We start from the raw sequence: 55,943 nt of genomic DNA on the forward strand, positions 1-55,943 counted from the left end.
CTTCATCCAGGCCGACCAGATGAAGCCGATCCTCACCTTCCTCGACGAGCGCCCGGAGCTCTTCGCCGACACGCCCACCTCCAAGGAAGTGGGGGCCGATTTCGACCCGCTGACCCGCTTCCGCGGCTTCTACGTGAAGAGCGGCGTTCCCGAGGACCGGATCGCCTTCCTTGAGAATGTCTGCAAGGCCGCCTTCGAGACGGAGGCCTACACGAAGTTCAACAAGGACAAGTACATGGACGTGATCGACTCCTTCCGCGATCACAAGGGCGCGGTGGCTCTGATCAATAATTCCGCCAAGGCCTACAAGGAAATGTACGAGAAGCTCGGTCTATGAGCGAGCGTTTTGCCACCTCGGCGGAGCCTGCGGCTCCGCCGTTCCCCCCCGAGGACAGGCAAGGCAATCGGATGGAAACCGCCACCGCCGCGCGCCCTTCCCAGATCGAGCGTTTCAAGGGCCCCATCATCGAATGGCTGGTCTGGCTCGCCATCGCCGGCTTCGCCTACTGGCAGACGATCTATTTCGCCAAGGACATCGTCGGTTATCCGCCCGGTGCCGCTGGCTGGCCGAGGACCATCTGCATCCTGATGGCGCTCGGCGCGACCGGTCAGCTCCTCTACAAGCTCGCAGGCCATGACCTGGCGGAGCCGGCGCCGGCGGCCGCGAAAGAGACGCATACCGGGGCGCACCGCGTCGTCCAGCGGCTGGCGATCTTCGCCCTGCCCTTTCTCTTTCTCTACGTCTCGCCGTGGATCGGCTTTTACGTCGCCGCTCCGCTCTTCGTCATCACGCTGATGCTGCTTCTGGAGGTGCGCTCGCCCCTGGCGATCGCCGGCGTGACGCTCATCGTCTACGCGCTCTTTCTCCTCCTGTTCACGCGCTTCTTTTTCGTCGCCCTGCCGAACGGCCGTCTCGACGGCTTCTACGAGGTGAACAACGCCATCATCGGCTTTGCCCGAATGGGTCTTTGAGGGACGAAACGTGGAATCCTTTCTCGACGGCACGCTTGCCCTTTTCGGCAGCTATCACGCCACGCTGATCTTCTTCCTCGGCCTCGTCGGCGGCATGCTTTTCGGCGCCATCCCGGGCGTCAACATGCTGACGCTCGGCGCCGTGCTCCTGCCCTTCACGGCGAGCATGAACCCGACCGAGGCGGTGATGATGTTCTCCGTCATCTACTGCGCCGGCGTTTTCGGCGGAGCGATCACGGCGATCCTGTTCAACATTCCCGGCGCGCCGGAAAACGCTCCAACCTGTTTCGACGGTTATCCGATGACGCAGAAGGGGCAGGCCGGAAAGGCCATCGGCGCCGCCGTCATGTGCTCGGCGATCGGCGGCGTCGCCTCGGCCATCCTGATGATGACGGCGACCGGCGCCATCGCCTCCTTCGCCATCCGCGCCTTCGGCCCGCAGGAGATCTTCGCCCTTATCTTCTTCGGCCTTGCGGTCTCCGCCTCGATCGGGGCTCAGACGCTCTGGAAAGGTTGGCTGTCGGTCTTCGTGGGCCTTCTCATCGCCACCATCGGCACCGATCCGGTTGCCGGAATCCCGCGCTTCAACGAGGGCAGCATCTTCGGCTGGGAATATTCCTCCTACTACCTCTCCGCCGGCATTCACTTCATCCCGCTGATCCTCGGCTTCTTCGCCGTCTCGGAGGTGCTGAGCCAGTCGGTCTCCATCTCCAAGGGAACGCGCGAGCGGCCGAAGGCCTCGCTCGATTTTCCCAGCCTGTCGGAGTTCTGGCAGGTGCGCTTCACCATGATCCGCTCGATCTTCATCGGCTTCTTCTCCGGCGTCCTGCCGGGAATCGGCGCCACGCTCGCCGCCTTCCTCGGCTACAGCCAGGCGCAGCGCTGGTCGAAGAACCGGGCCAATTTCGGCAAGGGCGAACTGGAAGGCGTCGTCGCCTCGGAGACGGCCAACAACGCGGCGACGGGCGCGGCGATGATCCCGCTTCTCGCCCTCGGCCTGCCCGGCGGCGCGCTGACGGCGATGATCATGGGCATCTTCCAGATCCACGGCATGGAGCCGGGCCCGCTGATCTTCATCAACTCCCACGACCTCGTCTGGGTGACCTTCGCCGCGATGTTCTGGGCCAATGTCGCCATCATCGGCCTCGGCTGGCTGCAGACGAAGACGGTCGTGCACATCCTGCGCATCCCCTTCCGCTGGCTCGCCCCCGGCATCCTCATCCTCGCGACGGTCGGCGCCTACGGCCTCCGCAACCTGATGATCGACGTCTGGGTCATGTTCATCGCCGGGGTGCTTGGATACCTCATCAAGACGACGGGCTATTCCGCCGCCGGCATCGTCCTCGGCCTCATTCTCGGCGAGCTCGGTGAATCGGCCTTCGCCAAGTCGATGCAGCTCATGGATTTCGATCCGATGGGCTTCTTCAACCGGCCGATCGCGGCGGTCCTTCTCGGACTTGGCATCCTGGCGATCATCACCAGCGTGATCAGCGAGATCCGCGGCACCGAAGTGCAGAAGGCGCTGATGGACTGACGGGCGCAAAGCCCCTCCCCGCGCCTTCGCAAGACAACAAGGAGAAAACGACGTGGCCACCGCAACCAAGACCGTACCGTTGAGAGACGATCCGACCCAGACCGTCACCGAGCTCGTGGCGCGGGCCCGGCGTGCGATGGACGCGTACGAGAACACCGACCAGGCCCGTGTCGACGAGGCCGTCACCGCCCTCGCCTGGTCGATCTACAAGCCGCAGAACGCGCGCATGCTCGCCGAGCTCGCCGTCGAGGATACCGGCCTCGGCGACGTGGAATCGAAGGTCATCAAGAACACCCGCAAGACCTTCGGCACCCTGCGCGACCTCATGCGCGAGCGCAGCGTCGGCGTCATCTCCGAGGAGCCGGAGCGCGGCCTCGTCAAATACGGCAAGCCGGTCGGCGTCGTCGCCGCCGTCTGCCCCTCCACCAATCCGGCCGCCACGCCCGTCAACAAGGCGATGATGGCCCTCAAGGGCGGCAACGCCGTCATCATCGCCCCCTCCCCGGCTGGCGCCAAGACGACGGCGAAAACCGTGGAGCTGATGCGCGCGGAGCTGAAGAAGGCCGGCCATCCGGAGGATCTCGTCCAGATCCTGCCGCCGCCCGTCTCCAAGGAATCCACCCAGGCCCTGATGGAGCGTGCCGACCTCATCGTCGTCACCGGCAGCCAGAACAACGTCCAGCGCGCGATGAAGACCGGCAAGGTGGCGATCGGCGTCGGCGCCGGCAACGTGCCCGTCATCATCGACGACAGCGCCGATCTCGACGACGCCGCGCAGAAGATCTGCGCCTCGAAGGTCTTCGACAACGCCACCTCCTGCTCCTCCGAGAACGCCCTCGTCATTCTCGACAAGGTCTACGAGGAAGCCATCGCCGCGCTGCAAAAGGCCGGCGGCTGGCGCGCCTCGCCGCAGGAGAAGGAGAAGATCGCCGCCACCCTTTGGGAAGACGGCCATCTCAACCGCAAGGTCATCGCCAAGGACGCCGACGTCTCCGCCCGCGCCATGGGCCTGCCGGCGGAAGCGGAAAAGTGCCGCTTCTTCATGGTGGAGGAAGACAAAGTCGGCGGGCGCAACTCCTTCGCCGACGAAAAGCTCTCGCTGGTGCTGACCGTCTACCGCGCCAAAGACTTCGAGGACGCCAAGCGCATCGTCGCCGCCATCCTGGAAGTGAAGGGCAAGGGCCATTCGGTGGGCATCCACACCGCCGATCCCGCCCATGCGGCCGACCTCGCCGCCACGACCGACGTCGTGCGCGTCCTCGTCAACCAGGCGCATACCTTCGGCAACGGCGGCTCCTTCGAGAACTGCCTGCCCTTCACGCTCTCCATGGGCGGCGGCACCTGGGCGGGCAACACCATCTCGGAGAACCTCAACTGGCGCCATTTCGTCAACATCACCCATCTCGTGACCACCATCGCGGAAGACAAACCATCCGAGGTCGCCCTTTTCGGCGCCTACCTGGAAAAGTACGGCGCGTGAGGCCAAGCCATGAATTTTGAAGAACATGCGGCCAAGCCGCTGCTCGCCGGCGCCGGCATTCCGGTACCGGAGGGCATCCTCGCCGCCACCCCCGAAGAGGCGGCGCGCGCCGCCGAGAAGATCGGCCCCTGCGTGGTGAAGGCGCAGGCCCCGACCGGCAAGCGCGGCAAGGCCGGCGGCATCAAGCTCGCCGCCAGCCCCGAGGAAGCCAGAAGTCACGCCGGCGCCATCCTCGGCATGTCGATCGACGGCTGGAAGATCGACCGGCTCCTGGTGGAGGCGCAGGTCCCGATCGCGCGCGAATTCTACGCCGCCGTGCTCGACGACAACGCCGCCCGCTCGCCGGTCGTCCTCTTCTCCACCATGGGCGGCATGGATGTGGAGGAAGCCGCCGAGCGCGATCCGAACGCCATGCGCCGCATCCCCGTCGGCATCAATGAAGGCCTTTCGCCGGAAGCCGCGAGGAAGGGCATCGCCGGGCTCGATCTCGGCGGGGCCGAGGAGGCCGTCGTCGACACCCTCGTCAGGCTCTATGGGCTCTACCGCGAGGTCGACGCCGAGCTGGTGGAGATCAATCCGCTCTGCCTCACCGAGGACGGCAGGATCGTCGCTCTCGATTGCAAGCTGACGATCGACGACAGCGCCGGGCCGCGCCAGGAAGAGCTGTCGGAGAAGGCCGCGCCGCAGAAGATGACGGATCTGGAGGCGGAAGCCGCCGCCGCCGGCCTCAAATACATCGAGCTCTCGGGATCAGTGGGCGTCCTTGCCAACGGCGCCGGCCTGACGATGACGACGATGGACGCCATCACCCATTACGGCGGCGAGCCGGCCAACTTCCTGGAGATCGGCGGCGAGGCCTACACCAAGGCCGAGACCGCGCTCTCCATCCTCCTGAAGAACCCGAACATCCGCAGCCTCCTCGTCAATTTCTGCGGCGCCTTCGCCCGCACCGACGTCATGGCCGACGGCGTGGTCAAGGCCTGGAAGGCGCTTGATCCGGACATTCCCGTCTTCTTCACCATCCACGGAACGGGCGAGGACGAAGCCGTCGCTCTGGTCGAGCGCGAGCTCGGCATCAAGCCCGCCGACCTTATGGACGACGCCGTCAGAAAAGCCGTCGACGCCGCCCGGGAGGCCGCAGCATGATCTTGCGCAAGCACCATTCCATCCTCGTCCAGGGCATGACCGGCAAGCAGGGCACCTTCTGGACGCAGGCGATGATCGATTACGGCGCCACCGTCGTGGCCGGCGTCAATCCGAGGAAGGCCGGCACCGAGCATCTCGGCCGCCCGATCTATGCGAGCGCCCGCGACGCGGCGGGCGAGACCCCCTTCGACGTCGCGCTGATGTTCGTGCCGCCGATGGGCGCCAGGGCGGCCGCGATCGACGCCTGCGAGGCGGGGGCAAAGCTCGTTATCTGCCTGACGGAACACATCCCCGCCCATGACGTGATGGAGATGCACGCCGCCGCGAAGGCGAGCGGCACGCGCATCGTTGGGCCGAACACGGCCGGCCTCGTCACGCCCGGTGAGACCTTCGCGGGCATCATGCCGGCCTTCAACGACCGGGTGTTCAAGCCCGGCCGTGTCGGCGTCATCTCGCGCTCCGGCTCGCTTGGCACCCTTCTCTGCCTCAATCTGGTCCAAGCCGGGATGGGCATCTCCGTCTTCTATGGCGTCGGCGGCGATCCGATGATCGGGACGACGACGAAAGACGCACTGCAGTTCCTCGACGAGGACGACAGGACCGACGCCGTGGTCATCTGCGGAGAAATCGGCGGATCGGCGGAGGAGGAAGCGGCCGAATACGCAAGCGGGATGAACAAGCCCGTGGCCGCCTTCATCGCCGGTCGGGCCTCGCCTCCGGGCAAGAAGATGGGCCATGCCGGCGCCATCGTCTCCGGCGGCAAGGGTGACTATGCCTCCAAGCGAAAGGCGCTTGAAGCGGCGGGCGTGGCGGTCGCCGACGTTCCGAGCCAGGCGCCGGGCCTCCTCAAGGCGGCCTGAGAAGGCATCCGGACGAAATTTCCGGTGCGCGGCCCCCGCCGCGCACCCTCACGGTTGAGCGAAAGGTTTTCCAGAAATGAAAATGACGACGGAAGAAGCGTTCATCAAAGTCCTGCAGATGCATGGCATCGAACAGGCCTTTGGCATCATCGGATCGGCGATGATGCCGATCTCCGACCTCTTCCCGAAAGCCGGCATCACCTTCTGGGACTGCGCCCATGAGTGCAACGCCGGCTATATGTGCGACGGCTATACCCGCGCCACCGGCAAGATGGGCATGTGCATCGCCCAGAACGGCCCGGGCATCACCAACTTCGTCACGGCGGTCAAGACCGCCTACTGGAACCACACGCCGATGCTGCTGGTGACGCCGCAGGCGGCCAACAAGACCATCGGCCAGGGCGGCTTCCAGGAAATGGAGCAGATGGCGCTGTTCAAGGACTGCGTCTCCTATCAGGAGGAGGTGCGCGACGCCTCCCGCATCGCCGAGGTGCTGAACCGGGTGATCGAGAACGCCTGGCGCCGCTCCGCCCCCGCGCAGATCAACGTGCCGCGCGATTTCTGGACCCAGGTCGTCGACATCGAGCTGCCGCAGATCATCACGCTCGAGCGCCCCTCCGGCGGCGACGCGGCGATCACGGAGGCCGCAAAGCTGCTGTCCGAGGCGAAGTTCCCGGTCATGCTGAACGGCGCCGGCGTGGTGCTTGCCGGCGCGATCGATGCCTCGCGCGAGCTTGCCGAGCGTCTGGAAGCGCCCGTCTGCTGCAACTACCAGCACAACGACGCCTTCCCCGGCAGCCATCCGCTCGCCGTCGGCCCGCTCGGCTACAACGGCTCCAAGGCCGCCATGGAGCTGATCTCCAAGGCCGACGTGGTGCTCGCCCTTGGCACGCGTCTCAACCCGTTCTCCACCCTGCCCGGCTACGGCATCGACTACTGGCCGAAGGACGCCAAGCTGATCCAGGTCGACATCAATGCCGACCGCATCGGTCTGACCAAGAAGGTCGCCGTGGGCATCCAGGGCGATGCCAAGATGGTGGCCGAGGAGATCCTTGCCCGGCTCGACGCCTCGGCGGGCGAGCATCAGCGCAAGGAGCGTCGCGACCTCATCTCCGAGACGCGCTCGCGCTGGCTGCAGCAGCTCTCCTCCATGGACCATGAGGACGACGATCCGGGCACGGACTGGAACGAGCGCGCCCGCACGCGCCAGCCGGAGCGGATGAGCCCGCGCATGGCCTGGCGGGCCATCCAGCAGGCCCTGCCGCGCGATGCCATCATCTCCACCGACATCGGCAACAACTGCGCCATCGGCAACGCCTATCCCGATTTCGACCAGGGCCGGAAATATCTCGCGCCGGGCCTGTTCGGCCCCTGCGGCTACGGCTTCCCGGCGATCATCGGCGCCAAGATCGGCACGCCGGAGACCCCGGTGGTCGGCTTTGCCGGCGACGGCGCCTTCGGCATCTCCATGAACGAGATGTCGGCGATCGGGCGTGAGGAATGGCCGGCGATCACCATGGTGGTCTTCCGCAACTACCAGTGGGGCGCGGAAAAGCGGAACACGACGCTGTGGTACGACGACAACTTCGTCGGCACCGAGCTCGACCCGCATCTTTCCTATGCGCGCGTCGCCGAGGGCTGCGGCTTGATCGGCGTCACGGCGACGACGATGGAAGAGCTCACCCACGCCCTGCACGAGGCCCTGGAGGCTCAGAAGGCCGGCAAGACCACCTTCATCGAGGCCGTCCTCAACCAGGAGCTCGGCGAGCCTTTCCGCCGCGACGCCATGAAGAAGCCGGTGGTCGTGGCCGGCATCGACCCGGCCGACATGCGCCAGCAGCGCTCGGCGTAACGAAACCCGGGCGGCGCTGCGGCGCCGCCCGCCCTTTCCGGCGAACGCCCAGGAAACCATGAAGCCTCTGCGCGAAATCCTTGCCAAGGCCGCGCTCGGCGGCAGGACGATCGCCCTCGCCGAGGGCGAGGACGAGCGCGTCGTGGAAGGCGCACTCCGCGCCATGCGCGAGGGTGTCGCCAAGGTCATCCTCGTCGGCAACGCCGAAAAGGTGGCCGAGAAGGTGCGCGCCGCCGGCGGCGATCCGGCCGAACTCGCCATCCACGATCCCGACACCTCGCCGCTCATCGACGAATTTGCCGCCGCCTATTTCGAGCTTCGACGCAAGAAGGGCGTCACCATGGAGGAGGCGCGCGAAAAGGTGCGCGAGCCCCTCAACTACGCCGCCCTTCTGGTGCGCCTCGGCCATGCCGACGGCACGCTCGCCGGCGCCGTCGCCACGACGGCCGACACGGTCCGCGCCGCCATCCAGATCATCGGCGTGGAGCCCGGCTGCAAGCTCGTCTCCAGCTTCTTCCTGATGCTCTTCTGCGCTGAGCATCACACCCGCAAGGGCGCGCTCATCTTCGCCGATTGCGGCCTCGTCATCGATCCCGACGCCGAGCAGCTATCGGAGATCGCCGTCGCCTCGGCGAGATCCTGCCAGACCCTTCTCGGCGAAACGCCGCACGTGGCCATGCTCTCCTTCTCCACGGCCGGCAGCGCCAGCCACGGCAATGTCAGCAAGGTTGTGGAGGCGACGGCGCTGGCCAAGGCCGCCGCACCAGACATCGCCATCGACGGCGAATTGCAGTTCGACGCCGCCTTCGTTCCCGCCATCGCCGAGCGCAAGGCACAGGGCTCGGCCGTCGCCGGCAAGGCGAACGTCTTCGTCTTCCCCAATCTCGACGCCGGCAACCTCGGCTACAAGATCGCCGAGCGTATCGGCGGCGCCATCGCCATCGGCCCCATCCTGCAGGGCCTGCGCCTGCCGGCGAACGACCTCTCGCGCGGCTGCAGCGCCGACGACGTTCTCAACATGATCGCCGTCACGGCGGCACAAGCGTACAAGGACGAATTCGCCTCCAGGATCGCCTGAGGCGCATCTCGCAACTTCCGGCATTGCGGCGAATGCGACCGCCCGCGGCACGCCCCGCGTGGCGCTGCGAGCCGTTTTTCGCGGCAAACCGCGCTTTTGCGGGCATGCATGGCGCGGTCTCGTGCCACGCACGCCCAGCCATCACATTTCGCGATGGCTGCGTTCTCAAAATGCCCATTGTGCGATGCCGCAACCGGGCTTAGGTGGCTGGTAACGCGCCAGATTTCAGGAGCAAGCACCATGGCCACCCAGCTTCATCACGGAACCCCTCATCTCCTGCCGAACCTTACGGCCCCGCTCGCCCGCGCCGGCCATTCGGTGATGGCCTTTCTGACCATCTTCCAGACCGCCTGCCAGCTCGCAGCCGAGGCCGAGGCCGATGGCCGGGTGCCGGAGCATGCGCTGGAGCGCATGGCGGCGGCCGACAAGCGGGCCTCCCGCCACTAGGCCTTTCGGGCCTTGCGGCGCCTTGATGTCCTGACGCTGCGCTGTGTCCTTGCGGTGCAGCGCACCGGAAGCATCGCTTCCGCGGCCGACCAGGTCGGCCTTGCCGCCTCGGCGGTAAGCAAGCGCCTGTCCGATCTCGAGGAAGAGATCGGACATCCCATCTTCGATCGCAGCAATCGCGGCGTCGCGCCGACGCCCGTCGGCGAGGCGGTGATTGAACGCGCCCGCCGCATCGTCGAACTGACAGACGGCTTCACCGCCGATCTCGGCGATTTCGCCGAGGGCACGCGCGGCGAAGTGCGCCTGTCGGTCGTCTCGGCCGCGCTCGCCGGCCGGCTCGCCGACGACCTCTCCAGCTTCGAGAAGGACCATCCGCGCGTCCATGTCACGCTGATGGAGCGCTCGCACCGCGAGGCGGTCCGCATGGTCGCCGACGGGCTCTGCGACCTCTCGGTCAGCGTCGACCACCAGCTTCCGGGCGACATGGTGCGCCACGATTACGCCGACGACCCGGTCTGGGTGATCGGCCCGCTCGGCCACCCGCTCTTCAAGGGGCGCGGCAAGGACGAGAAGGTGCGCTTCGCCGAAACGCTCGACCACGACATCATCGCCATGGCGGGCGGCGCCTCCATCGAGGCGATGATCCTCAACGCCGCCGCGATGATCGACCATCCGATCCGCAAGCATTTCGAGGTGACGCGCCACGATTCGCTCCGCCGCCTCGTCGAGGTCGGGCTCGGCGTCGGCTTCATCCGCGAGAGCGGCGTCACCCGCTTCACCACTGTCTATGAGATCGAGGGCCGCCCGCTCGCCGACGAATGGGCCTCGCGCCGCCTCTGCGTCCTCAGGCGCAAATCCGCTCTTCTGGGCGGCGCCGCCAAGGCGCTCGAAAGCCATCTGATCGAGGCCGCCGCGGCGCGCGGCAGGGCGCCGCTTCCGCCCCGGAGCTGATCTGCCCGGGACCTAGAGGTTTCCCTCGATATAGCGCGTGAGCACCCGCTCCGTGCCTTCCTCCCAGAGCGCGCCCAGCGCATGCGCGAAGCGCTCGCGGAAGACGTCGGACTTACCGACATCGCCATAGACGGAGGCGATCGACAGCCAGGCATCCGGCTCGGTCCTGGCGTGCCGGGCGACCGGAACGAGGCTCTCCCAATTCGGATCGTTCGGCTCGATCGGGGTGCCGCTCTCGCTCTCGCCATGGCAGTAGCGGCACCACAGCGCCGATTCGAGCGCCAGCCCGGTCACGTCCGCCCCGTCCTTCAGCCGGTCGGCGATCGTCGGCACGATGAATTTCGGCTGCCGGTTGGAGCCATCGAGGCAGAGCCGGCGGATGGTGTCGCCGATCTTCGGATTGGAGAAGCGACGCTTGATCTCGCCGAAATACCAGGAAAGGTCGATATCGGGCACCGGCGGCACGACCGGCATAATTTCCTCGCGCTCGATCTTCTCCAGGAACGCGGCGATCAGCCGGTGCTGCATCGCCTCGTGGACGAAATGGATGTCGAGAAGCCCGCCCGGATAGGCGATCACCGCATGTCCGCCGTTGAGGATGCGGATCTTCATGATCTCGAAGGGCGTCACGTCCGGCACGAACTGCACGCCGACCTTTTCCAGCGCCGGCCTTCCCGCCGGGAAGGCGTCCTCCAGCACCCATTGGCGGAAATCCTCGCAGAAGACCGGCGAGGCGTCCTCGATGCCGAAATCCTGCTGCACGCTGCGCCGCTCGCGCTCGCCCGTCGCCGGGGTGATGCGGTCGACCATGCCGTTCGGAAAGGAGACGTTGGCCTCGATCCAGTCGGCAAGCGCGGGATCGGAGAGCCGCGCGGTGCCGACCACGGCCTCGCGCGCCACCACGCCGTTATGGGGAAGGTTGTCGCACGACATCACCGTGAAGGGGATGACGCCGGCTTCCTTGCGCCGCTTCAGCCCCGCCGCGATCAGACCGAACACGGTCTGCGGCTGATCCGGGCTCTTGCCGTCTGCGACGATCGCCGGATGGCCCGGATCGAAATGGCCGGCCGAATCGACGAAATAGCCGCCCTCCGTCACGGTGAGCGAGACGATGCGGATCGCCGGATCGGCGAGCCTTTCGATGATGGCGGCGCTGTCGGCGACCGGCAGCATGCCGGTCATCGGCCCGATGACGCGCGCCCGGCTCTCATCCGCCGACTGCTCGACGACGGTCGTCAGCCAGTCCTGGGCTTCCAGCGTCTCGCGCATTCTCGCGTCGCCCGGCATGACGCCGGCGCCGAGGAGCGCCCACTCATGGTCTTCGCCCGTCTTGAAGAGATCGTCGAGATAGAGCGCCTGATGGGCGCGGTGAAAATTGCCGATGCCGAAATGCACGATGCCGGCCGAAAGCCCCGCCCGGTCGTAGCCGGGAACTTCTGCGATGCCGGAAATCACGGGAAGATTGTCGGCGCTTAGCCGTATGCTCATGATCGTCCTTCGAATGTTCGCAGGCCAGTGGCAGGCCGGCGCTTCAGCTCATCCAGTTGCCGCCGTCGACATTGTAGGTCTGGGCGACGATGTAATCCGCCTCCGCGCTCGCCAGGAACACGGCCATGCCGGTGAGATCCTCCGCCCGGCCCATCCGCCCGTAGGGCACGGCCTCGCCGACGAGGCGCTTCTTCTCGCCGAGCGGCCGGTTCTCGTAGCGCGCAAACAGCGCGTCGACCCCGTCCCAGTGCTCGCCGTCAACGACGCCCGGCGCGATGGCGTTGACGTTGATCCCGTGCCGGATCAGGTCGAGCCCGGCCGACTGGGTGAGGCTGATGACGGCGGCCTTCGTGGCGCAGTAGACGGCCACCAGCGCCTCGCCGCGCCGTCCTGCCTGGCTCGCCATGTTGATGATCTTGCCGCCCTCGCCCTGGGCGATCATCTGCCGCGCCACCGCCTGCAGCGTGAAGAGCGTGCCGGCGACGTTGATGGAAAAGAGCCTGTCAAAACTCGCCCGGGTGATCTCCACGATCGGCGCCAGATCGAACAGCGCGGCGTTGTTGACGAGGATGTCGACGCGCCCGGCCCGCTCCACCACTTTGCCCACCGCCGCCTCGATCGAAGCCTGGTCGGTGACATCGAGGCGCACCGCATAGGCGCCCTCGCCGAGCTCGGCGGCGGTCCTTTCGGCCCCTTCCAGGTTGATGTCGGCGATGGCGACCCGCGCGCCTTCGCGAAGATACGCCTCGGCGAAGGCCCGGCCGATGCCGCGCGCCGCGCCCGTGATAATGGCGGATTTGCCTTCAAGGCGCATCAGATGGAGAGCCCGTCGGCGCCGAAGCGATGGATCTTATCCTCCTGCGGCGTCAGGAAGACCTTGTCGCCGTGGCGCACCGGAAACTCGCCGTCGGCCCGCGCCGTCAGCGTGCCCAGCTTCTCCGTCTGCACATGCAGGAACGTGTCCGAGCCGAGATGCTCCGAAACGTTGACCGTGCCGGCCCATTCGCCCTCGCTGGTGGAAAGGTTGAGGTGCTCCGGCCGGATGCCGATCTTCGCCGCTTCCGAATGGCCGACGGCGTCTCCCTCGATGAAGTTCATCTTCGGCGAGCCGATGAAGCCGGCAACGAAGATGTTGCGCGGCTGCGAATAGAGCTCCAGCGGCGTGCCCACCTGCTCGATGACGCCCGCCTGCAGGACGACGATCCGGTCCGCCATCGTCATCGCCTCCACCTGGTCGTGGGTGACGTAGATCATCGTCGTCTCGAGGTTGTTGTGCAGCTCGGAGATTTCCAGCCGCATGTTCACCCTGAGCGCCGCATCGAGGTTGGAGAGCGGCTCGTCGAAGAGGAAGGCGGCCGGCTCGCGCACGATCGCCCGCCCGATGGCGACGCGCTGGCGCTGGCCGCCGGAGAGCTGCCCGGGGCGCCGGTCGAGATAGTCGGTGAGGTTGAGAACGCGCGCCGCGCCCTCCACCCGCTTGTCGATCTCGCTCTTCTCCATGCCCGCCATCTTCAGCGGAAAGGCGATGTTCTTGCGCACGCTCATATGCGGATAGAGCGCATAGGACTGGAAGACCATGGCAAGGCCGCGCTTGGCCGGCGGCACCTCGGTCGCCTGACGCCCGTCGATCTGGATCTCGCCGGAGGTGACGTCCTCAAGCCCCGCGATCAGGCGCAGAAGCGTCGACTTTCCGCAGCCGGAGGGGCCGACGAAGACGATGAACTCGCCGTCGCGGATCTCCAGGTCGAGCGGCGGGATCACCTGCACGTTGCCGAAGGTCTTGGTGATCTGGTTCAGCGATATGTGTCCCATTTCCGTCCCTATGCGCCGCGGCATGGATGCGCCGCGGCTTTTGTGGGCGCCTTCGCGGCGCCGCTATTTCAACGCCCGTCTCACTTCACCGCGCCGCCCGTCTCATTTCACCGCGCCGCCCCGTCTTATTTCACTGCGCCGAAGGTGAGCCCGCGCACCAGCTGCTTCTGGCTGAACCAGCCGAGGATGAGGATCGGCGCGATCGCCATCGTCGAGGCCGCCGAGAGCTTGGCGTAGAAAAGACCCTCCGGGCTCGAATAGGAAGCGATGAAGGCGGTCAGCGGCGCTGCCTTCGCGGCCGTGAGATTGAGCGTCCAGAACGCCTCGTTCCAGGCCAGGATGATGTTGAGCAGGAGCGTGGAGGCGATCCCCGGCACCGCCATCGGCGTCAGCACATGGATGATCTCGGCCTTCAGCCCCGCCCCGTCCATCCGCGCCGCCTCCAGGATCTCTCCCGGGATCTCGCGGAAATAGGTGAAGAGCATCCAGATGATGATCGGCAGGTTGATCAGCATCAGGACGATGGTGAGGCCGGTCAGCGTGTCGAGAAGGCCGGTGTCGCGGAAGATGAGGTAGATCGGGATGAGCACGCCCACCGGCGGCAGCATCTTCGTCGAAAGCATCCACATCAGGACGTCCTTCGTCCGCCTGCCTGGCACGAAGGCCATCGACCACGCCGCCGGGATGGCAATCGCAAGGCCGAGGATCGTGGAGCCGAGCGAGATGATCACCGAGTTGGAGAAGTGGCGGAAATAGTTCGAGCGCTCCTGCACCTCCCGGTAATTGTCGAGCGTCCAGTCGAAGAACAGGAAGGAAGGAGGCGAGGCGATCGCCTCGGCCTCCGTCTTGAAGCTCGTCAGGATCGTCCAAAGGATCGGGAAGAAGATCAGGATACCGATGGCCCATGCCAGGACCGTCATGGCGAGCTTGCGGTTTTTGGTGACGTTGCGGGCCATGCTCAGATGTCCAGGTTCTTGCCGATCATCCGCATCAGGAAGATCGCGACGATATTGGCGAGAATGACCGCGACGATGCCGCCGGCCGAGCCGCCGCCGACATCGAACTGCAGGAGCGACTGGGCGTAGACGAGATAAGTGATGTTGGTCGTCGCATAACCCGGCCCGCCATTGGTGGTGACGAGGATTTCCGCGAAGACCGACAAGAGGAAGATCGTCTGGATCAGCACCACCACCGTGATCGCCCGGGCAAGGTGCGGCAGCATGATGTGAAAGAAGCGGCTGAGCGGCCCCGCCCCGTCCATCTCGGCCGCCTCAAGCTGGTCGCTGTCGAGCGATTGCAGCGCCGTCAGCAGGATCAGCGTGGCAAACGGCAGCCATTGCCAGGCGACCATCAGGATGATGGAGGCGAGCGGCGCCTCGCCGAGGAAGTCGAAGGGCTGCATGCCGATCCCCTTGGCGAGGCTGGCGAAGAGCCCGTTCACGGGGTTCATGAACATGTTCTTCCAAACCAGCGCCCCAACCGTCGGCATGACGAAGAACGGCGCGATCACCAGGATGCGCACGATCCCCTGCCCCCACATCGGCTGGTCGAGCAGGATGGCCAGAAGCACGCCCCCAACGATGGTGATGGCAAGCACGCCGCCGACGAGGATGAGCGTGTTCTTCAGCGCGGCGAAGAAGGCCGGGTCGGTGAGGAAGAAGCGATAGTTGAGGAAGCCGGCCCAGTCATGCGTGCCGGGCATCAAGAGATTGTAGCGCAGGAACGAGAAATAGAGCGTCATCGACAGCGGGATGAGCATCCAGCCGAGAAGCAGGATCACCGCCGGGGAGATCATGATCCGGGCTGCCGAACGCGAATGGGCCGTCGCCATGGCTGACACTCCGTCGCTGGCAGGCGCGAGCGCCTGCGTCCCCAGGAAGGGCGAAAGGCCGGACGCCCGAAAGGGGCGTCCGGCAGGCAGGAGGAGCCTACTTGATGTAGCCGGCCTTGGTCATCTCGCGCGTCGTCAGCTGCTGCGCATTCTGCAGCGCCTGATCGGCGTTCACCTGGCCCGCGAGCGCGGCGGAGAACATCTGCCCGACACCTGTGCCGATGCCCTGGAATTCGGGGATCGCCACGAACTGCCCGCCCGTATAGGGCACGTCCTTGACGGACGGCTTGTCGGGGGTCGCCGCGTTCATCGAGTTCAGCGTCATCTCGGCGAAGGGCGCGGCCTTCTGGTACTCGGGATTCTCATAGAGCGAGGTGCGCGTTCCCGGAGGCGCCGCGCGCCAGCCTTCCTTCTCGGCGACGAGCTCGGTGTAGCCCTTGGAGGTCGCCCAGGCGATGAACTTCTTCGCCGCTTCCGGCGAATCCGTCGAGGTCGGAACGGCGAGATTCCACGACCACAGCCAGTTGCCGTGGTTGTCGACGCCTTCCTTGTTCGGGAACTGGGCAAAGCCCACGCTGTCGGCCACGGTCGAATCGTCCGGGTCGGTCACGAAGGAGGCGGCCACCGTGGCGTCGATCCACATGCCGCACTTGCCCTGCTGGAAGAGCGACAGGTTCTCGTTGAAGCCGTTCGAGGAGGATCCCGGAGGGCCGTACTCGTTCATCATGGTCAGGTAGTCGTTGAAGGCGGCCTTCCATTCCGGGCTGTCGAACTGGGCCTTCCAGTCCTTGTCGAACCAGCTGGCGCCGTAGGAATTCGCCATGGCCGTCAGGAAGGCCATGTTCTCGCCCCAGCCGGGCTTGCCGCGCAGGCAGATGCCGTAGATCTCGCCCGACTTGTCGGTCATCGCCTTGGCCGCGTTCATGATGTCGGTCCAGGTCGGCTGGGCCGGGATCGTCACGCCCGCCTTCTCGGCAAGGTCGGTGCGGTACATCACCATGGCGGATTCGCCGTAGAACGGCGCGGCATAGAGCTTGCCGTCGACGGTCAGAGCGCTGCGGATCGCCGGCAGGATGTCGTCGGCGTCATAGCCTTCCGGCATGTCGTCGAGGGGCATAAGCCAGTCCTGCTTGGCCCAGATCGGCACTTCGTAATTGCCGATGGTCATGACGTCGTACTGGCCGCCCTTGGTGGCGATGTCCGTCGTCACGCGCTGGCGCAGCACGTTCTCCTCGAGCGTCACCCACTCAAGGTCGATGTCCGGATTGTCCTTGGTAAAGCCGTCCGTCAGCTTCTGCATGCGGATCATGTCGCCGTTGTTGACCGTGGCGATGGTGATCGTTTCGGCATGCGCCGCCGCCGCGAGGGCGAGGGTCGACGTGGCGGCAACCAGCAAAGCTGGATACTTCATGCTTTCCTCCCGTTGTTCGCTTCCGCGAGCCCGTTCGGCGGCGCGCCTGTGAAGCGTTCCCGGCGATCATCTGCCGCCGGTTGGTGAATCTGCGCGAGACGGTTTTCCCGGCGGCCATCCTGCCTGTGCGGCGCAGCCGACCTCCCGTGGGGCCTGCGAGCTTCCGCCGGGCCGGCTGCGCGGCGCACCGCTCTCCGGCCTCTTCCTCGGTCTCGTCTCTTCCCGGCGCGGACGGCCCAGCCGTGCCCCGCCTTGGGCGCAACTACACCACGCGACCCAAAACCTGTCAATTAAATAAATCACTTTGACTTTGTAATTACTTGACCATGAAAGCCGCCGCCCGCGCGCGGCCTCGTCAGGCCGTGTCGGGTCCTCTCAGGCCTCGCGCTCCCAGGGCGGCACGGTGCCGAAATGCTCCACCAGATAGTCGATGAAGGCGCGCACGCGCGGGGCGAGATTCCGCTTTTCCGAATAGAGCGCCAGGATGTCGGAGCCGTCGTCGGCATAGTCGGGCAGGAGCCGCACGAGGCGGCCCGATTTGAGGTCGTCGTCGATCAGGTAGGTGGAAAGGCGCGCAATGCCGATGCCCGCGAGCGCGGCGTGATAGATGGCGTCGGCGCTGTTCGCCTCGAAATTGCCGGTCAGCAGCATCGCCCCTTCTCCGTCCGGGCTCTCCAAGTGCCAGTCGTTCCAGCGCATCACCGTCGAGAGCCGGAGGCAGTTGTGGTCACGAAGTTCCTGGCGCGTGCGGGGCGTGCCGTAGCGCTTCAGGTAGCTCGGCGCCGCGCAGATGACCCGCCGGTTGCGCGCCAGCTTGCGGGCCACGGCGTAGCTGTCATCCACCTGCTCGGTGAAGCGGATGGCGACGTCGATCCCCTCCCCGGCGAGGTCGATCTTCCGGTCCGTCACTTCCAGCGCGATGTTCAGGTCCGGATAGCGGCGCATGAAAGCCGGCAGAATGGGAAGGAGCTGCGCCTTGCCGAAGGCGACGGTGGCGACGATGCGCAAGGTGCCCGTCGGATGTCCGCTGATGGAAGTGGCCATCGTCTCGGCTTCCGAAACCCGCGCCGCAAGGTCCGCGCAGCGTTCGTAGAAGGCCCTGCCCTCTTCCGTCAGCGACAACCCATGCTTGCTGCGGTTGAGCAGCCGAACCTTCAGGCGATCCTCCAGATGGCCGATCTGGCGGCTGACGGCCGAAGGCGAATGGCCGAGCGAACGGGCTGCCGCCGAGAAGCTCTCGCTCTCCACGACGGTGGCGAACAGGATCATCTGGCTCGACAGTTCCATCGGAGCCTCCGCTTTGCGGCCGGATCAAAAGGCCTTTGATCCAGCAAGGCCTTCGCAGCCGGGCAGGCCGGGCCTATTTGTGCAGCACAGCATGGTTATGGTGCATCGCATCATTTCCGTAAAGCCTAGCAAGGCTAGGAAATCGCGGAGGTCATGAGGAGGCATCCGCGTCTGGCAGACGCTGGCGCGTGCAGCGCATCAAGGCCGCCCGCCGCCGGCGCGATCCCCCTGCCAGCCCCCATGACGCCACCGGGCACAGATCCGGGGCGCCGTTCCAGGAAGTGGAGAAAGACATCATGAAGACCGCAACCCTCCAGCGCCCGATCCTCGCATCCGCCGCGCCCATCGGCACGAGCGCCCGCGCGCTGCTCGACCGCGCATGGGCCGCCTATCGCCGGCGGCGCTACTATGCCCAGCTCGTCCGCGAGTTGCACAGCTACGGCGACCGCGATCTCGCCGATATGGGCTTCGCGCGCCACGACATCCCGCGCATCGCCCGCGAAGGCGCCTACGGCGAACCCCGCCGCGCCTGATCGGGCGCGTTTCGCGTTTCTGCAAGAGCGGGCCGCCATCAGGCGTCCCGCCCCGCGCCCGCGCCGATCTCCGCCCGTTTCGGCGGGTCGGCGCCGCGCCTGCCGCAGGTGATGGAGGCCGCTTCCGCGGCAAAGCCGAGGAGGCCCTCCACCTCCAGCCTGTCGAGGGCGAGAAGCTTTTCCCGGCTCTTCGCGCCGCGCTCGGCAAGCCCGGCGATGAGCGCGGCCATGAAGCTGTCGCCCGCCCCCACCGTATCGACGACCTTCACCGCCCTTCCGGGCACCGAGAGCTCTCCGAACGTGCCGTACGCCTCGGCGCCCTCTCCGCCACGCGTGACGACGATGAGGCCGGCCCCCGAATCCAGCCAGCGCGCCGCGCTCGTCGCCGGATCCTCGCCCGGATAGAGAAGCGTCAGGTCCTCGTCGCTCACCTTGACAAGATCGCTGACGGCCGCGAAGGCGGCCACACGGCTCCGCCAGAGTTCGATATCGGGCTCGGCGTTGAGGCGCACATTCGGATCGAGCGTCAGAAGCCGGTGCCCGGCATGGCGCCGATGCAGCGCAAGGAGCGTCGAGCCGACCGGCTCCACCGCCAGCGAGAAGGAGCCGGCATGCAGGCCCCAGACCTCCGGCCCGAGCTCGGGTAGATCGGAAGGCTCAAGGCTCCGGTCTGCCGCGCCGAGCCCGTAGAAGGCGTAGCTCGGCTGCCCGTCGGGCGCGACCGTGACGAGGCTGAGCGTCGTCGGCTTGTCCTTGCGCACGAGATAGGCGGTGGAAACGCTCTCCGTTTCAAGCGCGCCGGCAAGCTTCTCGCCGAGCCGGTCGCGCGACAGGCCGGTCAGGAGCGCGCAGCCCTGCTCGAGCCGGGCAAGGCCGATGGCGACGTTGAAAGGCGAGCCGCCGATCCGCGCGTCGAAGGAAAGCCCCGCCTCCCCTTCGCTGCCGTAAAGATCCCAGAGTGCCTCGCCGCAGACGACGAACATTCTTTCATCCATCCCTGTGGCCGGCCGTGCTTCATGCCGGCGGGCGTTTCTTGTTTCGCGGCCATGATGGTCCGTCGCACCGAATAAGTAAATCAGAATGGTTTTCTTACGTGCTTTCCGCTAGGCTCGCCACCCGCCGCAACAAAACACAACGTCCAGGGAGAGAACGGGAACGGCATGCGGGGCGGGGATTCCAGCGGCTTGAGGGCCTATAACGAGCGGCTGATCATGGACGCCCTCCTGAAGGCGGGCGCCCTGTCCAAGGCCGAGCTCGCGCGCGAGATCGGCCTTTCCGGCCAGGCCGCCTCGGTCATCGTCAACCGCCTCCTCGCCGACGGCTACCTCGTCAAGCTCGACAAGATTCGCGGTCAGGTCGGCCAGCCCTCGACGCCGATCGCGCCGAACCCGGACGGCGCCTTCTCGCTCGGCGTCAAGATCGGCCGGCGCTCCAGCGAGGCGATCCTCGTCAATCTCCTCGGCGAGGTGATCGGTTCCGATCGCGAGCGCTACGAGGCGCCTTTCCCGGAACAGACCCTGCCGCGCGCCATCGCCCAGGCGAACGCCCTTCTCGCCCGCCTGCCGCAGCGCAAGCGCAACCGCGTCGTCGGCCTCGGCATCGCTATGCCGAGCGAGATCCATGTCTGGGCGAAGGAACTCGGCCTGGCGCCGGGCGCCCTCGACGGCTGGAAGGAGGCCGACGTCGCCGCCGCTCTGGAATCGGCGACGGGCCTGGAGGCGACGCTGCACAACGATGCGACCGCCGCCTGCGCCGCCGAAATGCTCGCCGGCACGGCGATCACCCGCCGCAGCGCGCTCTACATCTATCTCGGCACCTTCATCGGCGGCGGAGTGGTGGTTGACGGGCGGCTTTACAGCGGCGAGCAATTGAACGCCGGTGCCATCGGCTCCATGCCCGTCTGCGGAGGCTCGGGCACCGAACCCCGCCAGCTCATCCACATCGCCTCCGTCATCACCCTCGAACGGGCGCTGGTGGAGGCAGGGCAGGGTCGCTCCGTGACCCTCACCGGCTCGTCCGACCCCAAAGCCATCGCGGTTTTCGAGGCATGGCTTGGAGAGGCGGCCCCGGCCATCGCCCAGTCGGCCGTCGCCGCGCTCGGGGTCATCGATTTCCAGATGGTGATCGTCGACGGCATCCTGCCGGCGCCATGGCGCGCCCGCGTCACCGAGCAGCTTCAGGTCGAGATCTCCCGCTTCAACCTCGCCGGCCTCAGGCCCGCCGAGGTCGCCGCCGGCACGATCGGCCCATCGGCGCGCGTCCTCGGCGCGGCGATGCTGCCGCTGCGGGCGCGCTTTTCGCCCGACCCCGATCTTCTCGCCCGCCTGAGGCCCGGCGAGGCGGAGGAGGCGGCCTGACGCGGGCGCGCCTCGCTCCGCCCCCAAGCGAGCACCCGCGACCGAACGCCCGCAACCGAACGCCCACAGCCGAACGCCCGGAATGATCCGGCATCGCCCGGCGCCGCCAAAGACGCGGCGTTTCGCGGGATGGCGCTCTGCCGCCGGAAGGTGCGAGAAGGATATGCGGGGGAAGAGGGAAGGTATCGATGTACTTCCTGGCACTTGCCACCGACTATGACGGCACGCTCGCCGAGCATGGCGCCGTCACGCCCGAAACCTGCCAGGCTCTCGCCCGCCTGAAGGCCTCCGGCCGCCGGCTGATCCTCGTCACCGGCCGCGAACTCGCCGATCTGCGCCACGCCTTCGCCCGGCTCGATCTCTTCGATGTCGTCGTCGCGGAAAACGGGGCGGTGCTCTACGAGCCCGCGAGCGGGCGCGAACAAGCGCTCGCACCGCCGCCCCCATCCGATTTCGTCCACCGGCTGATCGACCGCGGCGTGGCGCCGATCTCCGTCGGCCGTTGCGTCCTCGCCACCTGGGAGCCGCACGAGACGACGGTCCTTTCAGTCATCCACGAGATGGGACTGGAGCTGCAGATCGCCTTCAACAAGGGAGCGGTGATGGTGCTGCCGCCGGGCGTCAACAAGGCCTCGGGCCTTGCCGCCGCGCTCGCTCTCATCGACATCGCCCCCCACAGCGTCGTCGCCGTCGGCGATGCGGAAAACGACCACGCTTTCCTGAAGGCCGCCGGCTGCGCGGCCGCCGTCGCCAATGCGCTGCCCGTGCTGAAGGCGAGCGCCGACATCGTGCTTGGCGCCGATCACGGCGCAGGCGTCGCGGAGCTGATCGCAAGGATCCTCCAGGAGGATCTCGACATCCTTCCGCCGGAGCGGCTCGGCCTTTTCGTCGGCTCCGACCCGCAGGGCGAACCCGTTTATCTGGAGGCCGATCGCTGCGCCCTCGTCGTCGGGCCATCGGGCGCCGGCAAGTCGCAGCTCGGCACGCTTCTGGCCGAACGCATGGTGGAGCGGGGCTTCGAGTTCTGCATCTTCGATCCGGAAGGCGATTACGAGGCGCTGGAGCATGCCGTGACCGTCGGCGACCGGGTCAAGCCGCCCTCGGCGGCCGAGGTGATGCGGCTCCTGCGCGAAACCGGGGTCAATGTCGTGGTCAATGCCGTCGCCCTCGGCCTTGCCGAAAGGGAAAGCCTGTTTGCCGAGATGCTGCCGGCGGTCGCCGAGCTGAAGGCGCGCTCCGGCCGCCCGCAATGGATCATCGTCGACGAAGCGCATCACGTCCTGCCGGCGACGGCGGAGGACATGAACGGCACGCTGAAGGGGCTGCCGGCGACGGTCTTCCTCACCATCGGCCCGAACCTCATCGCCGAGAGCGCGCTGAAAGAGGTGGACGCCGTCCTCGCCTTCGGCCGCGATGCCCCGGCGACGGTTTCAGGCATCGCACAGGCGCTGGGGCGGCCGCCGCCGCACGCCCATGCCCCGCAGGACCGGGACGAGGTACTCTTCTGGGATCTGCATGCGCAGGGGCCGGCGCGCCTCCTCCATCTCGGCGCTCCCCACCAGGCGCACAGGCGGCACAAGGGCAAATACGTCGCCGGAGATGTCGGCGAATGGCAGGCTTTCTGGTTCCGCGGGCCCGACCGCGCCGTCTCGCTGCCGGCCCGCAACCTCTCCGAATTCCTTCAGATCGGCTTTGCCGTCGACGACGCCACCTGGAATCATCACCTGATCGCCGGCGACTACACCCGCTGGTTCCGCGCCATCATCAAGGACGAGGAGCTCGCCCGCCAGGCCGAGGCCCTCGCGGCCGAGCCGCAGCTTTCGCCGGCCGAGAGCCGCGAGCGCCTGCGGGCGGCGATCACCCGCCGCTACGCCACCGGCGAGGGCGGGTAATCGCAGCCGGGCGGTGGCGGCCCGAGCGTCTCGTTCTGGGGCTCAGCCGACGATGAGCTTGCCGTCTGCGGCGAAATCCATCACCGGGATCAGCATGTTCTCCGGCGCCGGCCCGTGACGGATGCGCCCGGCCGTGTCGTAGACCGAGCCGTGGCACGGGCAGAACCAGCCGTTGTAGTCACCCGCCTCGCCGAGCGGCACGCAGCCGAGATGGGTGCAGATGCCCACCATGACGAGGAACTCCTCGCGCCCGGCCGGCGCGCGGTTTTCGTCCGTCGCCCTGGCGTCGGCGGGAAGGTTGTCGTTGCGCGCGACCGGATCCTTGAGCTCGGAGAGCGGCGTTTCCTTGGCCGCGGCGATCTCCTCCTCGGTGCGGTAGCGGATGAAAACCGGCTTGCCGCGCCACACGACGGTGATCGACTGGCCCGGCTCCATCGCCGAGATGTCGACCTCGATCGAAGCGAGTGCCAGAGCCGAGGCGTCCGGGTTCATCTGGTCGATGAACGGCCAGAGCGTGGCGGCGGCCCCGACGGCCGCGAATGCGCCCGCCGAGATGATGAAGAAGTCGCGGCGCGTCGGTTCGCTTCCCTCTTCCGGGCTCGGCCCGGACGATAGATCGATCCCGCTCGCCGGGTAGGTCTCAACAGCCATCAGATCCTCCTGTCGCAGCATCTGTCCCGTCCCGCCGGGCCGTTCAGGCCCCTCTGCCGCCGCGGGCGCGGCGGGCGCGCCGGAAAGCGGCTGACGGCGGACATGCCGGACCTTGATTGAGATAAAGATTCGATATATCGAAATCAAGACATATCGAAACTGGATCGGTTCCAAACGGATGGACGAGAACGAGTGCTGCGGTGGCCGGGACGGTCGGGGGGATTGCTCCGGCATGGGCCGCGGGGGCGGTTGCGGGCGCGGAAAAGGCCGCGGTGGCGGGCATGGTCGCCGCTTCGGTCGTGGCCTGCGCCGCTCCGGCCGCATCTTCGACAATGGCGAACTGCGCCTCGTCATCCTCGCCCTGATCGCCGACCGGCCGCGCCACGGCTATGAACTGATCAAGGAGATCGAGGACCGGCTGGCCGGCACCTACAGCCCGAGCCCGGGGGTGATCTATCCCAATCTCAGCCTCCTGGAGGAGCTCGGCCACGCCACCGTCGCGGAGGAGGACGGCAAGAAGCTCTATGCCGTGACGCCCGAAGGCGAGGCCTGGCTTGCCGAGCGTCGCCAGGCGGTGGAGCTTGTTCTTTCCCGGATGGCCGATGTGCATGCCACCCATGGCGGCGGCCCTCCGCCGCAGATCGTGCGCGCCATGGAAAACCTGAACACCGCCCTGCGCCTGCGCCGCGAGCGCGGCCCGCTGAGCCAGGAGGAAACGGAGCGGATCGCCGCCATTCTCGATGGCGCCGCCATCTCGGTGGAAAAGAGCTAGCGTCCACCGAAAACCTCCCTCCTCGCCCCGCCGCGGCCGCAACCGGCCACGCGCCGGCGGCTTTTTCCCCCGCTCTCCGATTGCCAGCCGCGCGCCGCAGGCAAGCGCCGCTGGGGCGCCCCCAAGCGCGTTCTGATGGCGTCTTTATGCCGCCCTTATGATACGGCAATCATACAATCCTATTGCACTCACCTCCCCGCCGGGATATGCCTGCCATGGAGCCGCAGGCAGCGCTGACGGCACACGCCGACGGATCCGAAGAGAGCCGGGCAGGGAGGAAAAATGCTGCATACCCCGAGATACGTGCGTTCGCGCGCCGGCATGGGCGCTTGACCGCCATGGCGCGCCTTGAAGGAAAAAACGCCATCGTCACCGGCGGGGCCGGTGGGATTGGCCGTGCGATTGCGCTCGCCTTTGCCCGCGAGGGGGCGAAGGTGGCGGTGCTGGACGTCAAGGAAGAGCTTCTGGCGGAGGCCGGGCGCGCGGGCGAAGGCGCCCTGGTGCCGATGCGCTGCGACGTCACCGACCGGGCGGCCGTCCTGGATGCCGTGGACGGCTTTGCCGATGAGGCCGGCGGCCTCGACATCCTCGTCAACAACGCCGTCTATTTCCACTACGCCCCGCTCGTCGACATGGCCGAGGACACCGTGCATCGCATGCTCGATGTCGGCCTCAAGGGCACCTTCTGGGCGACGCAGGCGGCCACCCCGCACCTCATCGCCCGCGGCGGCGGCTCGGTCCTCAACCTTTCCTCCGTCGCGGTTTCCTTCTCCATCAAGAACGCGGCCGTCTACACCTCCATCAAGGGCGCCATCGACGCCTTCACCCGCCAGCAGGCGGTCGAGCTCGCGCCGCATGGCATCCGCGTCAACGCTCTGGCGCCCGGGCCCGTCTCCACCCCCGGCTCCAACTCCGTCATCGACGAGGCGGGCTGGGCCTCCCGCCGCGCCCGCACGCCCCTGCAGCGCATCGCCGACCCCGAGGAGATCGGCGCCGCCGCCGTCTATCTCGCCTCCGACGACGCCAGGACCATCGCCGGGGTGACGCTGAAGATCGACGGCGCGCTGACCATCGCCGGGCCCTGAGGCCCGCATGGCGGCGAGCAAGGACACCGGACGAGCCAGGACAGCGGACAAGCCAGGACACCAGCCAAGACATCGAAGAGGACGAAAAGAACGTGACGCGTATTCTCGGTTTTGTGGGCATCGGCCGCATGGGCGGGCCGATGTCGAAGCGCCTGATCGATGCGGGCTACGAGCTCGTCGTCTTCGACAAGAACGAGGCGGCGCTGGAACCCCTCCTCGCCCTCGGCGCGACAAAGGCCGCCTCGCCGCGCGAGGTGGCCGACCAGGCGGAGATCGTCCTCACCAGCCTGCCGACGCCCGACATCCTGGAGCGCGTGGCGCTCGGCGAGGACGGCGTCTCCTCCGGCTCCAAGGCACGTATCCTGCTCGACGTCTCCACCACCGGCCCCGGCACGGCCAAGCGGGTCGCCGAAGGGCTGGCGGCGAAGAACATGCAATGGGTCGACTGCCCCGTCTCCGGCGGCATCGCCGGCGCCACCAACGGCACGCTCGCCCTGATGGTCTCCTGCCCGCAGGCGACCTTCGATGAGGTGGAGCCGATCGCCAAAACCTTCGGCAAGGTCTTCTTCGTCGGCGAGGAGCCGGGCCTCGGCCAGGTCGTCAAGCTCGCCAACAACATGCTGGCCGCGGCCGCCATCGCCCTCAGCGCCGAGGCGCTCGCCATGGGCGTCAAGGCCGGCATCGACCCCAAGGTGATGCTCGACATCATCAATGTCAGCACCGGCCGCAATTCGGCGACGCAGGACAAGTTCCCCAAGGCCGTGCTGCCGGGCACCTTCGACTTCGGCTTCGCCACCGCCCTCTCCTACAAGGACGTGCGCCTGTGCGTCGACGAGGCCGAGGCCATGGGCGTGCCCATGATCGCCGGATCGCTGGTGCGCCAGATGCTCGCCATCACCAACCGCAAATACGGACCCGATTCCGACTTCACATCCATGGTCAAGGTCGTCGAGGACTGGGCCGGCGTCGAAATCCGCGAGCGCAAGGGATGACGGCCGCTGCGGCCACGGCGCGAAGCGGCCCGGCGGGGCATGCTCCGCCGGCGGCCGCAGCCTTGATCGCGCGACAGGCCCTGGCGGCCGACCTCGCCGCCCTGCCCGCCGCCGCTGTGGAGAAGGCCAAGACCTGCCTTCTCGATTTCCTCTCCTGCGCCATGGAGGCGCGCGACCTTCCCTGGAGCCGCCAGGCCGTGGCGATCGCCACGCCGGTTGCGGGCGGTGCGGCGATCCTCGCCTCGGAACGGCGCGCCACGCCCGGCGAGGCGGCCTTCGCCAATGCCGTCCTCGGCCACGGCCTGGTGCGCGAGGACATGCATGCCGGCGCCATCGCCCATCTCGGCGTCGTCGTCTGGCCGGTGCTCCTAGCCCTCGCCGGGAGCCGAAAGATTTCCGGCGCCGACATGCTGGCCGCCGCGATCGCCGGCTACGAGGTCGGCGGCCGGCTCGGCCGCGCCCTGATGACGACGGAGATCGCCCGCCTGTTCCGCCCGACCGGCCTCGTCGGCCCCATGGCCGGCGCGATGGCCGGCTGCCGCCTCCTCGCCACCGGCGAGGAGATCGCGCTCAGCGCCTTCTCGCTCGCCGCCAATACCTCCGGCGGGCTCAACGAATGGCCGCATCACGGCGGCAGCGAGATGTATTTCCATCCGGGCTTTGCCGCCCGCAGCGCCGTCACCGCCATCGGGCTTGCCCGCGCCGGCGCGCTCGCCTCTCCCTCCATCCTGGAAGGCGAGGCCGGCCTCTTCGCCGCCTTCCGCCGCGCGCCGATGGAAGGCGCCATCACCCTCTTCCCGGAGGGCGAGAGCGAGATCGAGGCCGTCTTCAACAAGCCCGTTCCCGCCTGCAACTTCGCCCAGTCGCCCTGCCAGGCGGCGCTCGCCGCGATCGAGCGGGTCGCCGGCGGCAGCTCTGCCGTGGAGCGGGTCGAGATCGCCACCTCCGAGGCCGCGGTCCGCTACCCCGGCTGCGACGCCTTCGGTCCTTTCGAGCGTGCCCTACAGGCGAAGATGAGCATTCCCTTCGGCGTCGCGGCCGCGATCGCGGCCGGCGAGATCGCCGAGGCGAATTACGCAAGGCTCGGCGACGCCGAGATCGCCCGCCTCATCGGGGCCACGACGCTGACGGCGGACGCAGCCTTCACCGCCGCCTTCCCGCAAAGGCAGGGCGCGCGCGTGACGCTCCACCTGAAGGACGGCACCGAAATCACCGAAGAGCTGGACGACGTCGTCTTCGCCACGCCCGAACTCGTCCGCAGCCGCTTCATGGCAGCGGCGGGCGATGCGCTCGGCGCGGGACGGGCCGAAGAGATCGCCGCCTTCGTCGACGGGCTGGAGGGGGCTTCCGACGCGGGGGCGCTCGCCCGCCTTGCGGCGCTGCCGGAAGAGACGGAAGCGCGGCCATGAGGCGCGCCGCTCTCGCCGCAACACCCGGAGGAGCGAGATGACCGAAGGCCAGATCCTACTGGAGAGCTTCCTGCAGGCGCTCGCGGCCGGCCTCCTCATCGGCGCGATCTACGGGCTGATGTGCGTCGGCCTTGCCATGATCTTCGGCATCATGCGGGTCATCAATTTCGCCCAGGGCGATTTCATGATGCTCGGCATGTACGTGGCCTTCTTCATCTTCACGGGCTTCGGCATCCAGGGCGTCTTCGGCAGCTATGTCGGCCCCTACGTCGCCATCTTCCTGATGGTGCCGTTCCTCTTCGCCTTCGGCTACGCCATCCACCGGCTGCTCATTACCCGCGTCACCGGCATCCGCACCGTCGGCATGGAAGGCGAGGGCCACTACGCCCAGCTCGTCCTGACGCTCGGCATCGCCCTCGTTCTGCAGAATGGCGGCCAGATCCTCTTCGGCTCGCAGCTCGTCTCCATCCGCACCCCGCTGTCGAGCGTCGCCTGGGAGCTCGGCCCCTTCTGGGGCGACTTCGTCTCCGTCTTCCTCAACAAGGGGCGCGGCATCGCCGCCATCTTCTCCGTCGCGGTCATCCTCGGCCTGTGGCTTCTCATCTCGCGCACCCGGCTCGGCCGGTCGCTGCGCGCGGCGGCCGACAATCCGGAGGCTTCCACCTATGTCGGCATCGACGTCGACCGGGCCTATCGCACCGCCTTCGCCATCGGCACCTCCATCACCGCGCTCGCCGGCGGGCTCCTGGCCACCAACTACCCGTTCCACCCCTTCGTCGGGCTCGAATACGTCATCGTCATGTATGCCGGCGTCGTCCTCGGCGGCATCGGCTCCACCATCGGCGCCTTCTGGGGCGGCATGGCGATCGGGCTGGTGCAGCAGCTCTCCACGCTGGTCATCCCGATGCAGCTGCAGAACGCGACGATCTTCGTCTTCTTCCTCCTGATCGTCGTCCTGCGCCCGCAGGGCTTCTTCGGCCGGATCTCGGAGAGGACGTAGGGTGGCCTATCTCAAGTCCCTGCGGCCGATCTTCGCCTTCGTCGCGATCTATTTCGGCATCGCGCTCTTCATCGAGAACCAGTACTACCAGCTGATGATCACGCTTGTTCTGGTGTGGGCCATCTTCGGCCTCTCCTGGAACATGCTGAGCGGCTATACCGGTCTCATCTCCTTCGGCCACGCCGCCTTCTTCGGCATCGGCGCCTACACCACCGCGCTCGGCCAGATCCATTTCGGCCTGTCGCCCTGGGTGCTCCTGCCGATCGCCACCGCCTTCGGCGCGCTGGCCGGCCTGCTCGTCGGCATCCCGACCTTCCGCCTGCGCGGCCATTACTTCGCGCTGTCGATGCTCGCCTACCCGCTCGCCATGCTCTACGTCTTCGAATGGCTGGGCTACCAGGAGGTGACGCTGCCGCTGGTGCGGGATCATCCCGCCCTCTACATGCAGTTCTCCGACCACCGCATCTACACGCTGCTCGCGCTGGCGATGCTCGTCGTCGTGGTGATGATCACCCGCTGGGTGGAGCGCACCCGCTTCGGCATCTCGCTCATCTCCATCAAGCAGAACGAGGCGGCGGCCGAGGCGGCCGGCATCAACACGCTCGCCTGGAAGCTGAAGGCGATCGCCGTTTCCGGCGCCATCGCCGGCGCCGCCGGCGCCTTCTACGCCGTCGTCCTCCTCGTCGTCACGCCGGTCTCCGTCTTCGGCATGCTCGTCTCCGCGCAGGCGCTGACGGTGGCGATGTTCGGCGGCGTCGGCACCGTCTGGGGCCCGATCATCGGCGCCGCCTTCCTCATCCCCGTCGGCGAGATCCTGCACGCCGAGTTCGGCACCTTCATCCCCGGCATCCAGGGCGTCATCTACGGCCTTGCCATCATCATCATCATCATCGTCGCTCCGGAGGGCGTCTTCTGGAAGGCGCGCGACATCCTCGCCAATCGAAGGGCGGCAAGGGCGCGGCGCGAAGCGGCCGATCCCGCCGCCATGCCCTGCCCTGAAAAGAGCGAGCCCTCTCCCTTCCCCGCCGCCGAGGCCGATGCCGCCGAGGAGGCCGTCGCAGAACACACCGTCTCCGACGAAATCGTCCTCGACGTGCGCGGCGTCTCCAAGAGCTTCGGCGGCCTGAAGGCGGTCGACAACGTCTCCTTCGAAGTCAGGAAGGGCATGATCCTCGGGATCATCGGCCCGAACGGCGCCGGCAAGACCACCCTCTTCAACCTCCTCAACGGTTTCCTGAAGCCGGATGAGGGCGACGTCGTCGTCAACGGAAGAAGCCTCGTCGGGCGCAAGCCGCACGTGCTCGCCGCCGCCGGCGTCGGGCGAACCTTCCAGGTGATGCGCCCCTTCGCGCGCATGAGCGTGGAGGAGAATGTGCGCGTCGGCGCCTTCGTCCGTGCCCGGAACGGCGAGCACGCCGACGCACTCGCCCGCGAGGCGGTGGAGAAGGCCGGGCTTTCGGAGATTGCCGGCCGCCGCGCCTCGGAGCTGACGACGAAGGAGCTCCGCCTGATGGAGCTGGCCCGGGCGCTTGCCGGCCAGCCGCAGCTCCTCCTCCTTGACGAGACTCTCGCCGGCCTTGGCCATGGCGAGGTGGGCGACGTCGTCGCCGTCGTCCGCCGCCTGGTCAGGGAGGGCATGACCATCGTCATCATCGAACACACGATGCAGGCCATGGTGCGCCTCGTCGACCGCTTCGTCGTGCTCGACCACGGCGCCGTCCTGACCACCGGCAGCCCCGAGGAAGTCACCAAGGATCCCAAGGTGATCGAGGCCTATCTCGGCAAGAAATGGATGGCCCATGCTGAAAGTTGAGAGCCTCTCGGCCGGCTATTCCGCGGTCCCCGTCCTCAACGAGCTGTCGATCAGCGTCGAGGCCGGCGAGTTCGTCTCCATCGTCGGCCCGAACGGAGCCGGCAAGACGACCCTCTTCAAGACGATCTCCGGCGTCGTTCCGGCGATGTCGGGCCGCATCCTGTGGGATGGCGAGGACCTCCTCGCCTGCCCGCCCTGGCAGCGCGCCCATCTCGGCCTCGCCCATGTGCCGGAAGGCCGGCAGGTGTTTCCCTCGCTGAGCGTCATCGAAAATCTGGAGCTCGGCGCCTATCCGGAGACGGGCCGGCGCGAATGGGAGCGCAACATCGAGCGCATCTACGCCTGGATGCCCGTGCTGAAGGAACGCCGCAACCAGCTCGCCGGAACGCTGTCGGGCGGCGAGCAGCAGATGGTCGCCGTCGGCCGCGGCCTCGCCTCCTCGCCCAAGCTCCTGATGCTCGACGAGCCCTCCATGGGGCTCGCGCCGACGATCGCCGACTTCATCTTCGAGAAGCTGATGGAGATCCGCAAGCAATCCGGCCTGACCATCCTGCTCGTGGAGCAGCGCGTCGCCGAGGCCCTGCAATTCGCCGATCGCGGCTACGTCCTGGAGACCGGCCGCGTCGTGCTGGAAGGCACCACGAAGACCCTCATGTCGGACGACCGAGTCCGGCAAGCCTATCTTGGCATGTGATGCCAGGACGAACCGCCTGAAGCGCGGAAAACATGAAGAACCGGGAGGAAGAAACATGCCTGGATTGACACGCAGAACCCTGGCGACGGCGGCCGCCCTCATGCCGCTTCTGGGTTTCCAGATGACGACCAGCGCCAGCGCGCAGGACAAGGTGCAGGTGGGCCTTCTGGCACCGCTTTCCGGCCTCTACGCCCGGCCCGGACAGGTGATGAAGATGGGCGCCGAGATGGCCGTGAAGGACATCAACGACGAGGGCGGCATCGCCTGCATGAACGGCGCCAAGCTCGACCTCGTCGTGCTCGATTCCGGCGACACCACGGAGAAGGCGAAGAACGCCGCCCAGCGCATGGTCGCCGAGCATCCCGACCTCGTCGCCGCCACCGGCTCCTATCTCTCCTCCTTCACCCTGGCGGTGACCGAGGTGACGGAGCGCGCCGACCTGCCGATGCTCACCCTCTCCTATTCCGACCTCATCACCGAGCGCGGCTTCCACAACGTCTTCCAGACCTCGGCGACTGCGGGCTCGCAGGCGAGCATCGCCCTGCCGACCATCATGAACCTGGCCGAGAGCGCCTCCGGCAAGCGGCCGAAGACGGTCGCCATCATCACCGACAACACCGCCGCCTCGGTCGCCTCGGTGAAGGCGATGAAGGAGGGCCTCCTCGACAAGGTCGGCCTCGATCTCGTCTTCGAGGAGGTGTTCACGCCGCCTCTCGTCGATGCGAGCTCCCTCGTGCAGCAGCTGCGCGCCCGCCGTCCGGACCTTCTCTTCTTCCTGCCGACGGTGATCTCGGACGCCAAGCTGATCCTGGAGAAGATGAACGAGTTCAACGTCAAGATCCCGACCATCTCCTTCGGCATCGCCATCGCCGAGCCCGACGTGCTCAACACCATCAGCCCGGATCTCATCAACGGCGTCATGTCGGCGGTCGCCAACTGGGGCGCCAAGGGCCAGGAAGACCTGATCGCGCGGCTGAAGAAGGAATACGGCGAGCCTTGGATGACGCAGAACGCCATCTCCACCTATGGCGATATGTGGGTGATCAAGGCGGCGCTGGAAGATGCCTGCAAGCCTGACCGCAAGGCCGTCGCCGAGGCGCTGCGCAAGATGGATGGCGGCCCCTCGCGCTACTATCCGGGCGGCGAACTGAAGTTCGACGAGATGGGCCGCCGCGTCGGCGCGGGCCTCACCATCATCCAGTGGCAGGACGGCGTTCCCGTCACCGTCTTCCCGGACGACCTCGCCCTCGCCAAGCCGATCTGGCCCGGCAACTGATCGATACGAATGACCTGCCATCCGGCGATCGCGCCGGATGGCCCCCCGCGCCTTCCCGGCGCCTTCCAAAGACCCATCCCCGCCAGACCCATCCCAGGAAGGAATGTCAGATGCACAAGCAGACCTACGAGCGCGGCCTGGAAATCCGCAAATCGGTGCTCGGCGCCGAATTCGTGGAAAAATCGATCGCCAGCGCCGACGACTTCAACCTGCCCATGCAGGAGCTGGTCACCGAATATTGCTGGGGCGCTGTCTGGGGCCGCGAGGAGCTGCCGAAGAAGATCCGCTCGATGCTCAACCTTGCGATGATCAGCACGCTGAACCGGCCGCACGAACTGAAGATGCATATCCGCGGCGCGCTCAGAAACGGCGTCACCAAGGAGGAAATCCGCGAGGTCTTCCTGCAGGTGGCGATCTATGCGGGCGTGCCGGCGGCCGTCGATTCCTTCCGCATCGCCAGGGCCACCTTCGAGGAAGAAGCCGCGGGGAAATAGGCCTCCCGGCAACGGCGAGGCGAGATCGGCTCCCGCCTCGTCCGGTCTGCGATGCCGCGCCGGGCTCAAAAACGGCCGCCTCGGCAGGAGGACCTGCCCTCTGGCCGAAGCGCTCTAGGGCTGGACCGGCATTCCGCCGGCAACGCCCGCCACGCCAGCCGCCCTTGCCGCTTGCGGCCCGCCATCCACAAGCCGGTCCGTGATCGCGGCCGAAAGCCAGATCGCCGAAAGCGTCACCCAGGCGGTGAGCGCGATGACGGAGGCCCCGGTTACCCCCGCCCCGACGGCGCAGCCGCCGGCGAGCATGCCGCCGAAACCCATCAGCGCGGCGCCGAGGAGATAGCGGCGCATCGAAGGCCCGTCCTTGAAGCCCTGGATCTCCAGTTCGCGGGTCAGGAGCGCGGCGAGGAAGGAGCCGAGGAAGACCCCCGGCACCAGCCCGACGTCGAAATCGAGCATCGTTCCGGGCGGCGACAGGAACAGCATCAGCGTATCGGCGGAAGGCCCGGTGAAGGTGACCCCCTCCACCTGCACGGGATCGAAGGCCTGATGCGACATGGAATCGGTGAACCACCAGGCGAGCGGAATGGCGAGGCCGACGCCGAGCGCCGAGACGCTGCGCCAGATGCCGGCCCGGCAGCGCACCGCCACCCAGATGCCGGCGGCCAGCCACATCAGTGCCAGCGCGATCGCCACCGTCCGCGACATGCCGAGGAAGGCGAGAAGATCGTTGCCGCCGATATCGGACGTGGTCAGGGTGGAGGCGATCCAGGCGCGCGAGGGCTCCAGGATGCCGCGAAGGCTCGCCTGCGCCACCACGGCGAAGACGAGGCCGGAAAGCAGCGCGCGCAGGTTACCGGTCGCCGAAAGCACCAGAAGCCGGCTGGCGCAGCCGCGCGAAAGGATCATGCCGCAGCCGAACATCACCCCGCCGATGGCCGCGCCGGCAAGGCTTTGCGGCGAGGCGAGCTGGCGCGCCTCGCCGAGACTGGCGAGATCGAAGGCGATGAGGAGCTGCGTGCCGAGCACGGCCGCGGAGAAGGCGAGGAGCCAGACGGCGAGCTTCGGCCCGGCCTTTCCGTGGGTGAACTCGATCGCCGCGGCGCGCAGGCAAAAGCGGCTCTGCTGCGCGAAGGCGCCGAAGACGAGGCCCACGAGCAGACCGCCGCCGACGAGGATCGTCGGTTCGGAGAATCTTTCGAGCAGGAATTGGAGATCCATGGCCTGTTCGTCTCGTCCTCGATGTCTGGACCAGCCCGAGGCGCCACCCGCCCCAGGGCTCAACCTGAGCGCGTATGATTGGAGCCCCCCGCCCCTGCCGCATTGACGTCAATCAAGATGGAAGCAAGAATTCATATAAATAAGCCTATGTGAGAATTCCAGGGAGGAAGCCGGTGAGAACGCTCGCAGAGACAACGCGTCGCGAATTTCTGGCCGGGGCGGCCGCCGTCGCCGCGGCGGGCCTGGCGGCCCGGCCCGGCAGAGCGCTGGCGGCGCCGGCGGCAAACGCGCTGAAGCTCGGCGAGGCGGAGGTCACCGTTCTTTCGGACGGCACGCTCACCCTGCCGATGGATTTCGTCCTGCCGGAGACGGAAAGGAGCGAGATCGAAGCCCTTCTCGCGCCGCGCGGCATCGCCACGGACGCGCTGAGACCCGACCTCAACGTCACGCTCCTGAGGACGCCGGACCGGCTCATCCTTTTCGACGCCGGCTCCGGCCCGCATTTCCAGGACACCGCCGGGCGCCTGCCGGAAAGCCTCGCCGGCGCCGGCATCGACCCCTCAGAAATCACCGATATCGTCTTCACCCACGGCCATCCCGACCATCTGTGGGGCGTCGTCGACGATTTCGACGAACGCGTCTTTCCCGAGGCGACCCACTGGATGCCGCAGGATGAATGGGCCTATTGGCGCGACGAGGCCACGCTTGCCGCCACGCCCGAGGCCCGCAAGAGCTTCGTCGTCGGGGCGCGCTCGCGCATGGAAGCGATCGAGGACCTCGTCCAGCTCGTCCAGCCCGGCGACGAATTGCCGGGCGGCATCGAGGCGATGGCGACGGTCGGTCATACGCCCGGCCACACCTCCTACATCCTCCATGGCGGCGGCGAGAGCCTGCTCGTCACCGGCGATGCGCTGACCAACCACCTCATCTCCTTCGAGCGCCCGCTCTGGCATTCCGGCACCGACCACGATCCGGAGACGGCGGCGAAGACGCGCCTGCGGCTGCTCGACCGGATCGCCGCGGACCGGATGCGCATCATCGGCTACCACCTGCCGCAGCCCGGCATCGGCACGGCGGAAAGGAAGGACGCGGCCTACCGCTTCGTGCCGGCGGCCTGACGCGGGCCTGACGCCGGGCGGCTATTCAGCCGGCAGCTTCGGATGCGAGCGGAAGGGCGCCAGCGGAGAGCCTTCCAGGAGCCAGCCGAGCCCCATCTTGGCGCCGACAACGATGGAGATCATGACGATCGGGGCCGAAAGGGCGAGGACGGAAACGGCCGAAACGCCCTGCCCGATCGTGCAGCCCATGGCGGCGACGCCGCCGACTCCCATCAGCGTGCCGCCGAGAAGATGGCGGCCGAGCTCGCGCGCGTCGTCGCAGGCCTCCCAGCGCACCTCCTGGTGCCGCCAGGCGCCGAGCGCGGCTCCCGCCAGCGTGCCGACGACGAGGCCGACCCCGTAATCCGGCAGGTCGCCGGTAAACGTGATCATCTGCAGGATCGTGTCGCCGACGGGGACGACGAAGGAGCCCGCCTCGATCTGCACCGGCCCGAAAGCGTGGCCCGCCGCGAAGGTGGTCGCCAGCCAGCCGAAGGCGATGACGAAGCCGATCCCCGTGCCGGCGAGGATCTGCCGGCCCTTGCCGCGATAGGCCCGGTCCTTGAAGACCCAGAAGAGCATCGCCGCCGCCGCGGCCGCCGCGACGGGAAGACGAAGATCGAGGCCGATCAGGGCCGAAGCGAGGCTGCCGAGCGACTGGTCGCCGGCAAAGGAAAGGTCGAGCGCCATGTCGTCGACGAGGAGGATGCGCGCCTTGCCGAGGATGCCGCGCTGCGTGGCGAGCGCGGCAAGCCCCAGAGCCGTCAGCACGACGAGCGAGCGCAGGCTGCCCCCGCCGAGGCGGATGACGGCGCCGAAGCCGCAGGTGCCGACGAGCGCCATGCCGAAGCCGAAGAGAAGCCCGCCGCCGATGGCGCCGCTGAGGCCGAAGGCCGGGGAAAGATAGAAGGAGCGGGAAGGTTCGACGAGGCCGGCGAAGGCCATCGCCTGCGTGGCGACGAGCGCTGCTGCGGCGGCGAGCACCCAGGTCCTGAGGCCGGTGCCGTCGCCCGCATACCAGTAGCGCTCCAGCGCCGAGAGCGTGCAGAACCGGCTGACCCGGGCCGCATAGCCGAGAACGATGCCGGCGGCGAGGCCGGCGAACGGCAGCCATAGCTGCGCGTCGAGCCCGTCCATTCGCATTTCTCCCCGCCCGCCGCTTCGCGCGGCGGTTGTCGTTCAGGCGATGCTACGCCCGGCGGGAGAAATGGGCAAATGCCCGGGGCGCCAGGACGTGCGCCTAGGCCCCTTCCTTCTCCAGAACCGGGCGGCAGAAGAGATCGTAGAGGGCGCCGATGATGCGGGAGACCTCCTCGTCGGCGATGCTGTAGTAGATCATCCGCCCGTCGCGGCGCGTCGTCACGAGCCGGTCGAAGCGGAGCCGCGCCAGCTGCTGCGAGACGGCGGCCTGCGGCATGGTCAGCATCTCCTCCAGCTCCGAGACCGATTTCTCGCCGTCGGAGAGAAGGCACAGGAGCAACAGGCGCGTCTCGTGGGACAGCGCCTTGAGGAGGTCGCTCGCCAGCCGCGCCTGCGCCACGAGCTGGTGCATGTCGGCCTGGGTCTTCGGCGGCTTGAGCTGCGTCAGCGTCTGGACGGAGCCCGCCTGCGCTTGGGTCATCTTGTTGAAATCCTGCTACGAGCCGGTTTGCCGGCCGTTTTGTTTTGCCCGCAGATGCGGGCTGATTTGCTCTGCAAAATTAATGCCATCGCCTCTGTCCGCAAGCGCCCGCCTACATCGAGGCAGGCGCCTTTCCGAGCTTTGCCAGCATTTCGGAAAACAGCGGCCAGAAGAATTCCTGCCCTGGATAGCCGCGCATCCGGTCGATCTCCACCCCTTCCTCCACCAGAACGAAGGTTGGCGTCAGCGCCTCGCGGGAGATGCCGGCAAGGTCGGCCGGCCAGGGCTCCGTCACGTCGACGAAGCGGATCGGAGCGCGCTGGCCCTCCTCGGTCCTGGCGTAGGCCGGGCCGATCTCGGCGTGCCAGCGCTGGCACCAGACGCAGCCGGGCCGCTGCAGCATGAGAAGCTCGGCCGCCCTCGCCGTGCCGGCGCCCTGCGGGGCGAGGCCGAAAGCAAGGCCGAGAAGGAGAAGAGCGTAGAGGGACCGCATCCTGCCTTTTCCGGAAATGGCCGCCTGCCACGGCCAGCGATGAATTTGACGATTGCAATATATAGATATTTCTGAATACTTCCATCCCCAACAACCAGGGCGCCGCGACAGACGGCGCGAGGAAGGGGCGGGGTCAGAAATGCTTGAAGTGTCGATCGGAGCTGCCTTCCTAGCAGGCTTCCTGTCCTTCGTCTCGCCCTGCGTCCTGCCGATCGTGCCGCCCTATCTGTGCTATCTGGCGGGCGTCAGCTTCGACCAGCTGCAGGACGACACGCCGCCGCCGGGCGTCGGCCGGCGCATCATCTTCGCCGCCATCGCCTTCGTCCTCGGCTTTTCCACCGTCTTCGTGGCGCTCGGCGCCACGGCGAGCCTCCTCGGCCAGACGGTCGCCCGCTATTTCGACACGCTGTCGATCGTCGCCGGCATCCTCATCATCGTCATGGGCCTGCACTTCCTCGGCCTGTTCCGCATCGGCCTCCTCTATCGCGAGGCGCGGGTCTCGGTGGAGAAGAAGCCGGCCGGGCTCCTCGGCGCCTACGTGATGGGGCTTGCCTTCGCCTTCGGCTGGACGCCCTGCGTCGGGCCGGTGCTGGCCGCGATCCTCTTCGTCGCCGGTTCCACCGAGACGACGATGCGCGGCGCGCTGCTTCTGGGGGTCTACGCCCTCGGCATCGGCCTGCCCTTCATCCTCGCCGCCGCCTTCGCCAGCCGCTTTCTCGGCTGGGCGATGCGCTTCCGCCGCCACATGGGCACGGTGGAAAAGGCCATGGGCGGCCTCCTCGTCGTCACCGGCCTTCTCTTCGTCACCGGCCAGATGTCGGCGATCTCCTACTGGCTGCTGGAGACCTTTCCGGCCTTCTCGCAGATCGGCTGACCTTCATGCATTCGGGAGGAACGAAACGATGAAACGCCTCTTCGCCGCCCTTCTCTTCCTCGCTTTCGCCGCCGCCGGCCCGGCCGCCGCGCCGGGCATGGCCGCGACCATGGGCGATGACGGCCTCCACAAGGAGGACTGGTTCTCCATCACCTTCCGCGACATCGCCGAGGACATCGCGGCGGCCCGCGAGGAGGGCAAGCGCCTCGCCATCGTCTTCGAGCAGCGCGGCTGCATCTACTGCAAGAAGATGCATGAGGATCTCCTCTCCGATCCCGAGGTGCGCGACTACATCCGCGAGAACTTCAAGGTCGTGCAGTACAACATGTTCGGCGACGAGGAGGTCACCGACCTCGACGGCGAGGCGCTGACGGAAAAGACCGCGGCCCGCAAATGGGGCTACGTCTTCACCCCCACCATCGTCTTCCTGCCGGAGGCCGCGCCCGAAGGCGACGCCACCGTCGCAAAGGCCGCCGTCGCCACCATGCCCGGCGCCTTCGGCAAGTGGACCTTCCTGCACATGTTCCAGTGGGTGCGCGAGAAGGGCTATGAGGGCGACGAGCACTTCCAGAAATACCACGCGCGCAAGCTCGACGAGCTGCGCCAGCAAGGCCGCCTGGCGGGAGAATAGGACAGGGGAAAACACATGCCCGGCGGGCACATCGGCAAAATACATGCAAATAATTATATTTACATATTGATGCGGAGCGTGCGGCCGGCTAGTCTGCACGCCGCACTAGAAATCGGATGAACCGGTTCAGGCTCAGGAGGAACGCTGGCGAGATGATCAAGGCAATCGGACTGGGCGCCGCCACGGCGCTCCTTTTCACCGCGATGGCCGGTGCAGCGCAGATGCAGCCGAGCGATGAGCTGAGCGCGGAGACCTCGCTCACCGGCTCCGTCGGCGATCCCGTCGAAGGCCGCAAGGTCTTCGCCGACCGCAAGCTCGGCAATTGCCTGGCCTGCCACGCCGTCTCCGACATGTCCGACCAGCTCTTCCACGGCGATGTCGGCCCGACGCTCGACGGGGTGGCCAACCGCTACGCGCCCGAGCAGCTGAGGGCCATCGTCGTCAATTCCAAGGAGATGTTCGGCGACCAGACGATCATGCCGGGCTTCTACACGCTGAAGGTCGGCGTCGATGTCGCCGACGAGTTCCAGGGCGAGCGCATCCTCACTGCCCAGCAGGTGGAAGATGTCGTCGCCTACCTGACCACGCTCACGAAAGACCCGAACTAGGTCGTGACCCACGAGGAGAACGAAATGAAGCTGACGCGACGCGAAGCGCTGGTGCTTTCCGCCGGCGCCGCGCTCATCGCCTTTGCCGGCGGCCGCGCCGGACCGGCTTTCGCCGGTGCGGCCGAGACCGATCAGGCGATCAAGGATTTCACCGGCGGCACCGAACCGCAGAGCGGCCGCATCACCCTGACGGCGCCCGAGATCGCCGAGAACGGCAACACCGTGCCGGTCTCCGTCTACGTGGAGAGCCCGATGACGGCCGAGGACCATGTGGCCTCCGTCATGCTGCTGGCGGAGGGCAACCCCAATCCGGACGTCGCCACCTTCCACTTCACGCCGATGAGCGGCGAGGCGACGGCAACGACCCGCATGCGCCTCGCCAAGACGCAGAACGTGGTCGCCGTCGCCAAGATGAGCGACGGCTCCGTCTACGTGGACAGGAAGGAAGTCAAGGTCACGATCGGCGGCTGCGGCGGCTGATCGAGGAGAGGAACGAGAAAAATGGCAACTCCCAAGCCCCGCGTGAAGGTGCCGAAGACGGCCTCCGCCGGCGAGATCGTCACGGTCAAAACGCTGATCAGCCACGAGATGGAATCGGGCCAGCGCAAGGATCAGAACGGCAACGCCATCCCGCGCAAGATCATCAACAAGTTCACCTGCACCTTCGAGGGGGAGCCCGTCTTCTCCTGCGATATCGATCCGGCGATCGCCGCCAACCCGTATTTCGAGTTCGCGGCCAAGGTCGAGAAGAGCGGCACCTTCGCCTTCGAATGGGTCGATGACGACGGCAGCGTCTACACGGCCGACGCCAAGATCGAGGTGAACTGACGACCGGCAGGCGATGCATCGGCCGGCTCAATTGGAGGGAACTGCCTTGAACAAGAAAAAACCGGTCCTTGCGGCCGCAATCGGGCTGATGGCCGCCATGGCCATCGGCCCGGCCCAGTCCGATCCGGTCGACGACAAGCTCGTCATCGACGGCGAGCTGGAGATGGTCACCCGCACAAAGGCGCCGGAGGGAAGCCCCTTCGAAGAGGTCCTCTCCGGCTGGCTCTACCGCACCGAGGAAACCCGGGCGCTGGAGGCCGATTCCTTCCAGAATCCCGGCATGCTCTACGTCGAGCGCGGCGAGGAGATCTGGAACGAGGTCGACGGCGCGGCCGGCAAGTCCTGCGCCTCCTGCCACGGCGAGGCGGCGAGCTCGATGAAGGGCGTCGGCGCGCATTATCCCAAGTGGAACGCGGCCGCCGGCAAGCCCTACAATCTGGAGCTCAAGATCAACGACTGCCGCACCGCCAACATGGAGGCCGAGCCCTACAAGTTCGACGCCGCCGACCAGAAGGCGCTCGTCACCTACATCAAGCACCAGTCGATCGGCATGCCGATGGAGATCGACCTCTCGGCCGGCGACATGCAGTCCTGGTGGGAGCGCGGCAAGGAGCGCTACTACCTGCGCATGGGCCAGCTGAACCTCGCCTGCGCCACCTGCCACGAGAACTACAACGGCCACTATATCCGCGCCGACCACCTCAGCCAGGGCAACGTCAACGGCTTCCCGACCTACCGGCTGAAGCAGGCCAACATGGTCTCGCTGCACAACCGCTTCCGCGGCTGCATCCGCGATACGCGGGCAACGCCCCCGAAGGCCTTCTCCGACGACCTGATGGCGCTGGAGGTGTACGTCACCTGGCGCGGCGGGGGCCTTTCGATCGAGACCCCGGCAGTTCGCCAGTAGGCGCCCCCGATAGGCGCGCAAGCGGCCTGAATATCCCGCGCGGCGGCGAGCCCGCCGCGCCCGCCGCCCGAAGCGGCAAGATGGCGAAACGGCGGGAGAAAGTCCCGGCGGCCCGTTCGGTCGCCGACCCTTTCCCGCGTCACCGGAACGGACGGAAAGATGTTCTCACGGCGTGAATTCCTGATGGCGGCGACGGCCACCGGCGCGATCCTCGGCCCGGGCCTCACAGGCTGGTCCCGGTTGATGGCCCAGCAGGCGCTCTCCGAGGACGACCTCCTCGCCATGCCCGCTTTCGGCAACGTCACGCTCGTCCACATCACCGACCTCCACGCCCAGCTGAAGCCGATCTATTTCCGCGAGCCTTCCGTCAACCTGGGCGTCGGTGAAGTGGCGGGCCTGCCGCCGCATGTCACCGGCGCCGATTTCCTGAAGCTCTACAACATCGAACCCGGCTCGCCGCACGCCTATGCGCTGACCTCGGAGGATTTTGCCGCCCTCGCGAAAACCTACGGAAAGATGGGCGGGCTCGACCGCGTCGCCACCATCGTGAAGCGCATCCGCGCCGAGCGGGGCGACAGCATGCTTCTGCTCGACGGCGGCGACACCTGGCAGGGCAGCTACACCGCCAACAAGACACAGGGCGCCGACATGATCGAGGTCATGAACGCGCTCGGCCCCGACGCCATGACCGGCCACTGGGAATTCACCTACGGCATGGACCGGGTGCAGGAGGCGATCGACGCCCTGCCCTTCCCCTTCCTCGGCTCCAACATCTACGACCAGGAATGGAACGAGCCGGCCTTCTCCCCGATGGAGACCTTCGAGCGCGGCGGCGCGAAGATCGCCGTCATCGGCCAGGCCTTCCCCTATACGCCGATCGCCAATCCGCGCTGGATGATCCCGAACTGGTCCTTCGGCATCCGCGAGGAAGATATCGCCGGCCATGTGGAGGCGGCGAGGAGCGAGGGCGCCGACCTCGTCGTCCTCCTCTCCCACAACGGCTTCGACGTCGACCGCAAGCTCGCCTCGCGCGTGCCCGGCATCGACGTCATCCTGACCGGCCACACGCACGACGCCCTGCCGGAGCCCGTCCTGGTGGGCAAGACGCTGCTTGTCGCCTCCGGCTCCAACGGCAAGTTCGTCTCCCGGCTCGACCTTGACGTCGAGGGCGGCGAGATGAAGGGCTTCGCCTATCGCCTCATCCCGGTCTTCTCCGACGTCATCGCGCCCGACGCCGACATGTCGGCGCTCATCGACAAGGTGCGCGCGCCCTATGAGCCGGAGCTCTCGCGCGAGCTAGCCCGCACCTCCTCGCTTCTTTATCGGCGCGGCAATTTCAACGGCACGCTCGACGATGTCTTCTGCGAGGCGCTGCTGGAAGAGCGCGAGGCCGACATCGCCCTCTCGCCGGGCTTCCGCTGGGGCACGACCCTCGTTCCCGATCAGGCGATCACGGTGGAGGATCTCCACAACGCCTGCGCCATGACCTATCCGGCCGCCTACCGCTCCACGATGAGTGGCGCGATGCTGAAGGACGTCCTGGAGGACGTCGCCGACAACCTCTTCAACCCGGATCCCTACTATCAGCAGGGCGGCGACATGGTCCGCGTCGGCGGCATGACCTACGCCATCGACCCGGCCGCCACGATGGGCGCGCGCATTTCCGAGATGACCCTGGCAAGGACGGGCGAGCCTCTCGATCCCGCCCGGGATTACGTCGTCGCCGGCTGGGCCTCGGTCAACGAGGCGACGGAAGGTCCGCCGATCTGGGACGTCGTGGAATCCTGGCTTTCCCGCCATCCGGAAGTCGAGATTCCGCAAAACCGACCGGTGAGCGTCAAGGCCTGAAACCGGTGCGATTACCGGTTGAGCACACCGGTCATTCGCGCTATACATAGAAAACTTTGCATATGTCGTGCGGTGCGCGGCAGGCAGGAGCAAGGGATGCAAGCGAAGAAGGGCATCAACCGCCGGGGTCTCCTCACCGCGGGCCTCGCCATGGGTGGGGCAGCGCTTTCGGCGCGCGCCGCCTCCGCCGGCGGCGATCCGGCCATCCTCGAAGTGCAGGACTGGAACCGCTATCTCGGCGATGGCGTTCAGGCCCGGCCCTACGGCACCCCGTCGCAGTTCGAGGCGCATGTCGTGCGCCGCGACGTGGAATGGCTCACCGCCTCCACCGAGAGTTCGGTCAACTTTACCCCACTGCACGACCTCGACGGCATCATCACTCCGAACGGCCTGTGCTTCGAGCGCCATCATGCCGGCATCGCCGAGATCGACCCGGCCCAGCACCGGCTGATGATCAACGGCCTCGTCGAAAAGCCCCTCGTCTTCACCATGCAGGACCTGATGCGCTTTCCGCGCGTCAATCGCGTCTACTTCCTGGAATGCGCGGCCAATTCCGGCATGGAATGGCGCGGCTCGCAGCTCAACGGCTGCCAGTACACGCACGGCATGGTCCATTGCGTCATGTATACGGGCGTGCCGCTGAAGACCGTGCTGGAGGAAGCCGGCCTCAAGACGAACGCCAGATGGGTCCTGCCGGAGGGTGCCGACGCCGCGATGATGACGCGTTCGGTGCCGATCGAGAAGGCGCTCGACGACTGTCTCATCGCCTTCAAGATGAACGGCGAGGCGCTTCGCCCCGAGCAGGGCTATCCGCTCCGGCTCGTCGTGCCGGGCTGGGAAGGCAATATGTGGGTGAAGTGGCTGCGCCGCATCGAGGTCGGCGACCAGCCCTGGCAGCAGCGCGAGGAAACCTCGAAATACACCGACCTTCTGGCGAACGGCACGGCCCGGCGCTTCACCTGGCTGATGGAGGTGAAGTCCGTCATCACCAGCCCGAGCCCGCAGCTTCCCGTGGCCCACGGCAAGGGCCCGCTGGTCATTTCCGGCCTCGCCTGGTCCGGCAACGGCACCATCAAGCGGGTGGACGTGACCACCGATGGCGGGCGCAACTGGAAAACGGCGCGCCTCGACGGGCCGAGCCTGCCGAAGGCGCTGCACCGCTTCTATCTCGATATCGACTGGGACGGCTCGGAATTGCTGATCCAGTCGCGGGCCATGGACGAGCACGGCTTCGTGCAGCCGACCAAGGACGAGCTCCGCCTCGCCCGCGGCGAGAACTCCATCTACCACAACAACGGCATCCAGACCTGGCATGTCAAAGCCGACGGGACGGTCGAGAATGTCGAAGTCGCTTAAGCTCGCGGCCGCGCTCGCGGTCACCGTCGCGGCCTTTGCCGCCCCCTTCCTGCTCGCCGGCCAGCGCACGGCCGTCGCCGAGGAGCCCGCGGCGGCGGGCGCGCCCTTCGCGCCGCATCAGCCCGGCGCCTTCGGGCTCGGCCGCGAGGCGACCCCGGAGGAAGTGGCCGCCTGGGACATCGATATCCGCCCGGACGGAACGGGGCTGCCGGAGGGTCGCGGCACCGTCGCGGAAGGCGACGAACTCTTCCAGGAGCAATGCGCCGTCTGCCACGGCGTCTTCGGCGAGGGCGCCGGGCGCTATCCGGTGCTTGCCGGCGGTCTCGATTCCCTCACCAACGAACGGCCGGAAAAGACCATCGGCTCCTACTGGCCGTACCTCTCCACGGTGTACGACTACATCCGCCGCGCCATGCCCTTCGGCAATGCGCATTCGCTGAGCGATGACCAGATCTACGCCCTGACCGCCTATCTGCTCTACCTCAACGACGTGGTCACGGACGAGGAGTTCGAGCTCTCCAAGGCGAATTTCGCCGACATCCATCTGCCCAATGAAGGCAACTTCATTCCCGACGACCGCCAGGAAGAAGCGCATTACGCCGCCGATGCCGAGCCTTGCATGAGCGCGTGCACGCCGGAGCCGGTGAAGATCGTCATGCATGCGCGCATTCTCGACGTCACGCCGGGAAGCATCGACGACGAGGAGGGGGCAGGCGCCGGCTCCGTCGACTGAGGGGCCGCGCCTGAACCGCCTCCCGATGAGGAGGAAAGGCCATGCGTCAGCGACGGCGCGGGCTCGGCCGTTCGGCAGGCCTTGCGCTCGCCGCGCTTTCCTGCGGCAGCGCGCTCGCCGGCGGCGATCCCGCCGAGGGCGAGAAGGTGTTTTCGGCCTGCCGGTCCTGCCATCAGGTCGGCGAGGGCGCCCGCCATGGCATCGGCCCGCACCTCGACAGGGTGTTCGGCCGCGAGGCGGGCAGCCTTGAGGGCTTTGCCTATTCGCTCGCCCTTCGCCGCAAGGGCGCGCAGGGGCTCGTCTGGAATGCCCAGACGCTCGACGTCTACCTGAAGAGGCCGCAGGCCTATGTGCCGGGCACGCGCATGTCCTTCCGCGGCATGGCGGGAAATGAGGATCGGGCGAACCTGATCGCCTACCTGGAAGCGGCCTCGGCCGGCGCGCCCGCGGCCGATCCGGGCGCCGCGCCCGCGCCGCGCGACGAGATCGGCGCGCTCGCCATGAACATCGAGGGCGACCCCGCCCTCGGCCAGTACCTCGCCAATGAATGCGTCACCTGCCACCAGCCATCCGGGCGTGCCGACGGCATTCCCTCCATCGTCGGCTGGCCCCGGGTCGCCTTCGTGCGGGCCCTGTTCGAATACAAGACCAACGTGCGCGCCCATGAGGTGATGCGCATGGTGACGAGAAATCTCGGCAACGACGAGATCGCCGCCCTGGCGGCATATTTCGGCTCGCTCACACCACAATGAGATGGGCGGCCATTTGAGGGGAGCGAAAAAATGACATCCATGACACGCCGGACCTTCGGCATTTGGGCGGGCGCGGCGGCGGCCAGCCTCGCCTTGCCCACCTATCTGCGCGCCCAGGATCGGCCGCGTGTCGTCGTCATCGGCGGCGGCGCCGGCGGGGCGACGGCGGCGCGCTACATTTCCAAGGATTCGGAAGGCGCCATCGACGTCACGCTGATCGAGGCCAATCCGCAATACACCACCTGCTTCTTCTCCAACCTCTATCTCGGCGGCTTCCGCAGCTTCCAGTCCATCACCCACACCTACGACGTCCTTGCCGCCAATTACGGGATCTCGGTGGTGAACGGCCGGGCCGAGGCCGTCGACCGCGAGGCGAAGGAGGTCGTCATGGCCGATGGCGGCCGGGTGCCCTACGACCGGCTCGTCGTCTCGCCGGGCATCGACTTCATCTGGGATTCCGTCCCCGGCTATTCCGAGGAAGCGGCGCAGATCATGCCGCATTCCTGGAAGGCCGGCCCGCAGACGAAGCTCCTGAAGGAGAAGCTGGAGGCGGTGGAGAACGGCCAGCAGATCGTCATGGTGACGCCGCCGAACCCCTATCGCTGTCCGCCCGGCCCCTACGAGCGCGCCTCCATGTTCGCCCATATCCTGAAGTCCAAGGGCTTCACGGATTCCAAGATCATCATCCTCGACCCGAAGGAGAAGTTCTCCAAGCAGGGCCTCTTCCAGGAGGGCTGGGAGGCGCATTATCCGGGCATGGTCGAATGGTACGGGCCCGAGATCCACGGCGGCATCAAGGGCGTCGATCCCGAAAAGGGCACGGTGGAGACGGATTTCGACACCTTCAAGGGCGCCCTCGTCAACGTCATCCCGGCGCAGAAGGCCGGCGCCATCGCCCATCAGGCCGGGCTCGTCAGCGAGAACGGCTTCTGCCCGATCGACGCCGAATCGATGCGCTCCACCATGGACGAGAACATCTTCGTCCTCGGCGACGCCGCCATCGCCGGCGACATGCCGAAATCCGCCTTCTCGGCCAACAGTCAGGCGAAGGTGGCGGCGATGAACGTGCGCGGCGACCTGACCGGATCGAAGGTCTTCCCGGCCCGCTACGCCAATACCTGCTGGAGCCTGATCGCCCCTGACGACGGCGTGAAGGTGGGCGCGCAATACGCCCCGACGGAAGAGAAGATCGCCTCCACCACCTCCTTCATCAGCCAGACCCACGAGGATCCGGCGCTCAGGAAGGCGACCTACGAGGAATCGCTCGGCTGGTACGCCGGCATCACCTCCGACATCTTCGGCCGCCAGGGCTGAGCTCCATCCGGGCCGGCATTCTGACGGCGAAGCGGGGGCCGGCCCGTTCGGGAGGTCGGCCCCCGTCTTTTCTTCCTCTGCGCTGACAGCACCGCGTTCCGGTTATCGACCCGGCGCGCCATTTCGACTATGCCGACCTCGCGTCGGCGGGCCGCACAGGGCGGCACGGGCGCGCCGCGGTCCGGATCGCTGCCCGGCTTGCGGACCGTTCAGGCACCGGCCGCAAAGGTAGGACATGAAGGGCATCATCCTCGCCGGCGGCAGCGGCACGCGGCTCTATCCCCTGACGATCACGGCCTCCAAGCAGCTCCTGCCGGTCTACGACAAGCCGATGATCTTCTATCCGCTGTCGACGCTGATGCTGGCCGGCATCCGCGAGGTTCTGGTCATCACCACGCCGCACGACCTGCCGGCTTTCCAGAAGCTCCTGGGCGACGGCTCGGCCTTCGGCGTGTCGATCTCCTATGCCGAGCAGGCCGCGCCCAACGGGCTCGCCGAGGCCTTCATCATCGGCCGCAGCTTCGTGGGAAACGACGCGGCGGCCCTCATCCTGGGCGACAACATCTTCTACGGAGCCGGGCTCTCGCGGCTGATGAAGGACGCGGCGGCAGCCAGCTCCGGCGCGACCGTCTTCGCCTACCATGTGGAAGACCCGCAGCGTTACGGCGTCGTCTCCTTCGACAAGGCGACCGGCAAGGCCGAAACCATCGAGGAAAAGCCCTCCGAGCCGAAATCGTCCTGGGCGGTCACCGGGCTCTACTTCTATGACAACGACGTTCTCGACATCGCCGCCGGCATCCGTCCCTCGGCGCGCGGAGAACTGGAGATCACCGATGTCAATCGCGCCTATCTGCAGCGCGGCGACCTCAATGTCTGCCGCCTCGGCCGCGGCTTTGCCTGGCTCGATACCGGCACCTATGACAGCCTGCACGACGCGTCCTCGTTCGTGCGCACGATCGTCCACCGACAGGGAATTCAGGTGATGTGTCCCGAAGAGATCGCCTTCGAACTCGGCTACCTTTCCGCCGAGGAGGTGCTGGCCCGCGCCGGCCAGCTCGGCAAGACGGCCTATGCCGATTATCTGCGCCGCCGCATCGGGGAGCTCGCCCGTGCTTGAGGTCAGGGAGCTCGGCCTTCCGGGCGTTTTCGAAATCTCGCCGCGCCTGCACGAGGACGCGCGCGGCTTCTTCTCCGAGACCTACAACGCCCGCTCCATGGCCGAGCACGGCATCGAGCATACCTTCGTGCAGGACAACCATTCGCGCTCGGGCGAAGCGGGCGTGCTGCGTGGCCTGCACTATCAGCTCCACCCCCACGCCCAGGCCAAGCTCGTGCGCGTGGTGAAGGGCAGCGTCTTCGACGTCGCCGTCGATATCCGCCGCGGCTCGCCGACCTTCTGCAAATGGGTGGGCATCCAGCTTTCGGCGAAGAAGTGGAACCAGTTCCTGGTCCCGGTCGGCTTCGCCCACGGTTTCCTGACCCTCGAGCCGGATACGGAGGTGATCTACAAGGTCACCGATTATTACGCGCCCGAGCACGACCGCAACCTGCGCTTCGACGACCCGCAGATCGGCATCGACTGGCCGCTCGGCAATGTCCGGCCGATCCTGTCCGACCGAGACCGCAATGCACCGCTCCTCGGCGAGGCCGAAACCTTTCTCTATCCGTGACGAAGGGGCGGTCGCGATGAGAGTTCTCGTCACGGGCGGAGCGGGCTTCATCGGCTCGGCGCTCTGCCGCCATCTGGTCGCCGCCGGCGCGGAGCGCGTCGTCAATCTCGACAAGCTCACCTATGCCGGCAATCTCGATTCGCTGCGCGCGCTCGCCGATGCGCCGAACTACGCCTTCCACCGGCTCGACATCGCCGACGCGCCCGCGATCGTCGATCTCCTCGCCGCCGAGCGGATCGACAAGGTCGTGCATCTGGCCGCCGAGAGCCATGTCGACCGCTCCATCGACGGGCCGGCCGCCTTCGTGGAGACGAACGTCGTCGGCACCTTCCGCCTGCTCTCCGCCGCGCTCGATCACTGGCGCGGCCTGTCCGGCAAGGCCGCGGAGGATTTCCGCTTCCACCATGTCTCCACCGACGAGGTCTTCGGCGAACTGGAGCTCGAAGGCAGCGAGCGTTTCACCGAGGCGACGCCCTACCGGCCGCGCTCACCCTATTCGGCCTCCAAGGCGGCATCCGACCATTTCGTGCGCGCCTGGCACGCCACCTACGGCCTGCCGGTGGTCCTTTCCAACTGCTCCAACAATTACGGGCCGTTCCACTTCCCCGAAAAGCTGATCCCGCTCGTCATCCTCAACGCCCTCCACGGGGAGAAGCTGCCGGTCTACGGCAACGGCTCGAACGTGCGCGACTGGCTTTTCGTCGAAGACCATGCCCGCGCGCTGGAGCTGATCTTCACGCGCGGCAGGGTCGGCGAGACCTATGCCATCGGCGGCAGGGCCGAGCGCTCCAACCTCCAGGTCGTGGAGACGATCTGCGACGTCCTCGACGCAAAGCGCCCGCGCCGGGACGGAACGAGCCACCGCGACCTCATCACCTTCGTGAGCGACCGGCCGGGCCACGATCTGCGCTACGCCATCGACCCTTCGCGCATCGAGACGGAGCTCGGCTGGCGAGCCCATGAGAGCTTCGAGAGCGGCCTTGCCCGTACCGTCGACTGGTATCTCGACAACGAATGGTGGTGGCGCCCGCTGCGCGAGGGCCGCTACCGGGGCGAGCGCCTCGGCACGATCCCGGCGGGCCGGTGATCCGGCTCCTCGTCACCGGCAGAAAGGGCCAGGTCGCCCGCGCGCTCGCCGAGCGCACGGCGGGCGCGGCGAAGATCGACTTCGTCGCCCTCGGGCGTCCCGAGCTCGATCTCGCCGAGCCGCAGACCATCGCCCCCGCCATCGAAGCCGCCCGGCCCGACATCGTCGTCTCGGCGGCGGCCTACACGGCGGTCGACCGGGCCGAGGACGAGCCGGAAACCGCCTTCGCCGCCAACGCGCGCGGAGCCGGCGAGGTGGCGGCGGCGGCGGCGCGGCTCGGCGTGCCGGTCATCCATCTTTCGACCGACTACGTCTTCGCCGGCACCGGCGAGGCGCCGCATCGAGAGGATGCGCCGACCGCTCCCGGCAACGTCTACGGCGCCAGCAAGCTGGCCGGCGAGGAGGCCGTCGCGGCGGTGAACCCACGCCACGTCATCCTGCGCACCGCCTGGGTCTACAGCCCGTTTTCGCGCAACTTCGTGCGCACCATGCTGGATCTGGCCGAGACGCGCGGCGAGCTTGCCGTCGTCGACGACCAATGGGGCAACCCCACCTCCGCCCTCGACATCGCCGATGCGATCCTCGCCGTGGCGGAGAGATGGCAGGCGGAGCCAGAGGCACAGATCGCCGGCGTCTACCACCTCGCCGGGACCGGCGAGACGAGCTGGTGCGGCCTTGCCCGTGCGGTGTTCGAGGCAAGCCGCGAGGCGGGTGGGCCGTATGCGGAGGTCCGCGCCATTACGAGCGCCGAATATCCGCAGAAGGCGGCGCGGCCGAAAAATTCCAGGCTCGCTTCCGACCGTTTCGAAGCCGTCTTCGGCTATCGCTGCCCGCCCTGGCGCACGAGCGTGGAGAAAGTGGTGCGGACGCTCCTGGCGGAGAGGGGCTAAAGCGGCCGCAGGCTCCCCTGCCCCGCGCTTGCCGCGCAGCCCTTCAGAAGCGCCAGCAGCGCCTCTCCCGCAACCGAAAGATGGCCGGAATTGTCGAGCGGATAGACGTCGGGACCGGAGAGGTCGGCGAGTTCGGCCCGGTCGAGCCGGCGTGCGATCTCCTCCTCGCTTTCCCGTCCCCGGCCGCGCAGGCGCTCCGCCAGAACCTCGCGCCGCGCCGAGACGAGCACGACGATGAGCGGGGAAAAGCGCCGCCGCGCCTCTTCGACGGCAAGGCGCGAGACATTGACGACAACCGAGCAGCCGCCCTGAAGCTCGCCCGCCACCGAGGCCGGGATGCCGTAGCTGAGCCCGTGCGCGCGCCAGTGGAGCGCAAAGGCGCCGGCTTCGGCCTCGCGCGCGAAAGCCTCCTCGGCAAGGCTCGCATGGTCCTCGAAGGCGCCCTCGGCGCGCGTCACCACCCGGCGCGGAAAGACCACCGAGGGGTCGTCGGCGAGCCGCTCGCGGCAATAGCCGATGAGGGAATCCTTGCCGGCGCCGCTCGGGCCGACGACCAGCACCAGCGTGCCGCGGCTTTCGCCGCCCTGCGCTCGCATGTCAGGCGACGCGCCGCCCCTGCCGCCAGACGGAGCGCACCACCGGCACCCCCTCGTCGAGACGCACCTGGATGAGGTCGGCCCGCTTGCCCGGCGCGATGACGCCGCGGTCGAAAAGGCCGACGGCCTCGGCGGGCTTCGAGGTCACCATCGCGGCCGCCTCGGGGAGCGACAGGCCATGCGGCTCCTCGGCGAGGATGAAGGTCGCCTGCAAGAGGCTGAAGGGCACGTAGTCGGAGGAAAGCACGTCGAGCACGCCGACGGAGGCCAGCTCGGCGGCCGCGACATTGCCGGAATGCGAGCCGCCGCGCACCACGTTGGGCGCGCCCATCAGCACCTGCATGCCAGCGGCGTGAGAGGCGCGCGCCGCCGCCATCGTCGTCGGGAACTCGGCGAGATGGACGCCCTGTTCCACGGCCTCGGCGACATGCACCTCGGTGGCGTCGTCATGGCTCGCGAGCACGATGCCGCGCGCCCTGCACGCCTCCGACAGCGCCTTCCTGTGCCCCGGCGCCCAGCGGCCGGCATCGGCGAGACGGCGGTCGACGAAGGCCTGGAACTCCTCGTCCGGCATGCCGGTCTTGCCCTGGTAGTAGAGCTTGTAGGCGTCGAAGCTGACGAACTGGCGCTGGCCGGGCGTGTGGTCCATCAGAGAGACGAGGCGCACCCGCCGGTCGTCGTCGAAGCGGGCAAAGCCCTCCATCACGTCGGAGGCGGAGACCTCGCATCGCAGATGAATGAAATGCTCGGCCCGAAGCCGGTCGCGCACTTGGCATTCCTCGATCGCGTCGGCGAGAGAGCGCATCTCGTCGGCATCGACCCTGGCGTCCTCGTCGGCGCCGACGCGCAGCGCGTCGAGTACCGTCGTGATGCCCGAGCCGGCGATCTGCGCATCGTGCGCCTGGACGGCGACGGCCGGGTTCCAGCGCACGCCCGGCCGGGGGGCGTAATGGCTTTCCAGGTGGTCGGTGTGGAGTTCCACGAGCCCGGGCAGGAGATAGTCGCCCTCAAGGTCGTGCCCGTCCCGGCCGGAACCGGGATCGCCGATCTCAGCGATGGTCTCTCCCCGAATGACGATGTCGCCGTCGTGCATGCTCTCGGCGAGCACCATGCGGGCATTGCGGAAGACGGTCTCGTTCATGCGGGTATCACCGGACGCGCCGATTTCTGAAGCTCCCGGCGCGATTTCTGGAGGAAGGGCGCGCCGGCTTCCGCCTCGACGAAGATCGAGACGGCCTCGACGGCCAGGGGGGATCTGAGCGCGGCGGCGAAATGCTGCTTGAGGGCGCGCTTCACCGTCTCCTGCCGCGCTTCGCCGACCGGACCGGTCAGCGTCATGTGGAAACGGAAGTCGCGGAAGACGTAGGGAGAGCCCCAGCGCTCCAGATAGGCGCGCTGGCGCTCGCTCAGGCTCTCCGGCTTGCGGCGGGCGATTTCCGCCTCGGTGAGGGGCGCGCGGAAGCGGTCGAACTGGCGCACCACATCGGCGGCGAGCACTTCCAGCTCGGTCGGCGCCTGCGCCGGAACGAGCGCGAAGAATTCGCCGATGCGCTTGATCTTCATCAGGCCGAGATCGAAGGTCGCGCGGCTCTTGCAGAAGGCGGCGAGCGCCCGGTCGAGCCCGGCGATGTCGAACGGCTCGGCGAGCCGGAAGGGCGGCTTCAGCGTCGCATGGAAGCCGTAGCGGCGCGGCGAGGCCGTCAGCGCCGCCATCTCCTCCTGCGAAAGGCCCGCGGGAGAGGCCTGCTGCACGTCCTGCCCGAAGACGGCATCGCGGCCGAGCCAGCGCCGCGCGGCCTCCGTAATGGGATGGCCGGGAGCCGAGGTGAAATAGATCGCAGCGCGCATTCTCTTGCTTTTTCTTCGGTCTAGATCACCGCCTTGCGGAGCTGCTGGGAGATGATGTCGACGATCGAGACGGTGACGATCACGATCAGGATGATCGCGGCCGTCTCCGCGTAGAGGAAAGACCGGATCGATTCAAACAGCACCTGGCCGATTCCCCCCGCTCCGACGATTCCGAGCACCGTCGCCTGGCGCACATTCGTCTCAAAACGATAGAGCGAGAAGGAGATCCACAGCGGTGCGACCTGTGGGACCACGCCGAAGACGATCTCCTGCAGCCGGCTTGCCCCGGTGGCGCGGATGCCTTCCACGGGCCGGGGGTCGACCGCCTCGACCGCCTCGGAGAAGAGCTTGGCGATGATACCCGTATTGTGGACGAAGAGCGCCATGACGCCGGCGAAGGGGCCGAGGCCGACGGCCGTGACGAAGAGGACGGCGAAGACGAGTTCGTTGATGGCACGTGTGGCGTCCATCAGCCGGCGCACCGGCTGGACGATCCATATCGGCGCGATGTTGGAGGAGGAGAGAAGCGCGAAGGGAATGCCGAAGACGATCGCCAGAACCGTGCCCCAGACGGCGATCTGCACCGTCAGCACCATCTCGCTCGCATAGTAGCGCCAGTCGCGGAAGTTCGGCGACAGGAAGCCGCCGGCATATTCGGCCATGTTGCCGGCGTCGGACCACAGATGGGGGATCCGCCACATCTCCGACGGGCCCCAGCTCCAGACGAGCACCAGCGCCACGCCGCCCCAGATCAAAAGGGAATAAAGGCGCTCCGAAAGGCTTCGCGGCGGCAGCGCCACCTTGCCGGCCCCGGCCCCGGCACTGGCACTGGCACGGGCACCGGCAGCGGTCGGCGCGGCGCCCTTGCCGGCACTATGGGCTGCATCCATGGAAAAGGGTCTCCGGCAGGAAGGGGCGCCGGACGCTGGGTCCGGCGCCGTGGGTCAAGGCAAGAGCCGCTCAGGACTGCGGGACGGTGTCCATCAGCTTCTGGATCTTGTCCTTCTCGCTGGCGAGCTTTTCGAGCTCGGCCTTCTTCTCGTCGTCCGACATGTTGTCGGCGGCCGAGATGCGCGCTTCCTGCTTGGTGATCTCCATGATGCGGATCGGGTAGAGCTGCGCATCGGAGGACGGGCGGAACGGCGCCCAGCCGAGACCGGACAGGACCTGGCGGGCGGACGCGACTTCCTCCGGCGTGCCGAGGCGGCCGTAGCTCATGATGAAGGTGTAGACCTTGCGCTTGGCGTCCTCGTCGAGGTCGGCGCGCCAGACGAGCGGATCGGACGGGATCAGCGGCGACTGCCAGATCACCTTGATCTTCTTGCGCGCTTCGGGGGCCGTGACCTCGAGGCGGCGCAGATTCTCCGTGTTGTTGGCGGCGACGTCGACCTGGCCGTTGGCGGTCGCCATCGCATTCGCCTCATGGTTGGCGTTGCGCACCGTCTTGAAGCAATCCTGCGGGCGCACGCCGTTCTTGGCGAAGATGAAGGTGGTCGGCACGAGGAAGCCGGAGGTGGAGTTCGGGTCGCCGATGCCGAAATCGAGCGACTTGTCGCACTTCAGCACGTCCTCGAGCGAGTTGAGCTTGTCGTTGTCGGCCTGGGTGATGAGCACCGACCAGTAGCCCGGATTGCCTTCCACATCGACGGTCTGGGCGAAGACCTCGCCCTTGGAGCGGTCGACCGCTTCCATCGCCGACTTGTTGCCGAACCAGGCGACGTCGACCTTGCCGAAGCGCATGCCCTCGATGACGCCCGCATAATCGGAGGCGAAGAAGGCGTTGACCTTGAGACCCGTCTGCTCGGACATGTCGGCGAGGAACGGATCCCAGACGGTCTTCAGGTTCTGGCTGGATTCGGTGGAGATGATGCCGAAATTGATCTCGCTCGTCTCCGCCATGGCGGTGGAGGCGGCGAGCGAGGCCACCAGCGTGGCGGCCGCAAGGCCCTTGGCAAATACGTTCATCCTGAGGCTCCTCGGTTGGCCCGCAATATCTTGCGGGGGGATCAGATGGCTGTGGCAGCCAGCTCCTTGCGCGCGGCGACCGGCGCGGCGCGGCGCGTGCGTGGCGCCGCCGAGCCGGAAAGGACGAGCTCCTCGCTCGCCTCGCCGTAGATTTCGCGCAGGAATTCGTCCGTCAGCGCCGTCGACGGGCCGTCGAAGGCGACCTCTCCATCCTTCAGCGCGATGGTGCGCGGACAGTAGAGGCGGGCATATTCGACCTGGTGCAGGGAGACGACGATGGTGATGCCGTCATCCTGGTTGATCTCCGCCAGCGTCTCCATCACGCGCTTGGCCGAGGCCGGATCGAGCGAGGCGATCGGCTCGTCGGCCAGGATCAGCTTCGCCCCCTGCACGAGGGCGCGGGCGATCGCGGCGCGCTGCTGCTGGCCGCCGGAAAGGGTGGAGGAGCGCTGGCGCGCCGTCTCGGCGATGCCGACGCGGGCGAGCG

General features: G+C 67.4%; 57 protein-coding genes (2 of these 57 running past the window's edge). 38 read left to right on the top strand and 19 right to left on the bottom strand.

Going from position 1 to position 55,943, the window contains the following annotated elements; genetic code table 11:
• The 10 genes from CLD20_RS01650 to CLD20_RS01695 form a co-directional block, all read left to right on the top strand.
• Positions 1–337: the 3' end of a tripartite tricarboxylate transporter substrate binding protein gene (locus CLD20_RS01650; protein WP_224404849.1), read on the top strand. Its footprint begins 653 nt before the window's first position; the window shows 337 of its 990 coding nt (coding positions 654–990); its start codon lies off the left edge, out of view; it ends in the stop codon at positions 335–337.
• Positions 338–408: 71 nt separating this feature from the next.
• Positions 409–972, top strand: a complete 564-nt coding sequence (locus CLD20_RS01655) for a tripartite tricarboxylate transporter TctB family protein (RefSeq protein ID WP_224404850.1) — start codon at positions 409–411, stop codon at positions 970–972.
• Positions 973–982: 10 nt separating this feature from the next.
• Positions 983–2,506 (top strand): tripartite tricarboxylate transporter permease, encoded by a 1,524-nt coding sequence (locus CLD20_RS01660; protein ID WP_224404851.1) that lies wholly within the window; start codon positions 983–985, stop codon positions 2,504–2,506.
• Positions 2,507–2,558: 52 nt separating this feature from the next.
• Positions 2,559–3,986, top strand: a complete 1,428-nt coding sequence (locus CLD20_RS01665; RefSeq protein ID WP_224404852.1) for an aldehyde dehydrogenase family protein — start codon at positions 2,559–2,561, stop codon at positions 3,984–3,986.
• Between the two features lie 9 nt (positions 3,987–3,995).
• Positions 3,996–5,132 (top strand): succinate--CoA ligase subunit beta, encoded by a 1,137-nt coding sequence (locus tag CLD20_RS01670; protein ID WP_224404853.1) that lies wholly within the window; start codon positions 3,996–3,998, stop codon positions 5,130–5,132.
• On the top strand, positions 5,129–5,992 hold the full coding sequence (locus tag CLD20_RS01675; RefSeq protein WP_224404854.1) for a CoA-binding protein: 864 nt from the start codon (positions 5,129–5,131) through the stop codon (positions 5,990–5,992). The genes CLD20_RS01670 and CLD20_RS01675 overlap by 4 nt, the downstream gene beginning before the upstream one ends.
• A gap of 76 nt (positions 5,993–6,068) precedes the next feature.
• Positions 6,069–7,844 carry a sulfoacetaldehyde acetyltransferase gene (xsc, locus tag CLD20_RS01680; RefSeq protein WP_224404855.1) on the top strand — a complete coding sequence of 592 codons (1,776 nt, stop codon included), beginning with the start codon at positions 6,069–6,071 and terminating at the stop codon, positions 7,842–7,844.
• Positions 7,845–7,902: 58 nt separating this feature from the next.
• Complete coding sequence (pta, locus tag CLD20_RS01685) at positions 7,903–8,922, top strand: phosphate acetyltransferase (protein ID WP_224404856.1); 1,020 nt, start codon at positions 7,903–7,905, stop codon at positions 8,920–8,922.
• A 240-nt stretch (positions 8,923–9,162) separates the two neighbouring features.
• Positions 9,163–9,369, top strand: a complete 207-nt coding sequence (locus tag CLD20_RS01690) for a hypothetical protein (RefSeq protein ID WP_224404857.1) — start codon at positions 9,163–9,165, stop codon at positions 9,367–9,369.
• A gap of 12 nt (positions 9,370–9,381) precedes the next feature.
• Entirely contained in the window at positions 9,382–10,320 is a 939-nt protein-coding gene (locus CLD20_RS01695) for a LysR family transcriptional regulator (protein ID WP_224404858.1), read from the top strand.
• Between the two features lie 12 nt (positions 10,321–10,332).
• Here the strand turns inward: CLD20_RS01695 and CLD20_RS01700 are convergent, their stop codons facing one another.
• From CLD20_RS01700 to CLD20_RS01730, 7 genes are all read right to left on the bottom strand, one after another.
• The gene (locus CLD20_RS01700; protein WP_224404859.1) at positions 10,333–11,808 is read right to left on the bottom strand and encodes a mannitol dehydrogenase family protein; all 1,476 of its coding nucleotides are present in this window, start codon (positions 11,806–11,808) and stop codon (positions 10,333–10,335) included.
• A 43-nt stretch (positions 11,809–11,851) separates the two neighbouring features.
• Positions 11,852–12,625, bottom strand: a complete 774-nt coding sequence (locus CLD20_RS01705) for an L-iditol 2-dehydrogenase (protein ID WP_304504342.1) — start codon at positions 12,623–12,625, stop codon at positions 11,852–11,854.
• A complete protein-coding gene (locus tag CLD20_RS01710) occupies positions 12,622–13,620 on the bottom strand; it encodes an ABC transporter ATP-binding protein (RefSeq protein ID WP_224404861.1) in 999 nt (332 codons plus the stop codon). The genes CLD20_RS01705 and CLD20_RS01710 overlap by 4 nt, the downstream gene beginning before the upstream one ends.
• A gap of 125 nt (positions 13,621–13,745) precedes the next feature.
• On the bottom strand, positions 13,746–14,576 hold the full coding sequence (locus CLD20_RS01715) for a carbohydrate ABC transporter permease (protein WP_224404862.1): 831 nt from the start codon (positions 14,574–14,576) through the stop codon (positions 13,746–13,748).
• 2 nt (positions 14,577–14,578) lie between these two features.
• On the bottom strand, positions 14,579–15,451 hold the full coding sequence (locus CLD20_RS01720) for a carbohydrate ABC transporter permease (RefSeq protein WP_224404863.1): 873 nt from the start codon (positions 15,449–15,451) through the stop codon (positions 14,579–14,581).
• Positions 15,452–15,548: 97 nt separating this feature from the next.
• Entirely contained in the window at positions 15,549–16,862 is a 1,314-nt protein-coding gene (locus CLD20_RS01725) for a sugar ABC transporter substrate-binding protein (protein ID WP_224404864.1), read from the bottom strand.
• 375 nt (positions 16,863–17,237) lie between these two features.
• A complete protein-coding gene (locus CLD20_RS01730) occupies positions 17,238–18,149 on the bottom strand; it encodes a LysR family transcriptional regulator (RefSeq protein ID WP_224404865.1) in 912 nt (303 codons plus the stop codon).
• Positions 18,150–18,445: 296 nt separating this feature from the next.
• Here CLD20_RS01730 and CLD20_RS01735 point away from each other — a divergent pair, with 296 nt between their 5' ends.
• Positions 18,446–18,682 (top strand): DUF1127 domain-containing protein, encoded by a 237-nt coding sequence (locus CLD20_RS01735; RefSeq protein WP_224404866.1) that lies wholly within the window; start codon positions 18,446–18,448, stop codon positions 18,680–18,682.
• Positions 18,683–18,720: 38 nt separating this feature from the next.
• Here the strand turns inward: CLD20_RS01735 and CLD20_RS01740 are convergent, their stop codons facing one another.
• Positions 18,721–19,677 carry a carbohydrate kinase gene (locus tag CLD20_RS01740; protein ID WP_224404867.1) on the bottom strand — a complete coding sequence of 319 codons (957 nt, stop codon included), beginning with the start codon at positions 19,675–19,677 and terminating at the stop codon, positions 18,721–18,723.
• A 189-nt stretch (positions 19,678–19,866) separates the two neighbouring features.
• Here CLD20_RS01740 and CLD20_RS01745 point away from each other — a divergent pair, with 189 nt between their 5' ends.
• Both CLD20_RS01745 and CLD20_RS01750 read left to right on the top strand, forming a co-directional pair.
• Positions 19,867–21,039 (top strand): ROK family transcriptional regulator, encoded by a 1,173-nt coding sequence (locus CLD20_RS01745; RefSeq protein WP_224404868.1) that lies wholly within the window; start codon positions 19,867–19,869, stop codon positions 21,037–21,039.
• A gap of 188 nt (positions 21,040–21,227) precedes the next feature.
• Positions 21,228–22,931, top strand: a complete 1,704-nt coding sequence (locus tag CLD20_RS01750) for an HAD family hydrolase (protein ID WP_224404869.1) — start codon at positions 21,228–21,230, stop codon at positions 22,929–22,931.
• A 42-nt stretch (positions 22,932–22,973) separates the two neighbouring features.
• Here the strand turns inward: CLD20_RS01750 and petA are convergent, their stop codons facing one another.
• On the bottom strand, positions 22,974–23,582 hold the full coding sequence (gene petA, locus CLD20_RS01755; RefSeq protein WP_224404870.1) for a ubiquinol-cytochrome c reductase iron-sulfur subunit: 609 nt from the start codon (positions 23,580–23,582) through the stop codon (positions 22,974–22,976).
• Positions 23,583–23,814: 232 nt separating this feature from the next.
• Here petA and CLD20_RS01760 point away from each other — a divergent pair, with 232 nt between their 5' ends.
• The 9 genes from CLD20_RS01760 (at position 23,815) to CLD20_RS01800 (ending at position 33,117) form a co-directional block, all read left to right on the top strand.
• The gene (locus CLD20_RS01760) at positions 23,815–24,354 is read left to right on the top strand and encodes a PadR family transcriptional regulator (RefSeq protein ID WP_224404871.1); all 540 of its coding nucleotides are present in this window, start codon (positions 23,815–23,817) and stop codon (positions 24,352–24,354) included.
• Positions 24,355–24,692: 338 nt separating this feature from the next.
• Positions 24,693–25,439, top strand: a complete 747-nt coding sequence (locus tag CLD20_RS01765) for an SDR family NAD(P)-dependent oxidoreductase (protein WP_224404872.1) — start codon at positions 24,693–24,695, stop codon at positions 25,437–25,439.
• Positions 25,440–25,531: 92 nt separating this feature from the next.
• Positions 25,532–26,431, top strand: a complete 900-nt coding sequence (locus CLD20_RS01770; protein ID WP_224404873.1) for an NAD(P)-dependent oxidoreductase — start codon at positions 25,532–25,534, stop codon at positions 26,429–26,431.
• Positions 26,432–26,493: 62 nt separating this feature from the next.
• Positions 26,494–27,840 (top strand): MmgE/PrpD family protein, encoded by a 1,347-nt coding sequence (locus CLD20_RS01775; protein WP_224404874.1) that lies wholly within the window; start codon positions 26,494–26,496, stop codon positions 27,838–27,840.
• 37 nt (positions 27,841–27,877) lie between these two features.
• Positions 27,878–28,840 (top strand): branched-chain amino acid ABC transporter permease, encoded by a 963-nt coding sequence (locus tag CLD20_RS01780; RefSeq protein WP_224404875.1) that lies wholly within the window; start codon positions 27,878–27,880, stop codon positions 28,838–28,840.
• Between the two features lies 1 nt (position 28,841).
• The gene (locus CLD20_RS01785) at positions 28,842–30,653 is read left to right on the top strand and encodes a branched-chain amino acid ABC transporter ATP-binding protein/permease (RefSeq protein ID WP_224404876.1); all 1,812 of its coding nucleotides are present in this window, start codon (positions 28,842–28,844) and stop codon (positions 30,651–30,653) included.
• A complete protein-coding gene (locus CLD20_RS01790; protein WP_224404877.1) occupies positions 30,640–31,347 on the top strand; it encodes an ABC transporter ATP-binding protein in 708 nt (235 codons plus the stop codon). Before CLD20_RS01785 ends, CLD20_RS01790 begins: the two co-directional genes overlap by 14 nt.
• 55 nt (positions 31,348–31,402) lie before the next feature.
• The gene (locus CLD20_RS01795; protein WP_370636746.1) at positions 31,403–32,623 is read left to right on the top strand and encodes an ABC transporter substrate-binding protein; all 1,221 of its coding nucleotides are present in this window, start codon (positions 31,403–31,405) and stop codon (positions 32,621–32,623) included.
• A gap of 110 nt (positions 32,624–32,733) precedes the next feature.
• Positions 32,734–33,117: a carboxymuconolactone decarboxylase family protein gene (locus tag CLD20_RS01800; protein WP_224404878.1), complete on the top strand. Its 384-nt coding sequence runs from the start codon at positions 32,734–32,736 to the stop codon at positions 33,115–33,117.
• Between the two features lie 114 nt (positions 33,118–33,231).
• On the opposite strand, the gene CLD20_RS01805 is transcribed toward CLD20_RS01800, so the two are convergent.
• Complete coding sequence (locus CLD20_RS01805; RefSeq protein WP_224404879.1) at positions 33,232–34,338, bottom strand: YeeE/YedE family protein; 1,107 nt, start codon at positions 34,336–34,338, stop codon at positions 33,232–33,234.
• Between the two features lie 173 nt (positions 34,339–34,511).
• Between CLD20_RS01805 and CLD20_RS01810 the strand changes: the two genes are divergently transcribed.
• Positions 34,512–35,456 (top strand): MBL fold metallo-hydrolase, encoded by a 945-nt coding sequence (locus tag CLD20_RS01810; protein WP_224404880.1) that lies wholly within the window; start codon positions 34,512–34,514, stop codon positions 35,454–35,456.
• A gap of 21 nt (positions 35,457–35,477) precedes the next feature.
• Here CLD20_RS01810 and CLD20_RS01815 read toward each other — a convergent pair whose 3' ends face one another.
• The 3 genes from CLD20_RS01815 to CLD20_RS01825 form a co-directional block, all read right to left on the bottom strand.
• Positions 35,478–36,572, bottom strand: coding sequence for a YeeE/YedE family protein (locus tag CLD20_RS01815; RefSeq protein ID WP_224404881.1), 1,095 nt, complete (start codon positions 36,570–36,572; stop codon positions 35,478–35,480).
• Between the two features lie 103 nt (positions 36,573–36,675).
• On the bottom strand, positions 36,676–36,987 hold the full coding sequence (locus CLD20_RS01820; RefSeq protein WP_224405047.1) for a helix-turn-helix transcriptional regulator: 312 nt from the start codon (positions 36,985–36,987) through the stop codon (positions 36,676–36,678).
• A 181-nt stretch (positions 36,988–37,168) separates the two neighbouring features.
• The gene (locus CLD20_RS01825) at positions 37,169–37,549 is read right to left on the bottom strand and encodes a transcriptional regulator (protein WP_224404882.1); all 381 of its coding nucleotides are present in this window, start codon (positions 37,547–37,549) and stop codon (positions 37,169–37,171) included.
• Between the two features lie 139 nt (positions 37,550–37,688).
• Here CLD20_RS01825 and CLD20_RS01830 point away from each other — a divergent pair, with 139 nt between their 5' ends.
• The 15 genes from CLD20_RS01830 (at position 37,689) to rfbD (ending at position 51,047) form a co-directional block, all read left to right on the top strand.
• Positions 37,689–38,423, top strand: a complete 735-nt coding sequence (locus tag CLD20_RS01830) for a cytochrome c biogenesis CcdA family protein (RefSeq protein WP_224404883.1) — start codon at positions 37,689–37,691, stop codon at positions 38,421–38,423.
• Between the two features lie 97 nt (positions 38,424–38,520).
• Positions 38,521–39,054, top strand: a complete 534-nt coding sequence (locus CLD20_RS01835) for a SoxW family protein (RefSeq protein ID WP_370636778.1) — start codon at positions 38,521–38,523, stop codon at positions 39,052–39,054.
• A 152-nt stretch (positions 39,055–39,206) separates the two neighbouring features.
• Positions 39,207–39,662: a sulfur oxidation c-type cytochrome SoxX gene (soxX, locus tag CLD20_RS01840; protein WP_224404885.1), complete on the top strand. Its 456-nt coding sequence runs from the start codon at positions 39,207–39,209 to the stop codon at positions 39,660–39,662.
• A 24-nt stretch (positions 39,663–39,686) separates the two neighbouring features.
• Complete coding sequence (soxY, locus tag CLD20_RS01845; RefSeq protein WP_224404886.1) at positions 39,687–40,142, top strand: thiosulfate oxidation carrier protein SoxY; 456 nt, start codon at positions 39,687–39,689, stop codon at positions 40,140–40,142.
• Between the two features lie 21 nt (positions 40,143–40,163).
• A complete protein-coding gene (gene soxZ, locus CLD20_RS01850) occupies positions 40,164–40,490 on the top strand; it encodes a thiosulfate oxidation carrier complex protein SoxZ (protein ID WP_224404887.1) in 327 nt (108 codons plus the stop codon).
• An 88-nt stretch (positions 40,491–40,578) separates the two neighbouring features.
• Positions 40,579–41,397: a sulfur oxidation c-type cytochrome SoxA gene (soxA, locus tag CLD20_RS01855; protein WP_224405048.1), complete on the top strand. Its 819-nt coding sequence runs from the start codon at positions 40,579–40,581 to the stop codon at positions 41,395–41,397.
• A gap of 159 nt (positions 41,398–41,556) precedes the next feature.
• Positions 41,557–43,245 (top strand): thiosulfohydrolase SoxB, encoded by a 1,689-nt coding sequence (gene soxB, locus CLD20_RS01860; RefSeq protein ID WP_224404888.1) that lies wholly within the window; start codon positions 41,557–41,559, stop codon positions 43,243–43,245.
• A 96-nt stretch (positions 43,246–43,341) separates the two neighbouring features.
• On the top strand, positions 43,342–44,601 hold the full coding sequence (gene soxC, locus CLD20_RS01865; protein WP_224404889.1) for a sulfite dehydrogenase: 1,260 nt from the start codon (positions 43,342–43,344) through the stop codon (positions 44,599–44,601).
• A complete protein-coding gene (locus tag CLD20_RS01870; RefSeq protein WP_224404890.1) occupies positions 44,585–45,334 on the top strand; it encodes a c-type cytochrome in 750 nt (249 codons plus the stop codon). Before soxC ends, CLD20_RS01870 begins: the two co-directional genes overlap by 17 nt.
• A 41-nt stretch (positions 45,335–45,375) precedes the next feature.
• Positions 45,376–46,086, top strand: a complete 711-nt coding sequence (locus CLD20_RS01875; protein WP_224404891.1) for a c-type cytochrome — start codon at positions 45,376–45,378, stop codon at positions 46,084–46,086.
• Between the two features lie 30 nt (positions 46,087–46,116).
• Positions 46,117–47,400, top strand: coding sequence for an NAD(P)/FAD-dependent oxidoreductase (locus CLD20_RS01880; RefSeq protein WP_224404892.1), 1,284 nt, complete (start codon positions 46,117–46,119; stop codon positions 47,398–47,400).
• A gap of 235 nt (positions 47,401–47,635) precedes the next feature.
• A complete protein-coding gene (gene rfbA / locus CLD20_RS01885) occupies positions 47,636–48,517 on the top strand; it encodes a glucose-1-phosphate thymidylyltransferase RfbA (protein WP_224404893.1) in 882 nt (293 codons plus the stop codon).
• Positions 48,510–49,070: a dTDP-4-dehydrorhamnose 3,5-epimerase gene (rfbC, locus tag CLD20_RS01890; RefSeq protein WP_224404894.1), complete on the top strand. Its 561-nt coding sequence runs from the start codon at positions 48,510–48,512 to the stop codon at positions 49,068–49,070. The genes rfbA and rfbC overlap by 8 nt, the downstream gene beginning before the upstream one ends.
• A 16-nt stretch (positions 49,071–49,086) precedes the next feature.
• On the top strand, positions 49,087–50,157 hold the full coding sequence (gene rfbB / locus CLD20_RS01895) for a dTDP-glucose 4,6-dehydratase (protein WP_224404895.1): 1,071 nt from the start codon (positions 49,087–49,089) through the stop codon (positions 50,155–50,157).
• The gene (gene rfbD / locus CLD20_RS01900) at positions 50,157–51,047 is read left to right on the top strand and encodes a dTDP-4-dehydrorhamnose reductase (RefSeq protein ID WP_224405049.1); all 891 of its coding nucleotides are present in this window, start codon (positions 50,157–50,159) and stop codon (positions 51,045–51,047) included. The genes rfbB and rfbD overlap by 1 nt, the downstream gene beginning before the upstream one ends.
• Here rfbD and phnN read toward each other — a convergent pair.
• The 6 genes from phnN to phnC all read right to left on the bottom strand — a co-directional run.
• Complete coding sequence (gene phnN, locus CLD20_RS01905; RefSeq protein ID WP_224404896.1) at positions 51,044–51,643, bottom strand: phosphonate metabolism protein/1,5-bisphosphokinase (PRPP-forming) PhnN; 600 nt, start codon at positions 51,641–51,643, stop codon at positions 51,044–51,046. The two genes, rfbD and phnN, sit on opposite strands and share 4 nt — an antisense overlap.
• Before the next feature lies 1 nt (position 51,644).
• Positions 51,645–52,784 carry an alpha-D-ribose 1-methylphosphonate 5-triphosphate diphosphatase gene (locus CLD20_RS01910; protein WP_224404897.1) on the bottom strand — a complete coding sequence of 380 codons (1,140 nt, stop codon included), beginning with the start codon at positions 52,782–52,784 and terminating at the stop codon, positions 51,645–51,647.
• Positions 52,781–53,491, bottom strand: a complete 711-nt coding sequence (locus tag CLD20_RS01915) for a DUF1045 domain-containing protein (protein WP_224404898.1) — start codon at positions 53,489–53,491, stop codon at positions 52,781–52,783. The genes CLD20_RS01910 and CLD20_RS01915 overlap by 4 nt, the downstream gene beginning before the upstream one ends.
• Positions 53,492–53,511: 20 nt before the next feature.
• Entirely contained in the window at positions 53,512–54,381 is an 870-nt protein-coding gene (gene phnE / locus CLD20_RS01920) for a phosphonate ABC transporter, permease protein PhnE (RefSeq protein ID WP_224404899.1), read from the bottom strand.
• Between the two features lie 70 nt (positions 54,382–54,451).
• Entirely contained in the window at positions 54,452–55,456 is a 1,005-nt protein-coding gene (gene phnD / locus CLD20_RS01925; RefSeq protein ID WP_224404900.1) for a phosphonate ABC transporter substrate-binding protein, read from the bottom strand.
• A 41-nt stretch (positions 55,457–55,497) separates the two neighbouring features.
• Positions 55,498–55,943, bottom strand: the 3' portion of a protein-coding gene (gene phnC, locus CLD20_RS01930) for a phosphonate ABC transporter ATP-binding protein (RefSeq protein WP_224404901.1). The gene runs 400 nt beyond the window's last position; 446 of the gene's 846 nt are visible here — the last part of the coding sequence; the start codon falls outside the window, past its right edge; the stop codon is at positions 55,498–55,500.

It is taken from the genome of Afifella sp. IM 167 (assembly GCF_020144925.1).
Taxonomy (GTDB): domain Bacteria; phylum Pseudomonadota; class Alphaproteobacteria; order Rhizobiales; family Afifellaceae; genus Afifella.

Excerpts from the sequence above, each read along its gene's own strand:
- CLD20_RS01655 (WP_224404850.1), top strand. The coding sequence starts at position 409 with ATGGAAACCGCCACCGCCGCGCGCCCTTCCCAGATCGAGCGTTTCAAG.
- CLD20_RS01670 (WP_224404853.1), top strand. The coding sequence starts at position 3,996 with ATGAATTTTGAAGAACATGCGGCCAAGCCGCTGCTCGCCGGCGCCGGC.
- CLD20_RS01675 (WP_224404854.1), top strand. The coding sequence starts at position 5,129 with ATGATCTTGCGCAAGCACCATTCCATCCTCGTCCAGGGCATGACCGGC.
- xsc (WP_224404855.1), top strand. The coding sequence starts at position 6,069 with ATGAAAATGACGACGGAAGAAGCGTTCATCAAAGTCCTGCAGATGCAT.
- pta (WP_224404856.1), top strand. The coding sequence starts at position 7,903 with ATGAAGCCTCTGCGCGAAATCCTTGCCAAGGCCGCGCTCGGCGGCAGG.
- CLD20_RS01690 (WP_224404857.1), top strand. The coding sequence starts at position 9,163 with ATGGCCACCCAGCTTCATCACGGAACCCCTCATCTCCTGCCGAACCTT.
- CLD20_RS01700 (WP_224404859.1), bottom strand. The coding sequence starts at position 11,808 with ATGAGCATACGGCTAAGCGCCGACAATCTTCCCGTGATTTCCGGCATC.
- CLD20_RS01710 (WP_224404861.1), bottom strand. The coding sequence starts at position 13,620 with ATGGGACACATATCGCTGAACCAGATCACCAAGACCTTCGGCAACGTG.
- CLD20_RS01715 (WP_224404862.1), bottom strand. The coding sequence starts at position 14,576 with ATGGCCCGCAACGTCACCAAAAACCGCAAGCTCGCCATGACGGTCCTG.
- CLD20_RS01720 (WP_224404863.1), bottom strand. The coding sequence starts at position 15,451 with ATGGCGACGGCCCATTCGCGTTCGGCAGCCCGGATCATGATCTCCCCG.
- CLD20_RS01725 (WP_224404864.1), bottom strand. The coding sequence starts at position 16,862 with ATGAAGTATCCAGCTTTGCTGGTTGCCGCCACGTCGACCCTCGCCCTC.
- CLD20_RS01730 (WP_224404865.1), bottom strand. The coding sequence starts at position 18,149 with ATGGAACTGTCGAGCCAGATGATCCTGTTCGCCACCGTCGTGGAGAGC.
- CLD20_RS01735 (WP_224404866.1), top strand. The coding sequence starts at position 18,446 with ATGAAGACCGCAACCCTCCAGCGCCCGATCCTCGCATCCGCCGCGCCC.
- CLD20_RS01740 (WP_224404867.1), bottom strand. The coding sequence starts at position 19,677 with ATGGATGAAAGAATGTTCGTCGTCTGCGGCGAGGCACTCTGGGATCTT.
- CLD20_RS01750 (WP_224404869.1), top strand. The coding sequence starts at position 21,228 with ATGTACTTCCTGGCACTTGCCACCGACTATGACGGCACGCTCGCCGAG.
- petA (WP_224404870.1), bottom strand. The coding sequence starts at position 23,582 with ATGGCTGTTGAGACCTACCCGGCGAGCGGGATCGATCTATCGTCCGGG.
- CLD20_RS01760 (WP_224404871.1), top strand. The coding sequence starts at position 23,815 with ATGGGCCGCGGGGGCGGTTGCGGGCGCGGAAAAGGCCGCGGTGGCGGG.
- CLD20_RS01765 (WP_224404872.1), top strand. The coding sequence starts at position 24,693 with ATGGCGCGCCTTGAAGGAAAAAACGCCATCGTCACCGGCGGGGCCGGT.
- CLD20_RS01780 (WP_224404875.1), top strand. The coding sequence starts at position 27,878 with ATGACCGAAGGCCAGATCCTACTGGAGAGCTTCCTGCAGGCGCTCGCG.
- CLD20_RS01790 (WP_224404877.1), top strand. The coding sequence starts at position 30,640 with ATGCTGAAAGTTGAGAGCCTCTCGGCCGGCTATTCCGCGGTCCCCGTC.
- CLD20_RS01795 (WP_370636746.1), top strand. The coding sequence starts at position 31,403 with ATGCCTGGATTGACACGCAGAACCCTGGCGACGGCGGCCGCCCTCATG.
- CLD20_RS01800 (WP_224404878.1), top strand. The coding sequence starts at position 32,734 with ATGCACAAGCAGACCTACGAGCGCGGCCTGGAAATCCGCAAATCGGTG.
- CLD20_RS01805 (WP_224404879.1), bottom strand. The coding sequence starts at position 34,338 with ATGGATCTCCAATTCCTGCTCGAAAGATTCTCCGAACCGACGATCCTC.
- CLD20_RS01815 (WP_224404881.1), bottom strand. The coding sequence starts at position 36,572 with ATGGACGGGCTCGACGCGCAGCTATGGCTGCCGTTCGCCGGCCTCGCC.
- CLD20_RS01820 (WP_224405047.1), bottom strand. The coding sequence starts at position 36,987 with ATGCACCAGCTCGTGGCGCAGGCGCGGCTGGCGAGCGACCTCCTCAAG.
- CLD20_RS01825 (WP_224404882.1), bottom strand. The coding sequence starts at position 37,549 with ATGCGGTCCCTCTACGCTCTTCTCCTTCTCGGCCTTGCTTTCGGCCTC.
- CLD20_RS01830 (WP_224404883.1), top strand. The coding sequence starts at position 37,689 with ATGCTTGAAGTGTCGATCGGAGCTGCCTTCCTAGCAGGCTTCCTGTCC.
- CLD20_RS01835 (WP_370636778.1), top strand. The coding sequence starts at position 38,521 with ATGGCCGCGACCATGGGCGATGACGGCCTCCACAAGGAGGACTGGTTC.
- soxX (WP_224404885.1), top strand. The coding sequence starts at position 39,207 with ATGATCAAGGCAATCGGACTGGGCGCCGCCACGGCGCTCCTTTTCACC.
- soxY (WP_224404886.1), top strand. The coding sequence starts at position 39,687 with ATGAAGCTGACGCGACGCGAAGCGCTGGTGCTTTCCGCCGGCGCCGCG.
- soxZ (WP_224404887.1), top strand. The coding sequence starts at position 40,164 with ATGGCAACTCCCAAGCCCCGCGTGAAGGTGCCGAAGACGGCCTCCGCC.
- soxA (WP_224405048.1), top strand. The coding sequence starts at position 40,579 with ATGGCCGCCATGGCCATCGGCCCGGCCCAGTCCGATCCGGTCGACGAC.
- soxB (WP_224404888.1), top strand. The coding sequence starts at position 41,557 with ATGTTCTCACGGCGTGAATTCCTGATGGCGGCGACGGCCACCGGCGCG.
- soxC (WP_224404889.1), top strand. The coding sequence starts at position 43,342 with ATGCAAGCGAAGAAGGGCATCAACCGCCGGGGTCTCCTCACCGCGGGC.
- CLD20_RS01870 (WP_224404890.1), top strand. The coding sequence starts at position 44,585 with ATGTCGAAGTCGCTTAAGCTCGCGGCCGCGCTCGCGGTCACCGTCGCG.
- CLD20_RS01875 (WP_224404891.1), top strand. The coding sequence starts at position 45,376 with ATGCGTCAGCGACGGCGCGGGCTCGGCCGTTCGGCAGGCCTTGCGCTC.
- CLD20_RS01880 (WP_224404892.1), top strand. The coding sequence starts at position 46,117 with ATGACATCCATGACACGCCGGACCTTCGGCATTTGGGCGGGCGCGGCG.
- rfbA (WP_224404893.1), top strand. The coding sequence starts at position 47,636 with ATGAAGGGCATCATCCTCGCCGGCGGCAGCGGCACGCGGCTCTATCCC.
- rfbB (WP_224404895.1), top strand. The coding sequence starts at position 49,087 with ATGAGAGTTCTCGTCACGGGCGGAGCGGGCTTCATCGGCTCGGCGCTC.
- phnN (WP_224404896.1), bottom strand. The coding sequence starts at position 51,643 with ATGCGAGCGCAGGGCGGCGAAAGCCGCGGCACGCTGGTGCTGGTCGTC.
- CLD20_RS01910 (WP_224404897.1), bottom strand. The coding sequence starts at position 52,784 with ATGAACGAGACCGTCTTCCGCAATGCCCGCATGGTGCTCGCCGAGAGC.
- CLD20_RS01915 (WP_224404898.1), bottom strand. The coding sequence starts at position 53,491 with ATGCGCGCTGCGATCTATTTCACCTCGGCTCCCGGCCATCCCATTACG.
- phnE (WP_224404899.1), bottom strand. The coding sequence starts at position 54,381 with ATGGATGCAGCCCATAGTGCCGGCAAGGGCGCCGCGCCGACCGCTGCC.
- phnD (WP_224404900.1), bottom strand. The coding sequence starts at position 55,456 with ATGAACGTATTTGCCAAGGGCCTTGCGGCCGCCACGCTGGTGGCCTCG.